The 57,671-nt window shown below is 38.0% G+C and carries 47 protein-coding genes and 2 tRNA genes (2 of these 49 running past the window's edge); 23 read left to right on the forward strand and 26 right to left on the reverse strand.

From position 1 onward, the window contains the following. The 3 genes in view from ALPR1_RS09455 to ALPR1_RS09465 are tightly spaced (at most 45 nt apart) and all read left to right on the forward strand, a layout consistent with a single transcriptional unit that may run on beyond the window. On the forward strand, nt 1-43 hold the 3' portion of the coding sequence (locus ALPR1_RS09455; RefSeq protein ID WP_008200220.1) for a DUF354 domain-containing protein. 989 nt of this gene lie to the left of the window's left edge; the window shows 43 of its 1,032 coding nt (coding positions 990-1,032); its start codon lies off the left edge, out of view; its stop codon occupies nt 41-43. A 3-nt stretch (nt 44-46) separates the two neighbouring features. Further along, nucleotides 47-1,354 carry a UDP-glucose dehydrogenase family protein gene (locus ALPR1_RS09460; protein WP_008200221.1) on the forward strand — a complete coding sequence of 436 codons (1,308 nt, stop codon included), beginning with the start codon at nt 47-49 and terminating at the stop codon, nt 1,352-1,354. A 45-nt stretch (nt 1,355-1,399) separates the two neighbouring features. Further along, nucleotides 1,400-2,803 (forward strand): UDP-glucose 6-dehydrogenase, encoded by a 1,404-nt coding sequence (locus tag ALPR1_RS09465; protein ID WP_008200222.1) that lies wholly within the window; start codon nt 1,400-1,402, stop codon nt 2,801-2,803. Nucleotides 2,804-3,027: 224 nt separating this feature from the next. Here the strand turns inward: ALPR1_RS09465 and ALPR1_RS09470 are convergent, their stop codons facing one another. The 3 genes from ALPR1_RS09470 to ALPR1_RS09480 form a co-directional block, all read right to left on the reverse strand. Beyond that, nucleotides 3,028-4,728 carry a capsule assembly Wzi family protein gene (locus ALPR1_RS09470; protein ID WP_161599228.1) on the reverse strand — a complete coding sequence of 567 codons (1,701 nt, stop codon included), beginning with the start codon at nt 4,726-4,728 and terminating at the stop codon, nt 3,028-3,030. An 86-nt stretch (nt 4,729-4,814) separates the two neighbouring features. Beyond that, nucleotides 4,815-5,516 (reverse strand): sugar transferase, encoded by a 702-nt coding sequence (locus ALPR1_RS09475; RefSeq protein ID WP_008200224.1) that lies wholly within the window; start codon nt 5,514-5,516, stop codon nt 4,815-4,817. A 46-nt stretch (nt 5,517-5,562) separates the two neighbouring features. Then, on the reverse strand, nt 5,563-6,252 hold the full coding sequence (locus ALPR1_RS09480) for a sugar transferase (RefSeq protein ID WP_008200226.1): 690 nt from the start codon (nt 6,250-6,252) through the stop codon (nt 5,563-5,565). Nucleotides 6,253-6,531: 279 nt separating this feature from the next. Here ALPR1_RS09480 and ALPR1_RS09485 point away from each other — a divergent pair, with 279 nt between their 5' ends. The 6 genes from ALPR1_RS09485 to ALPR1_RS09515 all read left to right on the forward strand — a co-directional run bounded on the left by ALPR1_RS09485 (nt 6,532) and on the right by ALPR1_RS09515 (nt 16,365). After that, nucleotides 6,532-7,689, forward strand: coding sequence for an MraY family glycosyltransferase (locus tag ALPR1_RS09485; RefSeq protein ID WP_008200227.1), 1,158 nt, complete (start codon nt 6,532-6,534; stop codon nt 7,687-7,689). A gap of 131 nt (nt 7,690-7,820) precedes the next feature. Continuing rightward, complete coding sequence (locus tag ALPR1_RS09490; protein ID WP_008200228.1) at nt 7,821-8,960, forward strand: aminotransferase class I/II-fold pyridoxal phosphate-dependent enzyme; 1,140 nt, start codon at nt 7,821-7,823, stop codon at nt 8,958-8,960. 54 nt (nt 8,961-9,014) lie between these two features. Then, nucleotides 9,015-9,578 carry a sugar transferase gene (locus ALPR1_RS09495; RefSeq protein WP_394330545.1) on the forward strand — a complete coding sequence of 188 codons (564 nt, stop codon included), beginning with the start codon at nt 9,015-9,017 and terminating at the stop codon, nt 9,576-9,578. A gap of 297 nt (nt 9,579-9,875) precedes the next feature. Next, nucleotides 9,876-11,786, forward strand: coding sequence for a polysaccharide biosynthesis protein (locus ALPR1_RS09500; protein ID WP_008200230.1), 1,911 nt, complete (start codon nt 9,876-9,878; stop codon nt 11,784-11,786). Between the two features lie 1,547 nt (nt 11,787-13,333). After that, nucleotides 13,334-14,911, forward strand: a complete 1,578-nt coding sequence (locus ALPR1_RS09510) for an NAD(P)/FAD-dependent oxidoreductase (RefSeq protein WP_008200235.1) — start codon at nt 13,334-13,336, stop codon at nt 14,909-14,911. 83 nt (nt 14,912-14,994) lie between these two features. Further along, a complete protein-coding gene (locus ALPR1_RS09515) occupies nt 14,995-16,365 on the forward strand; it encodes an exonuclease domain-containing protein (RefSeq protein ID WP_008200237.1) in 1,371 nt (456 codons plus the stop codon). Here the strand turns inward: ALPR1_RS09515 and ALPR1_RS09520 are convergent. After that, nucleotides 16,348-16,908: a GNAT family N-acetyltransferase gene (locus ALPR1_RS09520; RefSeq protein WP_008200238.1), complete on the reverse strand. Its 561-nt coding sequence runs from the start codon at nt 16,906-16,908 to the stop codon at nt 16,348-16,350. The two genes, ALPR1_RS09515 and ALPR1_RS09520, sit on opposite strands and share 18 nt — an antisense overlap. Beyond that, nucleotides 16,909-18,033 (reverse strand): pyridoxal phosphate-dependent aminotransferase, encoded by a 1,125-nt coding sequence (locus tag ALPR1_RS09525; protein WP_008200240.1) that lies wholly within the window; start codon nt 18,031-18,033, stop codon nt 16,909-16,911. Between the two features lie 200 nt (nt 18,034-18,233). On the opposite strand from ALPR1_RS09525, the gene ALPR1_RS09530 reads away from it, so the two are divergent. Beyond that, the gene (locus ALPR1_RS09530; protein ID WP_040302712.1) at nt 18,234-19,025 is read left to right on the forward strand and encodes a hypothetical protein; all 792 of its coding nucleotides are present in this window, start codon (nt 18,234-18,236) and stop codon (nt 19,023-19,025) included. A gap of 45 nt (nt 19,026-19,070) precedes the next feature. On the opposite strand, the gene ALPR1_RS09535 is transcribed toward ALPR1_RS09530, so the two are convergent. The 6 genes from ALPR1_RS09535 to topA form a co-directional block, all read right to left on the reverse strand. Further along, on the reverse strand, nt 19,071-20,252 hold the full coding sequence (locus tag ALPR1_RS09535; RefSeq protein ID WP_008200244.1) for an MFS transporter: 1,182 nt from the start codon (nt 20,250-20,252) through the stop codon (nt 19,071-19,073). Further along, nucleotides 20,249-21,271: an L-glyceraldehyde 3-phosphate reductase gene (mgrA, locus tag ALPR1_RS09540; protein WP_008200246.1), complete on the reverse strand. Its 1,023-nt coding sequence runs from the start codon at nt 21,269-21,271 to the stop codon at nt 20,249-20,251. Before mgrA ends, ALPR1_RS09535 begins: the two co-directional genes overlap by 4 nt. Before the next feature lie 276 nt (nt 21,272-21,547). Beyond that, the gene (locus ALPR1_RS09545) at nt 21,548-22,459 is read right to left on the reverse strand and encodes a DUF5996 family protein (protein ID WP_008200248.1); all 912 of its coding nucleotides are present in this window, start codon (nt 22,457-22,459) and stop codon (nt 21,548-21,550) included. A gap of 40 nt (nt 22,460-22,499) precedes the next feature. Continuing rightward, nucleotides 22,500-23,192: an SIR2 family NAD-dependent protein deacylase gene (locus ALPR1_RS09550; protein ID WP_008200250.1), complete on the reverse strand. Its 693-nt coding sequence runs from the start codon at nt 23,190-23,192 to the stop codon at nt 22,500-22,502. A gap of 69 nt (nt 23,193-23,261) precedes the next feature. Next, nucleotides 23,262-24,503 carry a carboxypeptidase-like regulatory domain-containing protein gene (locus ALPR1_RS09555; RefSeq protein WP_083796146.1) on the reverse strand — a complete coding sequence of 414 codons (1,242 nt, stop codon included), beginning with the start codon at nt 24,501-24,503 and terminating at the stop codon, nt 23,262-23,264. A gap of 27 nt (nt 24,504-24,530) precedes the next feature. After that, complete coding sequence (topA, locus tag ALPR1_RS09560; protein WP_008200254.1) at nt 24,531-26,855, reverse strand: type I DNA topoisomerase; 2,325 nt, start codon at nt 26,853-26,855, stop codon at nt 24,531-24,533. A 155-nt stretch (nt 26,856-27,010) separates the two neighbouring features. On the opposite strand from topA, the gene ALPR1_RS09565 reads away from it, so the two are divergent. The 3 genes from ALPR1_RS09565 to ALPR1_RS09575 all read left to right on the forward strand — a co-directional run bounded on the left by ALPR1_RS09565 (nt 27,011) and on the right by ALPR1_RS09575 (nt 30,137). Further along, nucleotides 27,011-27,478 (forward strand): SixA phosphatase family protein, encoded by a 468-nt coding sequence (locus ALPR1_RS09565; protein WP_008200256.1) that lies wholly within the window; start codon nt 27,011-27,013, stop codon nt 27,476-27,478. 327 nt (nt 27,479-27,805) lie between these two features. After that, the gene (locus ALPR1_RS09570; RefSeq protein ID WP_008200257.1) at nt 27,806-28,981 is read left to right on the forward strand and encodes a pyridoxal phosphate-dependent aminotransferase; all 1,176 of its coding nucleotides are present in this window, start codon (nt 27,806-27,808) and stop codon (nt 28,979-28,981) included. 13 nt (nt 28,982-28,994) lie between these two features. Further along, nucleotides 28,995-30,137: an AEC family transporter gene (locus ALPR1_RS09575; protein WP_008200260.1), complete on the forward strand. Its 1,143-nt coding sequence runs from the start codon at nt 28,995-28,997 to the stop codon at nt 30,135-30,137. A gap of 86 nt (nt 30,138-30,223) precedes the next feature. Here ALPR1_RS09575 and ALPR1_RS09580 read toward each other — a convergent pair whose 3' ends face one another. Next, nucleotides 30,224-31,015 (reverse strand): 3-keto-disaccharide hydrolase, encoded by a 792-nt coding sequence (locus ALPR1_RS09580; protein ID WP_008200262.1) that lies wholly within the window; start codon nt 31,013-31,015, stop codon nt 30,224-30,226. 174 nt (nt 31,016-31,189) lie between these two features. Between ALPR1_RS09580 and ypfJ the strand changes: the two genes are divergently transcribed. After that, nucleotides 31,190-32,086 (forward strand): KPN_02809 family neutral zinc metallopeptidase, encoded by an 897-nt coding sequence (ypfJ, locus tag ALPR1_RS09585; protein WP_008200264.1) that lies wholly within the window; start codon nt 31,190-31,192, stop codon nt 32,084-32,086. Between the two features lie 8 nt (nt 32,087-32,094). Here the strand turns inward: ypfJ and ALPR1_RS09590 are convergent, their stop codons facing one another. Further along, nucleotides 32,095-33,321 carry an Nramp family divalent metal transporter gene (locus ALPR1_RS09590; RefSeq protein WP_008200266.1) on the reverse strand — a complete coding sequence of 409 codons (1,227 nt, stop codon included), beginning with the start codon at nt 33,319-33,321 and terminating at the stop codon, nt 32,095-32,097. A gap of 86 nt (nt 33,322-33,407) precedes the next feature. Between ALPR1_RS09590 and ALPR1_RS09595 the strand changes: the two genes are divergently transcribed. The 4 genes from ALPR1_RS09595 to ALPR1_RS09610 all read left to right on the forward strand — a co-directional run bounded on the left by ALPR1_RS09595 (nt 33,408) and on the right by ALPR1_RS09610 (nt 38,620). Then, complete coding sequence (locus tag ALPR1_RS09595) at nt 33,408-34,418, forward strand: alpha/beta fold hydrolase (protein WP_008200268.1); 1,011 nt, start codon at nt 33,408-33,410, stop codon at nt 34,416-34,418. Next, complete coding sequence (gene rmuC, locus ALPR1_RS09600; RefSeq protein WP_008200269.1) at nt 34,408-35,652, forward strand: DNA recombination protein RmuC; 1,245 nt, start codon at nt 34,408-34,410, stop codon at nt 35,650-35,652. Before ALPR1_RS09595 ends, rmuC begins: the two co-directional genes overlap by 11 nt. 169 nt (nt 35,653-35,821) lie before the next feature. After that, complete coding sequence (gene trkA, locus ALPR1_RS09605; protein WP_008200270.1) at nt 35,822-37,168, forward strand: Trk system potassium transporter TrkA; 1,347 nt, start codon at nt 35,822-35,824, stop codon at nt 37,166-37,168. Nucleotides 37,169-37,171: 3 nt separating this feature from the next. Beyond that, entirely contained in the window at nt 37,172-38,620 is a 1,449-nt protein-coding gene (locus tag ALPR1_RS09610) for a TrkH family potassium uptake protein (protein ID WP_008200271.1), read from the forward strand. Here the strand turns inward: ALPR1_RS09610 and ALPR1_RS09615 are convergent. Beyond that, the gene (locus ALPR1_RS09615) at nt 38,617-41,076 is read right to left on the reverse strand and encodes a ligase-associated DNA damage response DEXH box helicase (RefSeq protein WP_008200272.1); all 2,460 of its coding nucleotides are present in this window, start codon (nt 41,074-41,076) and stop codon (nt 38,617-38,619) included. The two genes, ALPR1_RS09610 and ALPR1_RS09615, sit on opposite strands and share 4 nt — an antisense overlap. A gap of 222 nt (nt 41,077-41,298) precedes the next feature. Between ALPR1_RS09615 and ALPR1_RS09620 the strand changes: the two genes are divergently transcribed. Next, nucleotides 41,299-41,766: a hypothetical protein gene (locus ALPR1_RS09620; RefSeq protein WP_008200273.1), complete on the forward strand. Its 468-nt coding sequence runs from the start codon at nt 41,299-41,301 to the stop codon at nt 41,764-41,766. A gap of 171 nt (nt 41,767-41,937) precedes the next feature. Here the strand turns inward: ALPR1_RS09620 and ALPR1_RS09625 are convergent, their stop codons facing one another. The 5 genes from ALPR1_RS09625 to ALPR1_RS09645 all read right to left on the reverse strand — a co-directional run bounded on the left by ALPR1_RS09625 (nt 41,938) and on the right by ALPR1_RS09645 (nt 48,510). Next, entirely contained in the window at nt 41,938-42,537 is a 600-nt protein-coding gene (locus tag ALPR1_RS09625; RefSeq protein ID WP_008200274.1) for a hypothetical protein, read from the reverse strand. Between the two features lie 13 nt (nt 42,538-42,550). Continuing rightward, nucleotides 42,551-44,788: a TonB-dependent receptor gene (locus ALPR1_RS09630; RefSeq protein WP_237701644.1), complete on the reverse strand. Its 2,238-nt coding sequence runs from the start codon at nt 44,786-44,788 to the stop codon at nt 42,551-42,553. 251 nt (nt 44,789-45,039) lie between these two features. Further along, nucleotides 45,040-45,474 (reverse strand): hypothetical protein, encoded by a 435-nt coding sequence (locus tag ALPR1_RS09635; protein ID WP_008200277.1) that lies wholly within the window; start codon nt 45,472-45,474, stop codon nt 45,040-45,042. A gap of 65 nt (nt 45,475-45,539) precedes the next feature. After that, complete coding sequence (locus ALPR1_RS09640; protein ID WP_008200280.1) at nt 45,540-46,721, reverse strand: class I SAM-dependent rRNA methyltransferase; 1,182 nt, start codon at nt 46,719-46,721, stop codon at nt 45,540-45,542. Nucleotides 46,722-46,890: 169 nt separating this feature from the next. Beyond that, entirely contained in the window at nt 46,891-48,510 is a 1,620-nt protein-coding gene (locus ALPR1_RS09645; protein WP_008200281.1) for an ABC-F family ATP-binding cassette domain-containing protein, read from the reverse strand. 162 nt (nt 48,511-48,672) lie between these two features. On the opposite strand from ALPR1_RS09645, the gene ALPR1_RS09650 reads away from it, so the two are divergent. From ALPR1_RS09650 to galE, 3 genes are all read left to right on the forward strand, one after another. Then, nucleotides 48,673-51,606, forward strand: a complete 2,934-nt coding sequence (locus tag ALPR1_RS09650) for a PKD domain-containing protein (RefSeq protein WP_237701645.1) — start codon at nt 48,673-48,675, stop codon at nt 51,604-51,606. Between the two features lie 2 nt (nt 51,607-51,608). After that, nucleotides 51,609-51,794 carry a T9SS type B sorting domain-containing protein gene (locus tag ALPR1_RS21000; protein WP_237701646.1) on the forward strand — a complete coding sequence of 62 codons (186 nt, stop codon included), beginning with the start codon at nt 51,609-51,611 and terminating at the stop codon, nt 51,792-51,794. 65 nt (nt 51,795-51,859) lie between these two features. Then, nucleotides 51,860-52,873 carry a UDP-glucose 4-epimerase GalE gene (gene galE, locus ALPR1_RS09655; RefSeq protein WP_008200282.1) on the forward strand — a complete coding sequence of 338 codons (1,014 nt, stop codon included), beginning with the start codon at nt 51,860-51,862 and terminating at the stop codon, nt 52,871-52,873. Here the strand turns inward: galE and ALPR1_RS09660 are convergent, their stop codons facing one another. From ALPR1_RS09660 to ALPR1_RS09685, 7 genes are all read right to left on the reverse strand, one after another. Continuing rightward, the gene (locus tag ALPR1_RS09660) at nt 52,874-55,186 is read right to left on the reverse strand and encodes a GH92 family glycosyl hydrolase (protein WP_008200284.1); all 2,313 of its coding nucleotides are present in this window, start codon (nt 55,184-55,186) and stop codon (nt 52,874-52,876) included. 207 nt (nt 55,187-55,393) lie between these two features. Further along, nucleotides 55,394-55,492 carry a GIY-YIG nuclease family protein gene (locus ALPR1_RS21005; protein ID WP_237701647.1) on the reverse strand — a complete coding sequence of 33 codons (99 nt, stop codon included), beginning with the start codon at nt 55,490-55,492 and terminating at the stop codon, nt 55,394-55,396. A 265-nt stretch (nt 55,493-55,757) separates the two neighbouring features. Then, the gene (locus ALPR1_RS09665) at nt 55,758-56,009 is read right to left on the reverse strand and encodes a GIY-YIG nuclease family protein (protein ID WP_008200285.1); all 252 of its coding nucleotides are present in this window, start codon (nt 56,007-56,009) and stop codon (nt 55,758-55,760) included. A 146-nt stretch (nt 56,010-56,155) separates the two neighbouring features. Continuing rightward, the gene (locus ALPR1_RS09670; protein ID WP_008200289.1) at nt 56,156-56,407 is read right to left on the reverse strand and encodes a GIY-YIG nuclease family protein; all 252 of its coding nucleotides are present in this window, start codon (nt 56,405-56,407) and stop codon (nt 56,156-56,158) included. A gap of 146 nt (nt 56,408-56,553) precedes the next feature. Beyond that, the gene (locus ALPR1_RS09675; protein ID WP_008200290.1) at nt 56,554-56,805 is read right to left on the reverse strand and encodes a GIY-YIG nuclease family protein; all 252 of its coding nucleotides are present in this window, start codon (nt 56,803-56,805) and stop codon (nt 56,554-56,556) included. A 51-nt stretch (nt 56,806-56,856) separates the two neighbouring features. Beyond that, nucleotides 56,857-56,930, reverse strand: a tRNA-Asp gene (locus tag ALPR1_RS09680). A 45-nt stretch (nt 56,931-56,975) separates the two neighbouring features. Then, nucleotides 56,976-57,049 (reverse strand) — tRNA-Asp (locus ALPR1_RS09685). Between the two features lie 417 nt (nt 57,050-57,466). Between ALPR1_RS09685 and ALPR1_RS09690 the strand changes: the two genes are divergently transcribed. Next, nucleotides 57,467-57,671: the 5' end (the start) of an acetyl-CoA carboxylase carboxyltransferase subunit alpha gene (locus ALPR1_RS09690; protein WP_040303493.1), read on the forward strand. The gene runs 743 nt beyond the window's last position; only the first 205 of its 948 coding nucleotides appear in the window; it begins with the start codon at nt 57,467-57,469; its stop codon lies beyond the right edge, outside the window.

Raw genomic sequence — 57,671 nt, forward strand, 5'->3', positions numbered from 1 at the left:
GGGATTTATGTACAAAAATATAAACGATTATAATAAAAAGTAAACTATGAATATTTCAATTTTTGGATTAGGATACGTTGGCTGTGTTAGCTTGGGGTGTTTGGCTAAAAATGGTCACAAAGTTGTTGGTGTAGACATTAATGATACCAAAGTTGGCATGATTAATTGTGGTATTGCAACAATTGTTGAAAAGGATATTGACCTTATTATTAAGGAAGAATTTGAAAATAATAGTATCAGTGCAACTACCAGTGCAAATAAGGCCGTATTAGAAACAGAGTTAAGTATAATTTGTGTAGGTACTCCATCCTCACCACAGGGCCACCTTAACTTGTCATATATTTACAAAACAGCTGAGCAGATAGGTGAGGCCTTGAAAAATAAAATTGATTTCCACACTGTTGTAATAAGAAGTACTGTTTTACCTGGGACAAATAAAAAAATTGGAGAAATTATAGCTCAATTTTCAGGTAAGAAAAGAGGTGAAGGATTTTCCGTTGTCTCTAATCCTGAATTTCTAAGAGAAGGTACTGCAGTCAAAGATTATTATAACCCAGCAATCACTGTAATAGGAGGTGATCATGAAGTCGCACTTTCAAAAGTTTCATCACTTTACGATGAGTTGGAAGCTCCAATTGAAATCACTGATATTGAAGTTGCGGAAATGATAAAATATGTAAACAACAGTTTTCATGCACTAAAAATCACTTTTGCAAATGAAGTCGGTAATATAGCAAAATCTATGGGAATAGATTCCCATAAGGTAATGGAGCTCTTCTGTAAGGATACACATCTAAATATTTCTCCGGCTTATTTCAAACCTGGCTTTGCCTATGGTGGATCTTGCCTACCAAAAGACCTAAAAGGTCTAGTTACATTAGGGCATGATCAATATGTTGCTACACCGGTTTTAAGTGGCGTGCATGAATCTAATGAACACCAAAAACGTTTAGCATTTGAACTAATTGCTAGAACAGGAAAAAAGAAGATTTGTTTTATAGGCTTGTCATTCAAAGAGGGGACGGATGATTTAAGGTATAGTCCTTCAGTAGATTTGGCTGAAAAATTAATAGGTAAAGGTTATCAATTGACGATTCATGATGAAAATGTACACCTATCCAAATTGATAGGTGAAAACAGATCTTTTATTGATGAACATATGCCACATTTATCTGAATTGATTGAAGAAGATCCAAAGAAGGCAATCGAGGATTCAGAAATAGTTTTGATTAATCATAGAAATTTTGATGCAACTAGATATTTGGATATCCTAAAAGAGAAACCTTGCCTAATTGATCTTGTAAGAATTCCCGAGCTTGAAGAGTTACCTAACTATGAAGGTCTATGTTGGTAAATATAAATTTCCCGAAATTTTAATTGTTTTATATTTTTTTTAGAAATGGAAAAAAAGAAAATCACAAAAATCTGTTGTATAGGAGCTGGATATGTCGGTGGTCCAACTATGGCCGTTATTGCGCAAAAATGTCCTCATATTCAAGTCACTGTGGTGGATATCAATCAGGCCAGAATAGATGCCTGGAATGATGAGAATCTAGAAAATCTTCCAGTATATGAGCCTGATCTTGATCAGGTAGTAGCCGAGGCCAGAGGGCGAAACTTATTTTTTTCAACTGAAGTGGATACTGTCATCAAAGAAGCAGAAATGGTGTTTATCTCAGTAAATACCCCTACAAAAACCTATGGAGAAGGAAAAGGGCAGGCTGCAGATCTGAAATGGATCGAATTATGTGCCCGACAGATCGCTGCGGCTTCAGACTCCGATAAAATAGTAGTAGAAAAATCTACTTTACCAGTTCGTACTGCAGAAGCAGTTAAAGACATCCTTAGAAATACAGGGGGAGGAGTAAAGTTTCAGATTCTTTCCAATCCAGAGTTTTTGGCTGAAGGCACTGCAGTAGAAGATTTACAACAGGCAGATCGGGTCTTGATCGGTGGGGAAAACTCTCCTGAAGGAAAGGAAGCTATTCAAGCTTTAGTAGATATCTATGCTCACTGGATTCCCAGAGAGAAAATCCTAACAACGAATGTTTGGTCTTCTGAACTTTCAAAGTTGACAGCTAATGCAGTACTAGCACAACGTGTTTCCTCTATCAATTCGCTTTCGGAATTATGCGAAGCCACCGAAGCGGATATTGATGAAGTATCTAGAGCAATTGGGGCTGATAGCAGAATTGGAAAGAAATTCCTAAAGGCTTCTGTAGGTTTTGGTGGATCTTGTTTTCAAAAGGATATTTTGAATCTGGTTTACATCAGCAGATCTTATGGATTGACTGAGGTAGCCGATTATTGGGAACAGGTAATTAAAATGAATGATCACCAAAAAGGAAGGTTTGCCAAGAAGATTATCAAATCATTATATAATACTGTCAGTGGTAAAAAGATCGCCTTTCTGGGCTGGGCTTTTAAGAAAGACACCAATGATACCAGAGAGTCTGCTGCTATTTATGTGGCCGATCATTTACTTAATGAGAAAGCAATTATTTCTGTATATGACCCTAAGGTAAAGGAGAAACAGATTCAGTTTGACTTAAACTGTCTTCAGACTCGTTCTGAGGAAGAAAATAGATCATTGGTGAATGTGGAAGTAGATCCTTATGAAGTTTGTAAAGATTCGCATGCAGTCGCAATTTTGACAGAATGGGATGAGTTTAAAACCTATGATTGGCAAAAAATCTATGATTCCATGCTCAAGCCTGCTCAAGTTTTTGATGGTAGAAATATTTTAGATCATGAAGCTCTAAGAAAAATAGGATTTAGGGTTTATGCAATTGGGAAATCGTGAATAATTTTCAGAGATCGGTAAACAGTTGGTAATAGGGAGCAGTAAGTTTCCTAAGCTTTACGATTAGCTGTATCTTTGAAAAAATCTTTCAAATAAGATATAACTTTCTAGGGGCAAGATTACTATATACTCGATAATCCAGGACCAAGCTAATTATTATCGAGTCTGGGCCATTTTGAAGAAAGTAAAGCCCTCCAAAATATTGGAGGGCTTTTTTTCAGTTTTTAGAGCAGATAAATCAAGGACAAATTCATTGAAAAATTTCCATTCTTGTCAGTCCCTGTGGAAAATCCATCTTGATTCAGATTTTCAATTAGAAAATTATTATTGTAAGAGGTAGTTATTCCCATGGAGCTCTTTAGCAAGAATTTTTCAAAAGAATTAGAGTAGTTTACAAAAAATGAATTGTCAATCCATGGGTCCACATTCATCCCAGCAGTATTTGCAAACTCATAAAAGTTAGGTTGGTTTTCAAATCTTTCCATCCTGATAGATATTTCTTCAAATCCATCATAGATCCCTACTTGGATTAAATAGGAGTTCCCACTAATTCCTGTATTAGATCCCAATAACTGCCCCTCATGGGTCCAACCATGATTCACCTGAACATTGTCAAAAGCACCCAAACCGCTATTACTAAGTCCCTGTCTATTAGGCCATCGGATAATATTATTAATACTAAATTCACTTTGAGTAATTTCTCCCTGGAATCCTAAAGAGTATTTATTAGGTAGTTTAATATATTTACTAAAACCAAGCTGAAATGCCCGGCTATGTTCTATGTTCATTAACAAATCTCTCCAATTTAAAGGATGGTCATTTCGAGAAAATTCAAAATAGATTTCAGCTTTGGCAGAAGAGACCAAGTATCGGGAAAAGACGGATACATTTTGATCCTGTCTCAAATTCAGGCTTTCTATCAGCCCTTCTTCTTCTTTTTGGAAAGGGGCAAATAAGGGGAAAAAAGATTTGAAATTATCTGCCATATCATCCCTATAAATCTGAAAACCTCTTGTCCCTCCAATTGACAATCCAGGAATCCATTTAGGACTATAAGAAATTGTCAATCCGGTAAAATATCTCCAACTCGACTCATCTTTTTCTCCAAAGACAGTTTGGAAATTGCCATCCGAAAAATGTGTGCTTTCAGAGGACTTTAATTGCCCTGCCCAGTAGATTCCTTCAAAATTTCCTAAGAAGGTTTTTAGAGGTTTTGTACTTTGAAGCCTAAAATGGTAGAATCCTGGAGCATTATCACTAAGAATCAGTGATGTGAATTGACCTGGCCCTGCCCAAATATTTTCAGAAGAAAGGCCCAAAAATATTCCTCCCAAATAGGCACCCACATGGGAATTTCCCAAATTAATATTTGAAATTGATCCTGTTCCATACCTCACAGGCTTATCTATCCCAAATACACTTCTACTTAATCGTCTAAAATATTCATTTGGGGCTTTAGAAGGATATTCTTCAAATTCTTTATTCTGGGCATAATGAAAATTTGGGTTGAATTGAACAGAAAGCTTTCCTAACTTTAGGTGAAAACCTGTTGAAAAAATCGTTTGTAGGCCCACATTGGAAAGTAATTCAGAATTTTCCCAACCATTTGGAGTGGAGCTATTGTAGGTAGCAAGCAATTGAATAGGGATAGCCGTAATCCGTAATTTTGCATTCTTGCTTTTGATGAATGAAGGTTTAGTTATGATGCCAATGCTAGAATCTGCCAAAAATGCCGAGCTGAATTCCGGAAAAGCTTTTTCAATAGCAAAAGGCCTCACATTAAAACTCAGGGAACTGTTAATTTTTCCTTGGATTTGTTCTCTCCTTAAGTACTCATAGTGCTGACTAAAGGAAAGAGGGAGGTTTTGACTAAAGGACTGAAAACCAAAAGTTATAAAAAAAGGTAGGAGAAAAATCTTTCTCATAGAAATCATTTTAGGTATCACAGTTTGCTAAAAAAAAGCATTTCATTTGAAATGCTTTTTCGATTAATGAAAATACTGTTTTTTTTCTAATGGGCGTTCTCGTTATCAGTAAGAATGGATACAAACGTCATCCAAATTATTTTTAAATCTAACAATGGATTCCAAGTCTTTATGTAATACATGTCCAGCTTATACCGGAAATACATTGTATTTGAAATTTGAGTTTCCCCCCTATATCCTTTAGCTTGAGCCAATCCTGTAATTCCAGGTTTTACAAGATGACGATTATAGAATCCAGGGATTTCCTTTGCACTTTTTTTATTTAAAATTATTCTTTGTGGCCTAGGCCCCACTAATGACATGTTTCCATAAATGACGTTTAATATTTGTGGCAACTCATCAATGCTAGTTTTTCGTAAAATCTTACCTAACCTGGTAATCCTAGGATCATCTTTAGTTGCTTGTTTTAAGTCAGCTTCTTTATTTACAACCATAGATCGGAATTTATAACACTTGAATTTTGAATTGAAAATCCCATTTCTTTCTTGGCGAAAAAAAACTGGGCCAGGTGATTCCAATTTTATCAAAATTGCAATGATCGGAAACAGCCAAAATCCAATAAATGCCATAAAAATGAAGCATCCAACAAGATCAATAGCACGTTTTAAAGAGATATTAAACCAATTATAATGCGGAGAAACTTGTATTTCCTCACTTAAATTATTGAGTTCATATGAATCTTGATATTGGGGGGAATTTATATTTTTATTTGATAAAAAATTATTCATGATAATTTTATTGTGGTTGGTTGTATGTGGTTTTACTATTTATTATTCAATATGATTTATTGTCTCCAAATACTATTGAATCTATCGTCATCCAAATTAATTTTAAGTCCATAAAAGGATACCAGTTTTTCAGGTAATACATATCTAGTTTATGTCTAAAATAAATTGAACTGATAGATTTTGTTTCTCCTCGGTATCCTTTAGCTTGTGCAAGTCCTGAAATTCCAGGTTTAACCAAATTTCTTTTAGCGAAACCTACTATTTTATCTTCGAGCTCATGATATTGTAATGGTATTAATGGTCTTGGACCAACTAAAGACATGTTTCCATAAATTACATTCATAAATTGTGGAAGCTCGTCCATGCTGATTTTTCTTAAAAACTTTCCGATTTTTGTAACTCGAGGATCATTTTCGGTTGCCTGTTTAATGTTTGCTTCACTATTGACGACCATTGTCCTGAATTTATAGCAATGGAATAATTTTCCATTTAAGCCAACTCTTACCTGCTTAAAAAATATAGGCCCCTTCGAGTCAATTTTAATTAATAACCCCACTAATGGAAATAACCAAAATCCACAAATTAAGAAAAATAGAGAGGCCCCAAATAAATCTCCAAATCTTTTCAGAGTTAAATTTCTCCAATTGAAATCTTTCGAGATAAATTGATTATTCTCAATTTGTGATCTAACAAATGCCGAATTATCGCTGAAATTTTCTCGTAAATAGTTCGTCATAAATCATTGGATGGTAGTGAAATAACTATAGAAATAAGGTTGTTTTGGAATTTAAAGGTCGATATTTTTGTCATCTCTTCAAAAAGAAGCCTTAAATTTTTGTAAATACACAAAATTGTATTTTATAATTTAATTTTTTCAATTTTCTCAGAATTTATAACTTTGTAGTTAATAGCTGTTCAAATTTGTTGCCATTTTGATCGTATATTCGTCTTTATGAAAAGTGATTTAGATTTTAGGAGCAATTTTTGAGTAAATCAGCTTAAACCAACTATTTATATGTATTATTTCATAGCATTTTTAACATCCTTAGCCACTGGTGTTCTTTTTTTTCCCGTGCTTATTAAAATTTTGAACAGATTTGATATTGCAGATTCCCCAGGTGGTAGAAAAATTCATCAGAATGTGGTGCCCTCCATGGGAGGTGTTGGCTTTTTCCTAGCAGCAGCAATAGCTCTTGCCATTTGGGGGTGGCAATTTAATTTTCCGGACATGCGCTATTTCTTAGGAGGTATTGCAATCATGTTTTTTGTGGGCTTAAGAGATGATATCGTAGAATTAAGAGCTTCAAGAAAACTTCTTGGACAATTAGTATCTGTTTTATTGGTTGTCATAGTAGCAGATATTAGAATTACCAGTTTTCACGGATTTCTTGGTATTAACGAACTAAACCTCGCAGGTAGTTATTTGTTTTCAGCTTTGGTTTTACTGGCTTTAACCAATGGGTTTAATTTGATTGATGGGCTGGATGGTCTAGCCGGTACAATTGCGATTATTTCTTTCTCCTTTTTAGGAGCTTGGTTTTATTATCAAGGAGTAGAGAGTTATGCATTGATCAGCTTCGTTTTCCTAGGAGGGGTATTTGCATTTTTAGTTTTCAACTGGCATCCAGCAAAAATATTTATGGGAGATACGGGCTCATTGACTCTGGGCTTTACTCTAGCTACATTGATCATTGCATTTATGGAGGTAAATGAGGCTTTGCCTGCAGGGAGTAATTTGAAATTTGAGAACACATTTTCTGTTTCCGTAGCACTGATGATCTTCCCATTATATGATATGGCTAGAGTCTTTACCAGAAGGATTTCCCAAGGAAAAGGACCCATGGTTCCAGACAAATCACACGTTCACCACTTCTTGATGAGAATGGGATTAAAGCATAATCAAGTTGCTTTTATATTAGGTTTTTTGCAGTTAGTGATAATTTTTTTGACGATTGCGTTAAAAGATTTTTCGGATCATTTAGTGCTTCCAATTATTTCTTCCATCGTAATTTATCTAGGCTGGAGACTAGATAAAGTCACAGTAAAATATGTGAAAAAGAAAGTAGATTTAGCTCCTAGGGTTCTGGAAATCAGAGAATTAAATAAAAGAAAAAAGAAAAGAATTTTATTGGATAAAGAGAGTTTTAAGGACAGCACAATCAATATGAATTGATCCGTATTTCTTCCCAATAATTTAAAATTAGCCCGAAAGGGCTTTTTTTATTAACAGCCCCTAAATCGGTTTTGGTTGGGTTTTTGACTGATAAGTGGTATGTTTAGAATTGAAATCATAAGCTGATTTGAATGGCGTACCGTATTCCTCTCTCTTTTCCTGTTTTTGAAGGCAATGAAAAACTATATTCAGAGCAAGCAATTAGCTCTGGACATTTAGCTACATATGGTGCTTTCATCGATAAGTTTGAGACCAAACTTGCCAAAAAAATCAAATCACATGAAGCTGTTGCTCTAAACTCCGGAACTTCGGCATTGCATTTGGCGATGGTTCTTTTAGGAATAGGTCCCGGAGATGAGGTGATTTGCCAATCTTTTACTTTTTGTGCATCTGCCAACCCCATTGTTTATTTAGGAGCCAAACCCATTTTTGTAGATAGTGAAACAGATACCTGGAACATTTCCCCAGAACTTCTTGAAGATGCGATCTTAAGTAGAATTGCTGTTGGTAAGAAACCCAAAGCCATTGTTCTTGTGCACTTATTTGGGATGCCTGCAAAAATTAAGGAGGTGATGGAGATTTCTCAAAAATATCAGATTCCTGTAATTGAGGATGCCGCGGAAGCTGTGGGAAGTAAAGTGGATGGGCAATCATGTGGCACATTTGGAACCATTGGTGTCTATTCTTTTAATGGTAACAAAATCATCACCTCGGGTGGTGGCGGTGCTTTACTTTCAAATGATACGGAAATAATCCAGCGAGCAATTCATTTATCTACCCAAGCGAGAGAAGATTTACCTTATTATCAGCATTTAGAAATAGGTTATAATTACAAAATGAATAACCTTTCTGCAGCGGTGGGATTAGCACAATTAGAACAATTGGATACCTTGGTAGAGAAAAGGAGAAAAATCAATGCTGCATATAGAGAAATTTTTTCCAGGTTTGACGGTTTTACTTTTCAAGAAGAATTGGAAGACTCCTGGTCAAACTACTGGTTAACCACCGTGTTGATCGATGAAGAGAAAGCAGGAATTAGCAATGATAAAATTCGGGTTCTTCTAATGAGAGAGGGAATTGAAACAAGGTTTCTTTGGAAGCCCCTTCATTTACAGCCTGTTTTCAGAGAAATGCCCTTTTATGGAGGCAATATTTCGGAGAAATTATTTAATTCGGGACTTTGTTTACCGAGTTCTGTCAATTTAGAGTATTCAGAGCTAGAGGAAATAGCTTACTTGATTGAAAAGGAAATTTCAAAAAGTTATCATTAAGTGACATATAGCAATTTTTGGAAAAGAGGATTAGACATTTTTATGTCTTGCACCATGTTACTAGTGCTTTCACCAGTATTTATTTTGTTGTGGGTTATTCTCAAATTTCACCATAAGGGCACAGCTTTTTTTGCACAAGCTAGACCAGGAATGAATGGAAAGGTTTTTTATATCCTGAAATTTAAGACCATGTCTGATGCTGTTGATGATCATGGTAACCTATTACCTGATGAACACAGGATAACTTGGATAGGAAAAGTTATCAGAAATACATCATTAGACGAGATTCCTCAATTGATTAATGTGATCAAAGGAGATATGAGTATGGTTGGACCAAGGCCTCTTTTAAGAGAATACCTCGTCTTGTATTCCAAGGAGCAAAGTAGGAGACATGATGTGAGGCCAGGAGTCACAGGTTGGGCTCAAATTAATGGTAGGAATGCGATTTCTTGGGAAAAGAAATTTAAATATGACCTCTGGTACGTAGATCACTATAATTTTTTACTGGATTGGAAAATTCTTTTTATCACCTTATTTAATGTCCTTTTAGGAAAAGGGATAACTCAACAAGGGCATGTGAGTTCGGGTAAATTCCAAGGAAAACAAGTGAAAGCTTAAATCCAGGAATAATAAAATTGAGGAAAAACCACCTTGATTTGATCTTGATAGCTTTCAGCAGGAATTGCCAATATTTGCAATAAATCCTAAACCCAATTTATTTTTAATTCTTTTTACTCAAAAAATGATGAACTGCATTTTTGATTTTATGAATAATGCAAAATAATATTGGAATAATTTGAAATTCAGATAAGGTTCTTTGGGAGAAACATAATAATCTTCGTAATTTGTGATATATTTGAGGATTAGTTTAAAAATGTTTGATTTTAACCGTTAGCCTTTGAACCAACCTTTACTATGAATTTTTTGACTCGGCTAAAAATCCTCCCTAGATGGATTATAGCCACTTTGGACTCTTTCATCTTGCTGCAATGTGCACTTTTTGGATATTTGGTGCGATTCAACTTTGAATTGTCTCTGATCGAACAAAATGATGCTTTTGCAGGATCCTTTACTTTTATGGTAGGAGGGCTCTTGGTAATGCAAAATACCAGGAGTTATGAAGGTATTGTTAGGCATACTGGGTTTAGAGATGGTTCCAATATTTTTAAAACGGTTATCATAAACTTTGTATTATTTCTCTTCTTGAATTTTTTTCATGGGAATTTCCTGAATGATAGATTTCTATTACCTACCTCCGTTCTGATCATCGCTAGTTTATCGGCCATGTTTATGCTGATCTTCTATAGACTATTGGTAAAGGAATTGTTCGTCTATCTGAAAAATGGAATTACGGAGCAAGAATTAAAGAATGGAATCATTTTCGGAGCTGGTGAGGCAGGGATCATTGCTCAAGAAGCCATCAAAAGGGATAGTAAAAGTCTTTTCAATACGGTTGCATTCTTAGATGATGATCCTAAAAAGGAAGGTAAAAACATAGATGGGAAAAGGATATTTCGCGGGTTGACTGATCTTGAAAGGTTAGTGAAACAGCATAATATAACTGAATTGATAATTGCTGTGAGGGATTTATCTATGCAGCGGAAAAATGAAATTATTGATGAATGCCTTCGCTTAAAGGTTTCTGTTTCTATAGTCCCACCAGTGGATCAGTGGATAAATGGTGGTTTAACTGCAGGTGCGATTCGTGAGATAAAAATTGAAGATTTATTAAGCCGAGAGCAAATCAAATTAGACAATCCACGAATTCAAGAGGATTTGATGGGGCAAGTGGTTTTGGTGACTGGCGCGGCTGGTTCCATAGGTTCAGAGCTTTGTCGACAAATATCCCATTACGATCCTAAATTGTTGATTCTTTTGGATATTGCGGAATCAGCTCTTTATGATGTAGAACAGGAGTTTAAAGAGAAATGGCCAGCTTGCCCAATTAAAATTATTTTGGGTGATGTGAGGAATAAAAAGAAAATGAAGGAAGTCTTCAGATCTTTTAAACCTCAGGTAGTATTCCATGCAGCTGCATACAAGCATGTGCCTATGATGGAGAATTATCCAGAGGAAGCTGTTCATGCTAATGTCATGGGAACAAAGATTCTTGCAGATCTTTCCGTATTAACGCAGGTAGACAAATTCGTTTTCGTTTCCACGGATAAAGCTGTTAACCCAACAAATGTGATGGGGGCTAGTAAGCGAACTGCAGAAATGTATGTTCAGGCGCTGAATGAATACCTAGAAAGAAATCATAAAAAGTACCATACCAAATTTATTACCACTCGATTTGGAAATGTCTTGGGATCAAATGGTTCAGTAATCCCATTGTTTAAAAAGCAGATACTTCATGGTGGTCCGATTACAGTGACCCATCCAGATATCACTCGATACTTTATGACGATTCCTGAAGCCTGCCAGCTGGTATTGGAGGCAGGTGTCATGGGTGAAGGTGGAGAGATTTATGTATTTGATATGGGTGAACCTGTAAAAATCTTAGATCTAGCGCAGAAGATGATTCAACTTTCAGGCAAGAAAGTAGATCAGGATATCAAAATTGTGTTTTCAGGATTAAGAGAGGGAGAGAAATTGTATGAGGAGTTATTGAATGACTTTGAAACAGTGAAAATCACGCACCATCCAAAAATAAAAATTGCTCAAGTAGCTCCGGTAGCTTATCATAAAATTGATGGCCAAATAGAATTCTTCTTGGAATTGATAGGTAAAAATTCTGAAAATGATTTGGTAGGCCATCTTAAAGTTATTGTTCCAGAATTTATTTCAAACTCCTCAAGGTTTGAGGTACTGGATAGATTGAATTAATTTTTTAGCCAGTAACCTACCTCGGGTAGGTAGGCCTTTAACTTTTTCATATTCAATAGGCATTTTCAACCTCGGAAATAGCGATTGTCTTTCTAATTTAATCCTTCGCCGAGGGAATTGGGTTTTATTCTTTTTAACATGGGTTTCGCCAAAGCTTCACCCATGGCTAATTAACTTTCGCCCCTTCAGGGATTGATATTTGTGCTGGATCTCCAGTAGCTGGGCTTTCCATCTCGACCTGGTCTGTGTCTTCACAGACCATTTATGATTTTTAAAAAAGTTCCTCGTTGTCCTGCTTCTCCAGAAGCTGGACTATCTATCGTTCATCGACATCTTGCTGGCGAAATGTTTTCGTATCCGAGAGACGATTTCGGGCCAGCGCTGGGGATTCATGTTCTTTTTGATACCTAGGGTTAAAACCCTAGGTTATTGAAATCTTTGACCCCTATGGGGTCTGTCCAAAAAACGTCACTTTGCCTGTGCGAGGGGCTGTCGCAGCCGCGGGGCAGGCTGTTGGCTTTATGCGGGAGAAGCTTTGCTGCGACAAAGGCTTTTGCCAACTTTTGGCCTTCAAAAGTTGGAAGAGAATTAATTGTGCAGAATTGAAAATTATTTTTTACAATTTTTATATTTCCTTTTCCAATATGCTAGGATCTCCTTTTCGGTTTTCAGGACTTCTTGCTGGCAAAAACTTTACATCTCCGCTTGAAAATCCCGGGCAAGGGCTGGGGGATTGATAATCTTATTTTTACCTAGGGTTGACCCCAATATATATCGGGGCCTAGGCCCTGCCTACCGGCAGGCAGGTATGAAGCTTTGCCCCCGATGGGGTCTTTTAATTTCATCTTTCGTCAAATCCTAAATCCAACAATAAATCCCCCTAACCCCCTTTAAAATCGACTTTCATCCAATCAAAATTCCTTCTCCAAGGGGGAGTCAGATTCGTTTCCAATAATCAAAACTTATCTGCCGTGGCAGAACTAACAACCAACAACCTACAACTTCCCACCAAGCTCCGGTAGGCAGGCCTTAGCCTAGTTGTCCTGCTTCTCCAGAAGCAGGACTATCATGCTGTGGTGTTTCTCTAGTAGCTGTACTATTCATGCATCACCTACATCTTGCTGGCATAATGTTTCTGTCTCCGTATGACGAGCCCGGGCCAGCGCTGGGGGATTAATAATCTTATTTTTACCCAGGGTTGACCCCGATAATTATCGGGGACTAGGCCCTGCCTACCGGCAGGCAGGTATGAAGCTTTGCCCCCCTATGGGGTCTTTTAATTTCATCATTTGTCAAATCCTGAATCCTACACAAAATCCCCCTAACCCCCTTTAAAATCGACTTTCATCCAATCAAAATTCCTTCTCCAAGGGGGAGTCAGATCCGTTTCCAATAAATTACCTCCAACTTTCCACTTCTCACCTCCAACTCCTATCATTAGTCTCTTCAAACAGCACTACTCATTTATACATCTCAAATCAAAAACCTTTCACCCATTACCATAATCCTAGCTATCTTTGTGAATATTTAAGGATAAAAACCTTACCATGAAGAAAGAATTTACCCTTCAACTACGGCCTGAAGAGGCCTTTGATCCCAAAACTTTTCAAGAAACTCTTCTCAAAAAAGCAGGTCTATCCATTGACACGGAGGAAGCAATTGGTCGACAGGTTAAAAGGTCAATCGATGCCCGTGGACGTCAGGTAAAAGTGAATGTTAAAGCAGAACTTTTTATCAAAGAGGAAGTACCACCTCTTTTGGATTACGAGTCCACATATCAAAACACCTCTAATTCGGATCCTATTATTATAGTGGGAGCAGGGCCTGCAGGTTTATTTGCTGCATTAAGGGCAATAGAACTAGGAGTGAAGCCCATAGTTCTTGAGAGGGGTAAAGATGTAAGAGCCAGACGTAGGGATTTGGCATCGATTACCAAAGAGCATATTGTCAACCCTGAATCTAATTATTGTTTTGGAGAAGGTGGAGCTGGTACCTATTCTGATGGGAAATTATACACCCGCTCCAAAAAGAGAGGGGATATTAAAAGAATCATGGAAATCCTCGTAGCTCATGGTGCTACTGAGGAAATATTGGTGGATGCACACCCTCATATTGGCACAAACAAGTTGCCCGTTTTAGTCACTGAATTAAGAAAAACTATTCTTGATTATGGAGGAGAAATTCATTTTGATTGTAGAGTCGATGATCTAATCATAGAAGGAGATGAGATCAAAGGAATTGTCACTCAAAATGGAGATAAGATAAAAGGACTAGGCGTTATTTTGGCCACTGGGCATTCAGCCAGAGATATCTTTGAATTGTTAAATACACGAAAGGTTTTAATCGAACCTAAACCATTTGCACTGGGTGTCAGAATCGAACATTCTCAAAGTCTGATTGATAAAATTCAATACCATTGTAATGGGGATAGAGGTTCCTATCTACCAGCTTCTGCCTACTCCCTAGTCACACAGACAAATTTCAAAGGGGTACAAAGAGGAGTCTTTAGCTTCTGTATGTGTCCTGGTGGATATATTGTCCCTGCAGCTACCTCTCCAGGCGAGCTCGTTGTCAATGGGATGAGCCCTAGTCGAAGGGATAGTAAGTTTGCCAACTCTGGAATCGTAGCATCTGTAGAGCTTGAAGATATTCCTGAATATCAGAAATTTGGTCCCTTGGCTGCGATGAAGTTTCAAGCGGATGTGGAAAAAAGTGCCTGGAAGGCAGGGGGGGAGACTCAAACAGCCCCCGCACAAAGAATGGTGGATTTTGTGCAAAATAGAACTAGTTCTACTCTACTGGAGACTTCTTATCAACCAGGGTTGAATTCAGTGGATATGAGAGCGGTTCTACCTGATTTTATTTCAGCTAGACTAGCCATGGCATTCAAGTCCTTTGGACAAAAAATGAAAGGTTACTTTACCAATGAATCTCAATTGATTGGGGTAGAAAGCAGGACTTCTTCTCCCGTAAGAATTCCTAGAAATCGGGAGACTTTTGAACATTTAGAGTTGAAAAGACTTTATCCATGTGGGGAAGGAGCTGGATATGCAGGAGGAATCGTTTCAGCGGCAATGGATGGCGAGCGCTGTGCAGAAAAGTTGATCGCTACCTATGTGAGATAGGGGTTTCTTTTAAGTTTCATTCCCATGTTTGCCAGTTAATGACAATCGTCATTGCTTAATAAGACATTTGATTACTTTGCAATATGGAATTTGCCATTGTAGATATTGAAACAACCGGAGGTGCCGCATCAACTTGTGGTATCACTGAAATTGCAATTCTTATCCATGATGGGGAGAAAGTCATAGAGGAGTTTGAATCCTTGATCAATCCAGAGCAGGATATTCCTACCTATATCACGGGTTTAACAGGGATAGATAATTCCATGGTCTCTGACGCACCTACTTTTGAGGAGTTGTCCGATAAACTTTGGGATTTACTCCATGGTAGGGTGTTCGTAGCTCACTCAGTCAATTTTGATTATGGTTTCGTAAGAGCCTGTTTCAATGCTATTGGAAGGGAATTTAAAGTAGATAAACTATGTACCGTAAGGCTGGCAAGGAAAATTATTCCTGGTCTTAGTTCGTATAGTTTGGGGAGAATTTGTGAAACTCAAAAAATACCGATTTTAGCACGCCATCGAGCTATGGGGGATGCTAGAGCTACTGCAATTCTTTTTGACCAAATGCTGAAAAAAGATTCCCAGACTGTTTTTCAGGCACTCAAAAAAAATAGTGGTGAGGCATTTTTACCTCCTAATTTCCCGATTACCAAGTATAGAAAAATACCAGAGGCTTGTGGGGTTTACTATATGATGAATGAAAAAGGGAATGTAGTTTATGTAGGCAAAGCGATTAACATAAAAGAGCGGTTTAAAAACCATTTTTCAGGACAGTTGCTTCCTAGTCTCAAGCAAAAACTTAAAGAGGAAGTGGTAGATTTGAAATGGGAAATCACTGGAACTGAATTTTTGGCTTTACTACTTGAGGCTCTGGAAATCAAAAGGATATGGCCTAAGTACAATAATGCTTTAAAACTTCCCAAGACCATGTGGGGATTATTTCACTATGAGGATAATTCAGGTTTTAGTAGATTTCAAATTGCTAAAGTGACCAAGCATCTAAGACCCTTAGAGTCATTTTTTTCATCCGATGAGGCACACGCTTTTTTAAAAGAGGCCATAGATAATTTCGATTTATGCCCTCGGCTATGTGGCATTAGAAAAGCTGCATGTAAGCCTGGAGATTATAATAGCTGTCAGGGAGAATGCTTTTCTCAATCCAAACCGAATGATTATAATTTGAGGGTGGCAGAATTGGTCGCTAGAATAAAAGAAAGCCAGAAAGAAATCTTACTGACTATTCCAGGCAAATCAGAAGAAGAATATGCCGCCTGTGTTTTTGATCGAGGAATATTAAGTAAATATGGCTTCTATTCGGATGCAAGCCTTTCTGAAACAGAAATATTGGGAAAATTAGAACCGGTACCCTCTGTGCCTGAGACTTTTTATATACTAAAACAGTTTATACCCACATTTAAGCCAGAACAAATCAAGGTTTTAGATTCTGTTTTGTGATTTAATCAACTTCCATTCCTGGGGAAGAATACTGTAATAAATCGTATCTCTTCTTCTTCCTTTAGTCATTAATGTGTGGCTTCTTAAAATTCCTTCTTCCACAGCCCCAAGTTTTTTTAATGCATACCTAGCTGGAAGGTTCAATACATCAGTTTTGATTTCCACTCTTTCCAATGCTAATTTCTCAAAGCAATAGTCTAGCATCAGAAGCTTCATTTCTTTATTGATTCCAGTGCCATGGAATGCCTCTCCCAACCAGGTCCAACCTATTTCCAATCTTTTATCCTGGGAAGAGAAATTCCCGAAAGCAGTTGAACCTACTAATTCTCCACTTGTTTTTTCAACCACAGAAAATTGGAGTCTTTGGCCATCCATTGCTGGTTTAGCCCATTCCAAAAAACCACATTCAGTGCTCAAATCTTGAGTAAACCAAGTCCACATTTCTGGATTCTTACATAGTTTTTGAAGGGAAACAAAATCCTGCTCAGATAAAGGTCTAAGCAGGATTTTTTCATTTTCTAATCGTAATGTTGATGGAATCATTTAGCCAAACACTTCTTTTAAAGTTGAATTGAATAAGGAAACCTCCTCTAGGGTGCCTGTAGAAATTCTACACCAGTCGTTGAGAGGAGGGAAAGGACGTCCGATGATAATACCCTTATTGGCGAATTCCTCATTTAGCTGGATTATGTCTCTTCCGGTATGGAAAAATAAGAAATTCGTATGTGACTCGAGGTATGGAAGCTTCAATTCATCCAAGGTTTGAGTAATCATTTGTTTGGTATCCTTGGCTTTTGAAACTGAGAAATTGTAAAAATCTGTATCCTTCAAAGCAGCTTTTCCTGCCTCAATGGCCATAATATTTGTATTAGCAACTACACGATCTCTTAATTTATTTGCGATTTCAGGCTTAGCAATCAAATATCCCAATCGGATACCAGCCAAGCCATATACCTTGGAAAAGGTTTTCGAAACAATCACATCTTTCCCCTCTTTTACCAATTCCAGCATGGAAGGGTAATTTGGCTCTGTGATGTAGTCATAGTAGGCTTCATCAGAAAAAACGATTGCTTTTTTGCTCACTGTTTCACAAAAGTCGCGAACACGATCGGCCGGCAATAGTTTCCCTGTGGGATTGTTAGGGTTACATAGGAATACCAATTTCGTCTTGGATGACACTCGTTTTTCAATTTCATCCAAATCAAAATCCAAGTCCTTTGTTAAGGGGACCCAATTGATGTCTGTTCCCCAAAGTTCAGAATAGGTCATCATGGTTAGAAATGTAGGGGAGCATGAAATAATTTCTCCACCGGAGCCAAAAGTGATTCCAGTGATTTTTAATCCTTCGGTGGATCCGGCAACCAATACGATATGATCTTCTGGAACACCCTCTTTTTCGGATAGCATTTTGACCAAATCACTATTGTAACTCCATGGATACCTACAACCAAGATCAAAGTGAGATTGCATGGCATTCCTTACAGATTCTGAAGGTCCGTAAGGGTTTTCATTTGAACCTAGGCGAATAGGATTGTCCAATTTTCTAGGATTGTACTTTCGGATTTCAGCTGCTGTAAGTGAATTTGTCAGTTCTGAGACTCCAAATAAAGCCAAACTACTCCCAAGTGAAGCTCTTTTTATCCATGATCTTCTTGATATTCCTGTCATTTTATTTTGGGTTTATTTATTAATATTCCAAGTAGAGCAATAATCCTTTAGAAAAAATACATTTTCTGTCCTACTTTATTAAAATTAGCTTTTTTGCCGAAATAATCAATAAAAAGAAATAATCTCTCTTATATGAGGATTCTAACAGAATTATTTTTTAAATTATAGTGAAGCACAATTTACCCTAAACCCAAATGACTATGAAAAAGATTGTTCTATTTTTAATTTTTGGATTATTGATGGCTGGAGGAATTCGTGCCCAGCAAACTCAATATTTGGTATTTGATTTCATCAAAGTAGAAGATGATCAGATCTTTGATTACATCGAGTTTAAAGACCTTATGGAAAAGGTTTATAGACAAGCATTGACAGATGGAAAAATTCAAGGATGGGATTTTTGGTCCCTTCAATCTGGAGCTGATCAGGAAGCATTCCAGTACATCATGATTACCTATTACAATGATCCTGTAAATATGATGAATGGTCTTGATGAATCGGCCATGATGGATTACACAAAAATAGCCTATCCACACCTGAATGATGCTCAAGTAGCGAACTTGTTTCAAAATGCTTTAGACATCAAGGATACACCTATGAGGCTTTATATGAAGGAAATTGTCGGTACAAGTGATGATTTTCAAATGAAACCTGGTGTTCTTGCCTCCTTTGATCTAATGAAAGCTAGAGAGGGGATGTTTGAAGCCTATGAGCAAGCCGAAATGGAAGTCTTTAGGCCTATCCATCAAAATAAGATTGAACAAGGTATGATGGGACACTGGAGCTTTTTGAGGACTGCACTTCCTCTTGGCTCTCAGGCAAAATCCACTCATTTAACCATGAATATGTATAAGGATTATATGCAGTTTTTCAATTCTCAGGAATATGAGGATATGAATCAGTCTGTAGCACAACAAAAGGCAGTAAATGAAGGTTTAAACTCTAGAGACCAAAAATGGGTTTACCTTGCTACATTAGAAAATGTAGTTCGATAGTCCGGTTTGACTATTTAATTGGAAGAGGCTTCTTAGCCTCTTTTTTTATGTCAATAGGTTAGGCTTTTGGAAAAGTTTAAATAAAAATAAGCCGATTAAAGGCCCTATTCCCAATAAAGCGAGCATTTGATTCACCGGAATCCAGTTTAGCAAGTATTGACCAACTTGTATACTTACAATGCTTAAAGCAAACCCCAAGCAATTTACTAATGTCAAGGCAGTGCCTTTGTATTTTGCAGGAACTGAATGAGAAACCAAAGTCGAAAACTGGGGGGAATCTGCAGTTACTAGAATTCCCCAGGCCAGCAGAAAAATAATCCAGAAAAAGGATGGGAAGGAAGGAACAAAGAAAGCTAGAAGACAACAGACACATGAACCGAGTAAAGCAAAAAGGGCAATATTTTTACTGCCAAATTTCGTAGATAAAATACCCCCGAAAACACATGAGACTCCACCGATCGCAATGATCAGAAAGGATAAAAAAGAAACTTGATTTTGGGGAAACTCCTCTCCATATAAAAAGCTGATAAATATCGGTACGAATGCCCAAAAGGTATATAGCTCCCACATATGGCCGAAATAGCCGGATGCAGCACTTTTAAGTGAAGTAATTCTACTCAGTTTAGGGATTAAGCTAATTTCAAATTTTTGGTTTTTCTTTCTAAAGGGGCCGTCGGAAACAAATAGATAAATCAATAGCCCACCAATAATCGCTAAAACCGAAGTGCATATAAAAATAATCTTCCAAGATAGCTGAAGGTCTAAACCTTGGATTAAATGGGGGAATGCAGTCCCTAGCACTAAAGCTCCAACCAAATAGCCTAGAGCAGTTCCCAAGCCCTTTTCGAAGTAATCGGCTGCAATTTTCATCCCAACTGGATAAATTCCAGCCAAAAAGACTCCGACAAAAAACCTGCAAACGAGTATGAATTCAATCTTCAGCGGAAGAAATATGATCATCAAATTACTTGCAGAAGCTAGGATAGCACTAGTCAAAAATACTTTGATGGGGGAAAATCTATCTGGAATTGAAAAAAGAGCATAGAAAAAAGTGCCTGAAATAAAACCAAACTGTACAGCAGATGTAATAGGGGCCAATAAAGAATTGTCCTCTAAAAGCTGACTTAATTCTGGTACTACGGCATTTCCTGCAAACCAAAGAGAAGTGCCAAGAAATTGAGCTAGAACGATCAATGTCAAGGCACTTCGGTTGGAGGTTACTTTCATGAAGCTCCGATAAGGGATTTTATCTGAGTGATTTCTGCAGGGCCAAATGTTGAATTGGCAATAGCTTTAACATTATCATCAAGTTGTTCTGGCTTTGACACACCCACCAAAACTGATGTGATTCTAGGGTCTTTTAGCAGCCATGCTATCGCCATTTGTGCCAAAGTTTGATCCCTAGTTTGGGCAATGTCATTCAACTTACTGACCATTTTTATTTTCTCTTCAGAGATTTGGTCTGGCTTCAAGTACCTCCCGTCTTTTGCTGCCCGAGAATTTTCTGGAATACCTTTCAAATACTTATTGGTCAATAAACCTTGTTCTAAAGGTGAAAAAGCAATGCTTCCAATTCCTTTGTCACCCAAAACATCCATTAGACCATTTTCAACCCAACGATCCATCATACTATACCGAGGTTGATGGATCAATAGGGGCGTTCCCATTTTCTCAAGAATTTCATAGGCTTTAACCGTGTCTTCTGCACTGTATTGAGAAATCCCAACATATAAAGCCTTTCCTTGTCTTACAATTTGGTCCAAAGCACCCATGGTTTCTTCTAAAGGCGTTTCAGGATCAGGTCTGTGATGATAAAAGATGTCTACATAATCAAGTCCCATCCTTTTTAGACTTTGGTCTAAACTAGCGATCAAATATTTTTTTGAACCAAAATTCCCATAAGGTCCTGGCCACATATCCCAACCCGCTTTGCTGGAAATTAGTAACTCATCCCGGTAAGTAAGAAAGTCTTTTTGAAAAATTCTTCCGAAATTTTCCTCAGCAGCTCCGTATGGAGGGCCATAATTATTTGCAAGATCAAAGTGGGTGATCCCCAAGTCGAAAGCTCTTCTTAAAATTTTTCTTCCTAAAGTAAAGTCTGAATTATGACCGAAATTATGCCATAAGCCAAGGCTGATTTCAGGTAATTTTAATCCACTATTTCCGCACTTTCTGTATTTCATCTGATCATATCTCTTCGGATCAGCGTGATAAGTAGGAAGTGGATTGTGGTCATTAATTTGCATAGAATCTGGATTATTGGGTGTATGTAAAGTAAATAGTTACCAAAATAGTTGAATCAGTCCTAAAACTAGCAAGTTCAAGAGGCTTTTCCTGAATTTAAAACACCAATCTTTCTAATAAAAACCTAGGGCTTCTGAAATGGTCTTCATTTCTGGGTTAGCAGGAACAAATTAAACTTGCCCCATGAAAGTCTTTCAGTTCAAGTCAATGCCTAATCTGAAAAACCACTTTATTTAGTCAGTTAGAATTTCAAAAACTATTTGGATTTAAATCCAAAATCAAATTTCGTTTGCTCTATTTGCTTCAAGCTCTTTTCTATTCCATTCAGCAAGGTTTGCGCAGGCCTCATAGCTGCTTTGTAAAAATGATAGTAAAGTTTCTTTTGGGGAGTCAGATTTTTGAACGACATCGTATGGCAAAATAAATCTGTCCAATTCATCTTTCCATTCTGCAGCCTCAGGACTTACTTTTTGATCCTTAATAGATGGGAGTGTAGGTTTCAATTGAGTAAAAAAACAGGGATTGGGAAATGTCAAGTTTCCTGGCATAAATCCCACATTAAAAACTTCCTGAGCATTCAAATCATTTTCACCTTCAGTATTTTCTGGTGAGGATATAGGTTTTCCAGAATATCTTGAATAACTCAAATCAAAAGAGTTCCAAAAAAAATGAACAGGACTTTGTTTGCCAATAAACCCACTTCTGAAATTAGTAAGTACATTTTGAGTGTGCACCAATACCTTCCAGAATTTCTGCACTTCATTGGCTTGGTAAGGGACTTTTTTTGTGTTTTTAGAAAATGGAATAGCGCCTATTACTTCTTCCGGCATGTCGTCTATTGTAACTTCTATACCTAAGAATTCAAGTTTTTCCATTAGCATTTCATAAAAACTTGCTACGGTTTGTCCACCTAAAGAAAAGCGGTCTCTTGTTCCTGAACTAGTTTTGATTTTCAGCTCATGATGAATAAAATCAAACATGATTTCAAAAATTCCATTTTCATAAGGAATGGAATTAGTTGTCAGCCCTTGGTAGTTAACATGCAACGCACCATGCCAGGAATGATTTTGCCAAGGTGACTTTTTTAGTTTTACCTTCCCCACAATCTGGATCCATAAATGAAGCAGAGAAATGGTATCCTTACTTTCATTAAATTGAAATACAGGCCAGGTTGATTTTTTGGATGCCATATGTAAAAATTAGATTTAAAAAAGATTTTCTGGGCTGTAATTATTCTTCTAAAATAACATTTTCTAGTTCCTTCATTCCATCGCTGGCCTTTTTTTCTATACAAATAACACTTGGATCTAGTTTATAATCTGGGATCTGTAGGTCGATCAAGAATTTTTTGGCTGTAGAAGGTACATATTCTATAATGCTTGCGGCAGGGTAAACCTGTAAAGAAGTACCTATCACTAAAAAGATATCTGCCTTTGCGGCTTCCTCGATAGCATCAGACATTTTCGGCACCATTTCCCCAAACCAAACAATATGAGGTCTTAATTGACTTCCCAATTCACATAGTTGCCCTTCCTTGATTTCCCAATGATCCAATGGATAAACTAAATCAGGGTTAAAGCTACTTTGGGCTTTGTTAAGTTCCCCGTGAAGATGAATTACCTTTGAAGACCCTGCTCTCTCGTGAAGATCATCGACATTTTGTGTAATTATAGTGATGTCGAATTTATCCTCTAACTGAGCTAATTTTATATGAGCAGTATTAGGTTGACATTCTTGTGCTTGTTTTCTGCGGAGGTTATAAAACTCCTGTACCAAAGCTCTGTTCTTATTCCAACCTTGAGGCGAGGCAACTTCCATGATATCATGGTTTTCCCAAAGGCCGTTACTATCCCGAAAGGTTTTGATTCCACTTTCTTGAGATATACCCGCCCCTGATAGTACTACAAACTTCTTCTTACTCATCTTATTAATTTTTGAAGTTTAAAAATTTCAAGATTTGTCAACTTTCTGTTAAACGAAAATCATTGGAATCTATTTCCCTCTGATGGGTACGTAATCCCAAGGCATAAGATCACCCACTCTTTCCCAAGCCATATATTCCTCTACCATGATTCCAAGTGGGTCATCAAAACTCCCGGAAAAAAATATTTCTACTTTTGGGTCAGTTATTCTTAATCTCGAAATTTGAGGTGATTTTTTATCTCTTCCTGCAGATGCTCCCACGTATTCTCTGGGTAAAGTTTCGTTAAGGTAGGTGATATGAATTTGATCCTCAAATAGGATAAAAACCCTTCCGTTTTCATGCCTGTCTAGAAGTTTTTCAGGGTCTAATTCATTTTGATCTAGGATCTCAATTTTGTCTGAAAGATGTGCTTTAGATAAAAAATGTGTCTGAATGCTGTCTTTTACTTCTAGAGATGTGCTGGTTTTGAAAATTAACCGCGCCTCATCCATTTCGGTTTTGGTTGGTTTTTCAGGATTGGGAATCTTTTTTAGTCTTCTCACAACAAAACCTTCATCTTGACTAATTCCTAAATATAGGCTATGAATAAAATGCTGTAAACTGCCGTTGTATGCCTCTGCTCTGTTTTTAGCTATTTTTTTCTGTTTGCTTTTACCCAGATCCTTATAAGGAATAAATAGGGGATAGCCTTTGTATAGGATGGTTTCCTCTTTAAAATTGTACTGAAAGTCAACCAATAGAAATTCTACTTTGTAGCCTAAATTAGGATTGTCAAGTAGAATGGGCTCTTTTGCACTTACCTGTAAAATATTAGGGTTAGTATCTCTATCCAGAAGTAATTTTTTTTCGTTTTCTATGACTACTTCACGACCATTTTTTGAGGAACCAATAAAATACCATTTAAAATACTCCAAGTTTCTGTACCAAATTGGATCTCTTTCTACTTCTAATTCTATTTCCTCAAGTTCTTGATCCATAGTATTTAACTGAACCTGATATCCACTTGCTGGAAGTTCATTTGTGTTTATAGAGAAGTTGACTGATTCGTAACCCAGCATCCTCACAATCACATCGAAGCTTCCGTCTGGGATTTTTAAAGAGAATTTACCCTCTTCATCAGCTGTAACTCCTAATGTGGTGTTGGTAAGAAAAATACTCGCATAAGGAATAGGAGCCTTGGTGCCATATTCCAAAACTCTTCCTTTTAAAGTGTTTTGAGCTTTCAAAAGAATTGGGGAAAGCCCTAAAAAAAAGACCAAAATCAGGTATTGAAACACTGGTTTTGGTCTTTGATATAATCTCATTGTCATAAAATAAGACTGACTTGACTGATTGAATTAGCTTTTCTTTTTAGCAAATCGACCTTTCTTTTTAGGCTCAGGCTGGTTTTCTATGATATGAATTGTTTCCTCGTAAGTCAGGTCTTCAGCAACTTTATCCTTTGGGATTTTATAGTTTTTCTTACCCATCTTTATGTAAGGCCCCCATCTGCCATTCAATACCTGGATTTCAGGGTTTTCATCAAATGATTTGATATGCTTTTTGGCATCTGCTTCACGCTTGTTTTTAATGATTTCAATCGCCTCTTCCTCATTTATGCTCAATGGGTCTAGCTCTTTCCCGATTGAGAAGAAAGCACCATCATGTCTGATATAAGGACCAAACCTTCCAATGGCTGCAACCATTTTCTTATCCTCAAACATCCCCACGTCTCTAGGTAACTTAAATAGCTCTAAAGCATCTTCGAGCGTGATGTTTTCTATGAATTGCCCTTTTTTAAGGCTAGCATACTGCTTTTCTTCATCTTCACTATCTCCGATTTGAACAAGCGGACCAAATTTGCCTAATCTTGCAATCATCGGTTTCCCGCTTTCCGGATGCTTACCAAGTTCTCTGCTCGTATTGATATCCTGTCTGGAAACTTGCTCTGTTTCTTCTACATTATGATGGAAGTTGCCATAGAATGATTGAATCATATCGTGCCAATCCTGACCTCCAGTGGCGATGTCATCAAATTCCTTTTCTACTCGAGCAGTAAAACTGAAGTCAATCACATTTGGAAAATGCTCCACAAGAAAATCATTTACGACCATGGCTATATTGGTCGGGAAAAGCTTTTGCTTCTCAGCTCCTGTAATTTCTGTTTTTACTTCGTCTTTAAAATTGCAATCGGCGATAACCATTTCCACATATTTTCTAGGCGTGCCATCTCGTGATTCCTTGATGACATATTCTCTTCTCTGTATGGTAGATATAGTTGGTGCGTAAGTAGATGGACGACCGATGCCTAACTCCTCTAATTTTTTCACAAGTGAAGCTTCCGTATACCTTGGAGCCGAACGGGAGAAAGTTTCTTTCCCTTTCATCTCTTTTAGGCCTAGGCCTTGACCGATTTCCAAAGGTGGAAGAAGTGACTTATTTACATTATCCTCATCTTCTGGCTCATCATCAGTGTCTTCTAAGTATACTTTAAGAAATCCATCAAACTTGATGATCTCGCCAGTTGCCACTAGGTGTTGATCTGAATTGGAGATATCAATTGTGATTGTTGTTTTCTCTAAGGCAGCATCGGACATTTGAGAGGCGATGGCTCTCTTCCAGATTAAGTCGTATAAACGCTGCTCATTTCTATCTCCAGAAATTTCATTTACAGAAAAATCTGTTGGCCTGATGGCCTCGTGAGCTTCCTGAGCTCCTTCAGATTTTGTTGAATATTTTCTAGCCTTATGGTATTGATCTCCATAAGAATTATTAATGGCGTTTTTAGCAGAATTCATTGCGTCTTCCGAAAGGTTGACGCTATCAGTACGCATGTAGGTAATCTTACCTGCTTCATAAAGCTTCTGTGCTACCGACATGGTTTGTGCAACCGAAAAGTAAAGCTTTCTACTTGCTTCCTGCTGTAGGGTAGAAGTGGTGAATGGAGCAGCTGGAGATTTTTTACCAGGTTTTTTCTCTAGGTTACCAACTGAAAATTCAGCATTCAGGCAAGATTTTAGGAATTGTTCAGCTTCCTCTTTCGTTTCAAAACGCTTGGGATGCTCTCCTTTAAATACTTTTCCTTCTACTTCAAATAGCGCAGTAATTCTAAAGCTGGACTTAGCCTTAAACTGCTCGATTTCTCTTTCTCTATCTACAATAAGACGAACAGCCACTGACTGAACTCTACCGGCTGATAAACCAGTTTTAATTTTTTTCCAAAGGATTGGAGAAAGTTCAAAACCTACCAATCGATCAAGGATACGTCTCGCTTGCTGTGCATTGACCAAGTCATAGTCAATACCACGAGGGTTTTCTATGGCTTTGGAAATTGCATTTTTGGTGATTTCTCTGAAGACAATTCGCTTAGTTTGCTCTTCCTTAAGCTTTAAAACCTCTTTTAAATGCCAGGAAATGGCTTCTCCTTCGCGGTCATCATCACTGGCTAGGAAGATCATTTCTGAATCCTTCACCATTGCCTTCAGGTTTTTGATTACATCCTTTTTATCGGCAGTAACCTCATAGGTAGGTTCAAACCTATTTTTAATATCAATTGCTTTATCTCCTTTAGGGAGATCTCTCACATGGCCGTAGCTTGAAACAACCTTATAATCACTACCAAGGTAACCTTCAATGGTTTTTGCTTTGGCAGGGGACTCGACAATAACAAGGTTTTTCGACATAAAAAGCTGTTTGTTTTTGGGCTAAAACGCCCGATTTGGATTGCTAAAAATAGAGGGCTTAGTTTTTTAATCAAAATAAATAAAAATTCTATCCTTCTATTTGGTGAGATTTTTGCGAAATATTACTTCTATTTAAGGTTCCTAAATCAATCACAATGAAGCAATTATTTTTATTAAGACATGGAGAAGCAGGTTTTTCAGATGGAACAGATTTCCAAAGGCAATTGACGCAAAGAGGGATCGAAAGGTTGCATAGGATGGGGGTTGAGCTTAAAAGTAGGTCTTTGGGAGTAGATATTATGTACTGTTCCACTGCTGAAAGGACTATGGAAACCGCAAAAATTATGGAGTCCTACTTAGCAATAGGAGAGGAAATTTTTTTAAAGGAAATCTATGAAGGGAATTTAGGGGCTTTGATCAATTTGATTGAAAATATTCCTTCTACTCATAATTCTTGCCTAATCGTAGGGCATAATCCTATTATCAGTCTTTTGGTTTCACATATTTCTGGAGAAAGTTATTTGAATATGCAGCCAGGAATGATGGTATGCCTGGATCTTGAAATCAATGAATGGCAAATGGTGGGGTTAAATACGGGCATTCTAAAAGAAGTTTTTCAATAATAATTTTTTTAAGGGTTAAAAAAGACCCTAAAAATAATTTTTAAACAAAAATCCTTTTGTTAATGGTTTATTTTTAAACCTAATTTCTATACCTTAACAGAAAAATAGATTTAATCAGTTAAAAATTGACCCAGTGTTAATTGAATTGATGAAAATTTGTTGTTTTTAATAGTAAACCCACCCCAACCGGAATTTTTTCGGATAAAATAACCCATTCAAAGGCTTTAGATGCCTTAAGTTTAATCGTATGAATTTCCCAGGTTGGGTTGCATACGGTATTGTTATTAAGAAACCCTTTTAGAAATATATACCCTAACCATTGAAAACATGATCAAGTCAATGAACAGAAGAGATTGGATGAAAACGAGTTTGCTGTCTGCGGGAGCGTTGGTGGCATCTCCATCATTTGCTTTACCAAAGAAAGCAGCCTCGGGAGCTTTTCATTATGCACCTGAAAGTATTTTGGGTGAATATCTGCCTGATTTCCCGATTTCAGAACCAAAAATGTTGGCAAAATTGAATGCCAATGAAAACCCATATGGTCCAGCACCAGAAGTGGTCAAAGCTATTGCAAATACAGCTGGTATAGGAAACCGATATGGTCATGGAGAGGCAAAAGTTTTAATAGATATGATTGCTGAGAAAGAAGGAGTTTCTCCAGATCATATTATGCTAGGTCCTGGTTCTACTGATTTGTTGGAGAAAGTAGCTATTACAAGATTCAAAGATGGGGGGAATGTTATTTCTGCAGATCCTTCTTACATGTCTTTGATCAATACCGCTCAATCCATGGGAGGTTCATGGAAGCCTGTTCCATTAGCCTCGGATTATGGACATGACTTAGATGCTATGGAAAAAGCAATAGATGCAGAGACCAAACTTATCTACGTATGTAATCCAAATAATCCAACTGGTTCTATTACGGACTCGGAAAAGCTAAAAGCATTTTGTTCTAAAGTATCTGAGAAAACGCCTGTTTTTGTAGATGAAGCTTACCTGGAGTTTTTAGAAAATCCGGAATCAAAATCCATGGTAGGATTAGTTGCTGAAGGAAAAGACGTCATTGTTGCCAGAACATTCAGTAAGATTCATGGAATGGCTGGTTTGCGAATTGGCTATATGGTAGCTACACCAGAAAGAATTGAGAGCGTGACCCAATATGTAAGAAGTACCATGGGCCTTTGTGTGACTTCTTTGAATGGAGCAATTGCTAGTATGAAACAAAACAAGTTCTTGACAGAATGCCGTGGGTATAATTCTGAATGTAGACACTTCACCCATGATGCAATAACCTCATTGGGTTATGATATTATTCCTTCTCATACCAGTTTTATGATTTTCCCTATCGCTATGGATGGAAAAGAGTTTATGAAAGGGATGTATGATTCAGGAGTTGGTATCAGAGTATTCAACATTAATGATAAAGACTGGTGTAGAGTAAGTATGGGAACGAAAAGCGAGATGGAAATTTTCGTAGAGACATTCAAGAAAGTGACTGCCTAATAATACTTAATTTATGTCATTAGCCTTACAAAAAACATGTTCTCTGCTATTACTGATCTTAATTGGGTATTTGCTCAAAAATAGGTTGGTAAAAGATGACCATAAAAAAGGCCTAAAAACGATTATTCTAGATTTGGCTTTGCCTGCAATGATTTTTGTAGCTCTGCTCAAAATTGACATCGATACCGAATTGATGTTTCTTCCCCTGTTGATTTTGGCTTGGAATGCCATGATGCTGATCAGCAGTAAAATGGTACTGCCTTTACTAGGTTTCAAGAAAGATTCAGCGGAAACGCGAACCTGGTTGTTAATGATTCCTTCTTTAGCACCCGGGTTATCCTGTTTTCCATTTCTATTGGAATACCTTGGCGAAGATGCCCTTGCTTGGGGTGCTTTGGCAGATATAGGAAATAAAGTTTATGTACTAATTTTCTCTTATCTGTTTGCTATGAGTATGTATTATAAAAACTTTGGTTTAGGTAGTCGGTCCAATGGACAGAAAGTCAAGGAGCTTGTGATCTCTATGTTTAAAGAACCTATAAACATGGTGATAATTGTCGCATTGATCATTCTAGCTATGGGCTACAGATTAGAAAACCTTCCTGGTTTTATCGGAGAGTCGGTTTTGATGCTAAAGGACATTATGACGCCTTTAGTGCTCTTATTCATAGGTGTTTCAGTCATATTGAAAAGAGAGCAGATTCAAAAGATTGCTTCAGTACTAATCTTGAGAGCGGGATTCAGTTTTATCATCTCTGGGATTTTCATCTCTTTGGTAGACCTGCCTAGTGAAGCAGCAATCTTACTCGCGGTGGTTTTTCCATTGTCAGCCTGTTCCTTTTGGCCTTTTGCTCATATGTCTGCGGTACGACAATTAGAAAGGGATAAAGAAGTGACAGTGGAGGAGGGGACTTTTAACTTGGAGTTAGGGATTAATATCCTAGCCGTATCTCTGCCCTTGAGTACTGTGCTGATTTTGGGAGTTTTTAGTTCAGGAAGCTATTTCACATTCCCAAGCCATTTATTCGCGATCGGCGGAGTTTTAGTGGCTTTGCCAGTAATTCCTCGATTGTTGATTTGGGTAAGAAATCTAGAGTTTTCAATTCCTTTTATAAATGAAAAAGAATTAAAAGATAGTTCTGCAGAAAGCAGATAAATAAAATGGGTTTGATGCAGTTTAAAATGCAGAAAAGCCTCGGGCATTCGTCCGAGGCTTTCTTTTTCCTTTCTAATTTCCTCTTTTTAGAAATCAGTACTTTTTCCGTCCAGATTCAATTTTTTGATCCAGATATTTCTATAAAAAACATCATGGCCTTCAGCTTGAAGCTTTAAACCTCCAGGGGTATCGGTGATTCCTTTTCCTCCATCATTTCCACCATCTAAACCGGAGTTTGGACCTCCCCAGACTTGTTGGATGGGTTGATCTTCATGAATCTTAACTCCGTTAAAGTAAATTGTTACTCGCGCTTTTTCAGTTAAAACTCCATTTTCAAACCTTGCTGCTTTGAAGGTAATATCATATGCATTCCACTTTCCTGTACCATTGTATGCATCGGAAGTTGGTATCTGCTCGTTGATGATTGCCGCCATGCCATGATCCGTGTTATCTCCATCCAAAATCTGGATTTCGTATCGGTTTTGTAAGTAAACTCCGCTATTCCCTCCCGGGTCTTTGACAAAGAATTCGACATGGGCTCTGAAGTCTTCGTATTTTTGTTTTGTCACAATATCTGCGGCTCCGTATTTACCTCCTGCTCCTGCAGGGTCATTGCTGCTGATGACAGATTCTCCGCTGATGGGGTCTTTTGCTGTTGGCCACTTAATAGGCATGGTGCTGGAGAACCTCGGTCCTTCCCAATACTCCCAGTTTTTATGAAGCATTTTCTCAGAGCCATCCATTAAAAGCTTTGCACCTTTTATCGGTTCCACACCAACACCTGTTTGGGAAAGGGCTGGAAAAGCAAAAATTAAAGCAAGAAAAGGTAAAACGAAAAACCTCTTGGAGGTAGTGATTATGGGACTTTTTAGATTCATGGGTTCAAGATTTTTATTCAAATTAATTAGATCGATTGACTAGTGATTTTGGAAATTAGTTAATTTTAATTGATCAATTTTAACTCCAATTGAATATCCTTTCCAATTTATTTTTAGAGGATTGGTATTTATGCAGTTTGAATTTGCTACTATCAACTAACAAAAAATATCATTATGAAATGGCAAGGGAAAAGACAAAGCTCCAATATTGATGACAGAAGGGGGAAAAGAAGTTCAGGAATGGGAGGTGGAGGATTTAATCCCTTGCTGATTGGTCCTTTGCTAAAAATCCTATTTTCCAAGACCGGGTTGATCATCGTTGGAATTGTTGTGGTTTTTTCTGTGGTGACTGGTACTAACCCGCTTTCCTTTATTGGAGGAATGATGGGGGGGGGCCAAGGCTTTACCACCGAAACCAATTATACGCCAACAGCTGAAGAGGATAGGTTAGCTGAATTTTGTGCTACCATTCTTGCTGATACCGAAGAGGTTTGGAATCAGCAAATGGAGAATTACCGTAACCCTACCTTGGTTTTATTTACAAATTCTGTCAACTCTTCCTGTGGAACGGCTTCTTCGGCTACAGGTCCTTTTTATTGTCCTGCAGATGAAAAGTTATATATAGACCTAAGTTTTTTTGAAGATATGGAGCGTCAATTAAATGCCCCTGGAGATTTTGCTCAAGCTTATGTGATTGCTCATGAAGTAGGGCATCATATTCAGAATATCATGGGGATTACTGATGAAGTTCAAAAGTTAAGAGGGCAATTGAGCGAAAAGGACTATAACCAATATTCCGTAAAACTTGAATTACAGGCTGATTTCCTAGCAGGTGTCTGGGCAAACCACAGTCAGAAATCAAATGGATGGCTGGAGCGAGGTGATTTGGAAGAAGCTTTAAATGCAGCGAATGCCATTGGTGATGATAGACTTCAAAAACAAGCAGGTGGTAGAGTCGTGCCTGATTCATTTACGCATGGAACATCAGCTCAACGCATGAAATGGTTTAGAAGAGGTTTTGAGACTGGAGATTTAAGTCAAGGAGATACATTTGGTGCTGAAAATTTATAAAATTGCTTTTACCAAATCCCAAAAACAGCTCCTATACTTTTTAAACCCAGCGTTAATGTGATCAACCATATTGCCAGGTAAAATATATTTTGGAGAGTGCTTGAGTGGAACTTACCCATAATTTTTTCCTGTGCTCCAATCCAGATAATCCAAGCAGAAATCAAGGGAAGTAAAATTCCATTTGCTAGTTGAGCGAGTGTAATTAGTTGAACCGGCTTGATACCAAAAGAAGCGAATACAAGTCCAAGTAAAAGTACTAACCCAATTGACTTTCGCATGGCAGGTGACTGAAGATCTTGATCCCAACCCATAATCCCGCAAATCACCAAACCAGCGGCTAGCGGTGCAGTGATGGAAGAGGTGAGGCCTGCAGCCAAAAAACCTATTCCCATTAAGTATTTTGCTAAAGAACCAAAAATAGGCTCTAATCCTTTCGAGACATCTAAGACATTGTTTACCACTTCACTTGTATTAGCGGCACCGACCATCAGGATAGCCATGGATACCAAACCTCCAAGGATCACTGATAGACCTATATCTTTTCGCATCCAGGAGATATCTCGGGTGCTTTTCCATTTTTTATTGGCTAGGCTGGCATACAAAAACAAGTTGTAAGGAACCACCGTTGTTCCTATAAGGGATACGATAGTTAAAAATTCTGCTGTATTCCATTGAGGAATAAAGCCGGCAAAAACTGATTTCCATTCTGGTTTTGTTAATAAAGCGGTTATTGAAAATGCCAGCGACATGAGGATAACCATGCTCACAAGAATTTTCTCGAGGCTTTTATAGTTTCCTAAGTACAGCAGGATAAATGCAATTAAACCAATTAAGAAATTTCCAGTTTGTAAATTGAAAGGACCAAAATCTAGCGTTGGCGCCTTCCAAAAAATTTCTAAACCCAAATTAGCTCCGGTAATATTTCCTGATTCGTAGGCTGCATTTCCTAGAACTATGGCTAGTAAGACTAAAATCATGGAAAAAACACGGAATAAAGGATGAGATTTTCTGCCTCGAAGCAATTGGCTTAAATCTTGTCCAGTACTTATCCCTATACGGCCTGAAATTTCCTGAAGAGCCAAAGTGGCAATAATGGAAAGTCCCAGTGCCCAAAGTAAAGAGTAATCGAAATTCACTCCGGCCAACGTACATACTGTTACTGTTCCGGGACCAATAAATGCTGCTGCAATGACAGGGCCTGGGCCGAGGTTTTTAAAAAAACTTGAAATAGACAATGTTTTGGTTTTTATGCAAAATAGAGAATTAAGAGATTTTTTGTAGATTTTAAATTTAAGCAATTGAATTGCTATCTGTTAGGAATATGATTTGGATTCAAAGAATAGTTAAATTATTTGCAACATTGGTTTTGGCCTTTGTGTTTTTTTTAATGTTGCTCTATAGAAATGATATTTCTAGTGAGGAAATTGACCAAAAGTATACGACTCCGGAATCTCATTATATCGAAGTTAATGGACAAAATGTTCACGTAAGAATTATGGGTGAGGGTGATCCCATTTTTCTGGTCCATGGAAGTTTTTCATCTCTTCATACTTGGGAGAATTGGCAAAAGCTGTTGAGTCCCTATTTTATGACCATTTCGATGGATCTCCCTGGACATGGTTTAACAGGACCCGATGAGTTGCAAAGGTATTCTATTCAGGATTACAGTCACCTAGTATTGACTTTGGCAGAAAATCTTGGTTTGGAGAAGTTTCATGTGGCAGGGAATTCAATGGGAGGAGCAGTGGCGATGCAGATGGCTTCCACCAGGCCAGATAAAATTTTAAGTTTGAATTTAATAGACGCTTCTGGAGCGCCTGTCACCTCAATCAGAAAGCTTGAGGAAACTCCAGAAGATGAGCAATACGGAATGATTTTTAAGTTGACTTCCAACCCGATATTCTCGAAAGTGCTATTAAAATGTACTCCAAAATTCCTTTTTGCAATGAATGTGAAAGAGGTCTATTTTGATGAGACGAAGATTACAGAGAGTCAAATTGAACGGTATTATGAATTGATGTTGAGAGAAGGAAACCGTCAGGCAACTTTAGACCGTATTCAATTGCCGAAGGATTATAATTTTGATTTCGAAGTCTTGAAAATGCCTACTTTGATTATGTGGGGAAAAGAAGATCATTGGATCCCTGTAAAGCAAGCCTACCTCATAGAAAAAGCAATTTCCGGTTCAAACGTGGTGATTTTTGATCAGGCAGGACATGTCCCCATGGAGGAAATTCCGACTGAAACTGTCAAGGCCTATCTTTCCTTTTTAGGTATAGAAGTACGTGAGGACTACTTTAGTGAGCCAAATTACTTGACTTATGTCCACTGATTTTATTTTGATCCTTGTAATTATTGTTCAAGCGATCGCCCTTTTTCTACTGCTATTAAAGAAAAATGGCAAGGGGGAAATTGATTTGCTGAAAAATGAATTGAAGCAGTTGAGTGAGGAAATGGAGAAAGCTTTGGCTCAGGCTAGGAGAGAGTCAAACGAAAATTTAATCACCCAGTTTCGATTAGTTTTTGATAACCAACGTGCAAGCTCCAGAGATCAAAGTGAAGCATTAAAGAGATTTGGAGAGGTTTTTAGCAAGAACGTTCAGGAGTTTAATTCACTTCAAAAGGAAAAATTCGAGGATCTCAATCGAAGACAAGAGGATTTAATGAAGACCACTGAACTTCGGCTGGAGAAGATTCGGGAAACAGTTGATGAAAAACTTCAAAAGACCTTAGAGTCTAGATTGGGCCAATCTTTTGAAATGGTTAGTAATCAGTTACAGGCAGTTCAAAAGGGTTTGGGCGAAATGCAAAGTCTTGCCAATGGAGTAGGAGATCTCAAGCGAGTTTTGAGTAATGTGAAAAGTCGAGGGGTTTTAGGAGAGTATCAATTACAGGCGATTTTAGAAAATGTTCTTACTCCAGATCAATACATTCTTAATGCGGCGATAGGTAAATCAGGCCGTGAGCGTGTGGAGTTTGCAGTCAAAATGCCTGGGAATGAGCATCAGGTTTTGCTCCCCATAGATTCAAAATTTCCTCAAGAGTCCTATCTAAGACTCGTGGATGCTTATGAGCAGGTGAATAAAAGGGAGATTGAAATAGCAAGGATGGATTTAATTAAAGCTGTGAAAAAATCTGCAGCTGATATCAGAGACAAATATATTCAAGTGCCCTATTCTACTGATTTCGCTATCCTATTTTTACCGGTAGAAAGCCTTTATGCGGAAATTCTCAGAGAGCCCGGACTTTCTCAGCAAATTCAGCAAGAGTATAAAGTCTTGGTGACTGGGCCTACAACTTTAGCTGCAATTTTAAACAGCCTTCAAATGGGCTTCAGAACTTTAGCAATTCAAAAGAGAAGTTCAGAGGTATGGCAAATTTTAGGTGCCGTCAAATCAGAATTTGGCAAATTTGAAGACCTGATAGTCAAAACCCAGAAAAAGCTTGGGGAGGCAAATTCGGAGTTGGATAAACTGGTAGGTGCAAGAACGCGTGCCATCCAAAGGAAGTTAAAAGAGGTACAGGAACTCCCAGAAGCAGAAAGCACGAAGTTACTTGAGGATTAAGTTTTTCAAATTACTTCCAGAAATAGGTAAATTTCTTCTCTAATTGTTTATCAGAAAAGTATAGATTGAGTACTTTGGAAGCTTAATCGCAAAAGAAAATGCTTATTGGCTGATAGTCATGTAGAAAGGTGTTAATTTTGCAGCTGTTTAAATCACTCGAAAGACCTCTATGGGGATGAATATCGTGATTGCCGGTGCAGGAGATATGGGATATCACCTAGCCGAGCAATTAAGCTATGACAATAAGGATATTACCTTGATCGATACCGACAGGGAAGTGTTGGAATATGTGGCGTCAAAGCTAGATGTATTGACAGTTCAGGGAGACTCTACCTCCTTTGAAATACTCCAGCAAGCAAATGTTACTCGAGCGAGTATGGTTCTTGCCGTGACTACCTCTGAAAAAACCAATATTGTGACCGCAGTACTTGCGAAGCAATTAGGTGCAAAGCGTGTGATGGCCAGAGTGAGGAACCATTCTTATCTCAATGCAGAAAATGTAAACTATTTCAAAAACCTTGGAATAGATAACCTGATTTCCCCAACCATGCTATGTAGTCGGGAGATTTTCAATATGATTGAAAACTCCAGCTTTACTGAGGTTTTTGACTTCGGTGGAGGGAAATTGAATATTGTGGGTATTACCTTGGATCAGTCAAATCCATTGGTCAACCAGCGGATCATGGACACCAAAACCAATCCGATTTTTGAGGATATCCGAATAATTGCGATCCTAAGAGATCAAAAAACTATAATTCCCAGGGGTAGTACGATCGTCAGAAATAACGATCACGTTTTCTTTATTTCTACCAAGAAAAATACAGAGAGTATTATCGATGTTTTGGGACAGAAAAAAGTGGATATCAAAAACGTCATGATTATTGGCGGGGATGATATGGCTTTAACGACTGCACTTAGACTGGAAGATCATTTTAGAGTCACTTTAGTCAACCGAGATAAGGAAAGGTGCAAATGGCTAGCGGAAAATTTGAAAAATACGCTGGTGATCAATGGGGATTATAAAAACATCGAGCTTCTGATGGAGGAAGGTTTAGAGCAAATGGATGCATTTCTAGCTTTGACAGAATCTTCAGAAACAAACATTATTACCTCTCTGACAGCTAAAAACCACGGGGTTTATAAAACCATTGCCCACGTTGACACTAGAGAGTATATCCATATTTCCCATAGTATCGGGGTGGATTCATTGATTAATAAGAAGCTTGTTGCGGCAAATGAAATCTCCAGATATCTTAAAAAAGGTACAGTAGATGCCGTTTCGGGGATTTATGGAGTGGATGCAGAGTTTATCCAGTATTCCATTTGTAAAAACAATAGAGTTATAAAGAAACCATTGCGTGAGTTATATTTTCCGGATTCTGCAATCGTAGCTGGAGTAATCAGAGGTGAACAGGTGTTTATCCCTGATGGTGATTTTTTACTTCATTTAGATGATAAGGCCATCGTCTTGGCATTGCCAGAAGCAAAGGTGGCTTTGGAAAAACTTTTTCATTAATAGATGATTCATTTCAAAGAAATCGGGAAGATCATGGGAGCCCTTTTGGTTTTAATAGCCATCATGATGCTTCCTGGAATCGGGTTTTCTATACATTTTGAAGAAGATCCTTGGCCTATTCTGAGCTCTGCAGTGATTACCCTGATCATTGGTACCACTTTATTTTTCTCCTTTTCAAAACAGGATCAAAACATTCGGAAAAGAGAAGGGTATCTCATTGTGACTTTGAGCTGGATTTTTATGGCTGGCTTTGGGATGCTTCCTTTTATTCTAAGCCATGAAATCATCTCGTTTTCTGATGCCTTGTTCGAGACAACCTCAGGAATTACTACCACAGGAGCTTCCATATTAAACGATATTGAAGCCATGCCCAAAGGTTTACTATTCTGGAGAAGTATGCTTCAATGGATTGGTGGCTTAGGTATCATCGTATTGACAGTTGCGATTTTTCCGCTTTTGGGGATTGGTGGGATTGAGCTTTTTGTAGCTGAATCTCCGGGACCAACTTCTGATAAAGTTCACCCCAGAATATCAGAAACAGCGAAGCGTCTTTGGTATGTTTATGTGGGCTTGACCTTCGCAGCAACAATTCTTTATTGGGTTGGGGGAATGACTTTTTATGATGCCATTAATCATGCATTGACCACTTTGGCGACAGGAGGATTCTCTACCAAAAATGCCAGCATGGCTCATTTTGATTCCGCATTTATCCAGTATACCGCAATTGTTTTTATGTTCCTGGCAGGTACCAACTTTACAGTGATCTATTTTGGATTAGTTGGTCAGTTTAGGAAAGTATTAAAAAGTGATGAATTCAAAGCATATGCTTGTGTAGTTCTGGGAATCACTGTTGTCTTGTTTTTTCCAATTTATGCTCAAATTGGAACAGATGCTGAACTCGCTTTCAGGAACTCCATGTTTCAGGTAGTTTCCTTAATCACCACGACTGGGTTCGTTTCGGATGATTATACCCAATATGGTCAAGGTGTAACTTTCATTTGCTTTATCCTCCTCTTTGTAGGTGCGTCAGCTGGTTCAACTGCCGGTGGGATTAAGTTTGTGAGGCATTTGACCTTTTTTAAGAATTCCTATTTAGAGTTTAAAAGGTTGGTTCACCCCAGAGCTATTGTCCCTCTGATGATCAATGGCGATCGCGTGACTGGGAGAATTATCACTCATATCATGAACTTCTTGCTTCTTTATTTATTGATTTTTGTTTTTGGGGCTTTTGTTCTATCGATCATGGGGTATGACCTTCCCACTTCTCTTGGAGCAGTGGCTACTTGTTTAGGGAATGTGGGGCCGGCGATTGGTGACGTAGGACCGGTTGATAATTTTTCGTTCTTTTCTCCGGGTGCAAAGATCTTCCTTTCATTTATCATGCTTTTAGGAAGACTAGAGCTATTTACAATTCTGATCTTATTTACTCCATTTTTCTGGAGAGCAAATTAATCCTGAATTTGAAATTGGGATTGAATTTTTACGATTCGATCTTCTATGGACTCTGAAGAAATTGAGGTTCTACTCAGTCTATCTACCATTATGGGGAAAGAAAAAGGTGTAAACTGAACCGGATGCTTTACGATGATTTGTTGTCTATTGATTTTACGCATAGCATGCAACATCTTTTCCTGATCCATTTGTTGATTGATTGCTTCGGAATGCGCCTGTTTTAAAAGTAGATTCTCAGGATCATAGGATTCGAAAACCTGGAAAAGTAAGCTTGAATTGGCTTGAATGTGCTTAAAAGTGGTGGGTTTTCCCGGATACCCTTGAAATACTAAGCCGGCAATACTGGCAATCTCACGAAATTTTCTTCTAGCCATTTCACTTTCATTCACACAAACTCTAATATCCTCTAAAAGTTGGTTTAAGGAAAAAAGATCTTCTTCGAGAATTTCTTCTATTGGAACAGGGCTGTCAGAAAGGAGCTCAAACCCATAATCATTCATCGCGATGCTAAAGCTCACAGGATAATTTACACTAATCCTATAAGCTATTAAAGCGCTCATTAATTCATGAATCATTCTGCCTTCGAAGGGATAAAAGAAAAGATGAAATCCTTGTTCACTTTGTTGGGACTCAATCAAGAATGTGTCTTTATTAGGGACAATGGATAGTTTTTTCTGCAAATCTAGTACGGGCAGAACTTGAATGATTTCCTCCGAAATGTAATTGCCTTTGTTATACTCTTCTAATATTTCTCTGATTTTTTCGGATAGCTTGGAGGATAATGACATTCTAGCTCCCATCCAGGAAACCACATTACTGGTTTTTTTATTTGAGACTTTGACAATGGCATTCATGTCTTTTACCTGCAATAGTTCCAGACTTTTCCCTGCAAAGAAAAATCGCCCACCTATTTTCATTTTGGAAATAAAATATTCCTCTACACTTCCTAGGTAAGAACCATTTTTGAATTTCACTTTCATCATCGCTTCAGAGACAATTGTTCCCATGGACAATCGATGTTTCATAGCGATGCGTCTATTGGTTACTCGGTAGAGTCCATCTTCCTGTAAAGTGACTTTTAAAAAATCTTCATAACTCCCAAGTGAGGCTCCTCCTTTTGTGATGAAGTCAATCAACCAATCCATGTCATTTCTCGATAAACCTTCGAATGATTTGGTGCGGATTGCTACTTGGTAGATCTCTTCAGGATTTAGTCCTTCTCCAACTGCTAAGGTGACTAAAAATTGAATAAGCACATCATAAGGCAAAACTGGAGCATACTGAGACTCCATTTGATTCTTTTCTATTGCGTCCCTGAGAGCTGAAGCCTCAATTAATTCAAGTGAGTTGGTAGGGACAAAATAAATCTCTGAGGGAAGCCCCGGTTGGTGTCCTGACCTTCCAGCTCGTTGAATAAACCGAGAGACGCCTTTGGGACTCCCAACTTGAATCACGCGGTCTACGGGTCTAAAATCTACACCAAGATCTAAACTTGAGGTACATACGACTAATTTCAGTTTCCCCTCATGTAATGATTGCTCCACCCAAGCTCTCACTTTCATGTCCAATGAACCATGATGCATCGCTATCCATCCAGCCCAATCTGGTCTTGCATCCAAGATCTTTTGATACCAAATTTCTGTTTGCGAGCGCGTGTTGGTAAAGAGAAGTACTGTTTTTCCTTGTTCAATAATTGGGATCACTTGCTGAAGCATTTTGATTCCCAAGTGGCCTGCCCATGGATATCTTTCAATCTCTTCAGGAAATACCGAGTGAAGTACTATTTCCTTATCAATAGAGGCTTTAATGATATGAAGAGGAAGCTCATTGCCTAATAAAGCATGAGCAGTCTCCTCAAGATTTCCTACAGTGGCAGAGACTGCCCATCTTCTAAATTGATTGGGGCAAATTGATTGAATATATTCTAAAGCTAATTGAACTTGAACGCCTCTTTTATTACCAACTAATTCATGCCACTCATCCACCACGATCGCTTGAAGAGAGTTAAATAATCGCTTATGATCCTTCTGGGAAATGAGCACATGAAGTGTCTCTGGAGTAGTAATCAAACATTCTGGAGGGTGTTTTTTTAGTGCTGCACGTGTTTTTGCATCCGTATCTCCATTTCGTACAGCGACTTTCCAGGGAAGCTCTAAAGCATTACATACCTCTTGCATGGCCAATTGTATATCCTGTGCCAAAGCCCGAAGTGGAGTGACCCATATTAGCTGGATGCCATTTCTTTTAGGTTTTTTCCAGGTTTCAGGGTTATTCTTGATGTATTCTAAGATGACAGGAAACCATAAAGCAAAAGTTTTCCCAGATCCTGTTGGAGCATTTAAAAGGCCTGATTTTCCATCCAAATAGTCATTCCATGCTTCAATTTGAAATGGGAAAGGCTCCCAACCTTTACTCCGAAAATATTCATACCCTTTGTTGAGTCTCTTATCCTCCATGAATTTGATAGATCCGAATTGTTCTAATTTGAAAATGAGATAATTCTATTTGATATTCCATCTTTGGAAGATAATTGACGGAAAATAGTTATTTGAATTCCAATCCCAATATTAACAGCAAAGCATTTATTTGGTTTTGCATATTGAAATAGAAATAGCAATTTAGAAAAGAGAAACATATAGAAAATGATTTCGTTTCTTTTTGGAAAGAGATACTAAAGCATGAAAAAACTGATATTAGGCTTAGTCGTAGCAACCTTGTTTTTGGGTTGCATGAAAACTGAAAGACCCGATAGGTACACGAGGTCAATAGTATATGAACTACAGCAAACTAGTGAATATGAATACACGGGCGAATTGGTAGTAGGAGAACTGCCAAGTGGAGAGCTTGAGTTGGTGATTACTTTGAAAGGAGAGAAGGGGAGTACAGCAGTGAATTATCCTGCTCATTTACATTATGAGCCTTATGGTAATCCTGACGCAGCAATGGCAGCTATGTTAAACCCTGTTCGTGCAAGCAACTTAGTCAGTGCTACTATTTTAAATGAGTTGGGGAATGGAACTCCGATAAACTATGATAGTTTTCAAAATTTCAATGGGCATGTCAAAGTTCATTTGGCAAGCGAAGGGCCTGATTATGAGGTGATATTAGTGGCAGGGAATGTTGGCGCCAATGCAACCGGCTCCTGATCAGTAAAGCCAAATAAAAATTTCTTGAGCGAAAAATCTGTTGATGTGGAATAAACTTAATTTCCACGCCTCAGCAAATGAAAGTTAGGTGAAAAAAATCTTATTAGGCTCAGTTCGAGCGGAGTCAATGACCTTTCGACTCCGCTCAAGCTGAGTATCCTAATTATTTGTTTATTCTAAAACCAATGGGAATGTTAGATCAAGGTCTGTTTCCCCTCCAGCTTGAGTAAAGTTCTCAAAATTTGGGTTATCAGCTCCTGGGTAACTTTTATCCAAATCATGTCTTAGTACCAATCTCATATTTGCATTGTTTGAAACAGGATCTGTTGCCACTTCGATTGTACCGTTCAATCCAATCAATTCTCCTGATGGGTCGGCATAGGTATATGTTAATGCTGGTGTTCCCACAAATGCAGTTCCCAAGAAATAAAACTGGTGCTCGTCAGACTCTTCCTCTACTTCTTCTGTGATGTCTTCATCAGCAATTGAATTGTACAAAGAGATTTCCATTTTATAGGATTTTCCTTTGGTCAATGTAACAGTTTCTATTGATGGTGTTCCTAATTCAATACCTTGTGGGTCAGAGGCTACAAACTGAAATGGATCACCAATTGTTGCTCCAGTTCCATCAACTTCGGTAAAGATTAAAGTGACTTCTGTAATTACTTCTTCATCATTTTCTTCTACTGGATCATCACTCTCACAAGATGAAAATGTGAATGCCAAAAAAGTAGCAAGGATAAAAAAACGAATTCTTGATAAGTTGTTCATAGTATTAATTGGTTTAGAATTGGTAATTAATTTTTAATAAAATATTTCTTCCCATGTCATCAGTGAAGTACCTGAATCTGTTCATGTATTCTTTATAGGAAGTGTTGAAGATATTTTGAACTTGCAAGCCAAGGTTTAGCGTGTTGTCTTCTCCTATTTTAAGTTTTCTTTGATACCCAAGGTTAAATAGGGCATAACCTGGAGGTGCAGCAGCAAGGTCAAAATCTGGTTCCCTCTTTTGACGAGCGACCAACATATTGCTTAGTGTCAATTTATTGGTTTGATCAGAGGTTTCTGGGCCAAATTGATAAGCCAAGCCCCAATCCATTCTGTCCGATGGGATAAAGGGGAAGAAATTGTCTTCTTCTGTATTTTTGGCTCTGATGATAGAGCCTTTAGCATACCCACTAAGCTTCGTAGTAAACATATAGCTGCCAGAAAAATCCACTCCATAGAAGAAGGCATTGGCTTGCAGATATTCATATACATTAAATGTTCCTCTTAATGAGACATAAGTTTCATTCGTTGGGTTGAGGTAGATGTAATTGCTGATATTATTAGCATAGGCAGTTATCTCCAAATGAGTTCTGCTTCCGTCATACTCCAATTCATTCACCCATTTTAGAGACTTTTCGGAATTCAGGTCAGGGTCTCCAATTTCCACAGCTGCAGCGCCATGGTGTAAGCCTTGGCTAAATAATTCATTGACATTTGGAGGTCTCCATGCAGTACCCAGATTCGTATTGAAGGTGACACTTGGAGAGATTTGATACAAGCCTCCGATAAATGCCGAGAAATTATTATACATTAAATCAGCGGTTTCTAACTGAGAGTCTACAAATCTGGCTGTATTAACTGATCGGGTATCAAACCTTAATCCGCCTTCAATTTCCAACGGCCCTTTACTATATTTTTCTATTGCATACACCCCTAGATTCAACATGTCATAATTCGGAATCAAAGGAGTTACTCCTGTTCCGGGAATATTACTGTTAGCTTGTTGAATCCCATTAATACCAATGGTTCCACTCCATTCACTTTTAAGACTGTGCTGGTCTACAAATAGGTCTATTGTATTGGTGAATAATTCTAAATCCAGACTTGGCTTTTCATTTAAGTCGCCTCTTCTTTTATCAAACTCTTGTCTATAGTTTGCCTGAAAGCCATATTGAAAGTTTAATTTCCATTGATCACTGAGGTGATAGTGTGACTTTAACTTTGCCAAGTGATGTGATACCACCTGTTTGGGATTTATAATTTCATAAGTAAAGCCAGGGTCCGAAAAAGGTCTCCCATTCTCTATTATCGCTAAAAGATCATCCAAATTCCCTGTATGGGAATCTCTTAATATCCCCAAGCTCGTATTGAAGTAACTGTAATATCCTTCTACGCCTAATTTTGAACTGCTATAACCTAAAGAACCAGAGAAGTTCAATTCACTCAATCCAGTGTTACCCTGAAAATAATCTGGAGATTTAATGTTTCCACCTCTTTTTGCAGAGGCCTGAACTTGGTACCCTAAGCCTTTGATTTTATCTGAACCGTTAGCATGGGATATTGACACATTACCCATTCGCCCATTGGTACCGGTAGTTAAGTAGAGATTTGTTTTTGGGTCCTTTTTGGTAGGAATAGGAGCAGGGTTAACCAATATAACTCCTCCCATGGCTTCGGGGCCATAGCGGACAGTTTCTGCGCCTTTGATCACTGTGATTTCATTGGCTACAAACGGATCAATTTCTGGTGCATGTTCCGCACCCCATTGTTGACCTTCCAATCGGATTCCATTGTTTAGAATCATGATTCTATTACTGTGCATCCCATGAATGACAGGTTTAGAAATGCTATTTCCTGTAGAGAAAGTTGTTACCCCAGAAATTCTTTTCAGGCTTTCGCCAAGGTTCTCTCCCCTGGATTCCAAGAGAGCCTCACCATATAGGGCTGTCACAGATGTGGTAGTTTGAACTGCGAGCTTATGTCCATGAATCTCCACTCCACCTAAGCTCACGGATTCTTCCTCTAGTCGGTAAGTTTTGTTGAAATTGTTCGTACTGAGTTTTATGGTATCCTTTATTCCTTTGTGTCCTAGGTATTGAATGGTCAGAGCATAAGTGCCTTCACAGAGATCTTTGACTACGAAATTTCCATTCTCGTCAGATACAGCTCCTGAAGCGCTTTCCACTACCCAGATATATGCAGCTTCAATTGGATCGTTATTTTCAAGGTGTAATATTTTCCCTCTGATAGCCAAATTACAATTTTGACTAAAGGCACTTGATGCCTGGAGGAATAGTATTGATAAAATGGCCGCTTGTATAAATTTCACAAGACAAAAGTAGAATCGTATTTCTGCAAAAACTAGCTTAAATGTAACAAAGTTGCAAAAATATGAAAAAAGCTGTCATAAGCTATTCTAATGGTCAGAATAGCGGACGGGTTGTTTACACCTGAAAAAGAAAAAGTCCGACATTTCTGACGGACTTAGATAGAAAGCTTTGATTTTTAGCCCAACCAAACAGACCAAGGAATTCTTGAAAGTAGCAATAGTAAACCAATTGCATACATCATGTAAATACTACGGAATCTAGACCTTGGTATAGATCCTTTCTTAGCTTTAATATACCCGATACTGATTACTACGATGGCAATAATGTTGATAAGAGGGTGTTCTACAGCCATAAGCCTGGTAGCAGGGTCGGACATAGCCGAACCAGATTTTAGCATTTCGAATCCTAAAGGGCTTACGAAATACAAAATCAACCCAACCGTCAATTGAATATGAGAAAGAATGAATCCGATTAAAGCAATTTTTCTATCCTTCTCTAAAAACTCTTTGTTGGAAAGAGATCCCAGTAAGGCGTAAATCACAATAACGATAAGTGCTAATAGGACTAGATAGGCGAGTCCTGAATGTAAATGTTGTAATCCTGTGTACATGATCTAAAATTTTGATGAGTGAAAATAGCTGAAAACTGGATAGGATTTATCAGAAATTGCAGGAATTACTCCACATAGAGCACAAGTCCTTTTAAATATTCAGTTTCTGGGTGAAATATATTCACGGGATGGTCTGCCGGTTGGCTCATTTGATGAAGGACTTTGACATTCCTGTTACATTCTAATGCAGCTGCAGTAATTGTATTTCTGAATAAATTTTTATCAACTACCTGACTGCAGGAAAAGGTAAAGAGGATCCCTCCTGATTTTATTTTCTTTAATGCTTCAATGTTAAGTCGCTTATATGCTTGAACGGCATTATGTCGAGCTTTGATGTTTTTGGCAAATGCAGGAGGGTCTAATACGATGAGGTCATAGTCATCTCCAATTTCCCTGATGTATTTAACTACATCTGCCACTTTGGACTCGTGTTCTCCTTTGATTTTCGGGTTTAATTGAATGTTTTCCTCTGTCAATTCAATTGCTTTTGGAGAGATATCCACAGAATGAACTTCTTTAGCACCTTCTAATAAAGCCAAAACCGAAAATCCTCCTGAATAACAAAAAGTGTTTAAAACTTTTTTTCCTTTAGAGTAAGAAGCGAGAAGTTTTCTGTTTTCTCGCTGATCAATAAAAAAACCGGTCTTTTGACCTTTTTCCCAGTCTATTTTGTATGTAGCCCCATACTCCTGAACCAAATCAGTTTTTGGTTCTCCTAGAATCCATTCATTGGAATTAATTCCCAAATTTTTGGGAAGAGTTTCAGCGCTTTTGTCAAATACTCCTGAAACTCCATCACCGTAGACGGATTTTATTGCGGCTGCGATTTCTTTAATATGAGCATGCATTCCGACATGATGTGCTTGAATAACTGCAGTGCCATGGTAAAAATCAATGATCAATCCTGGTAATAGATCGCCTTCTCCGTGAATCAAACGATAAACATTCGTCTCTTCATTGTCCGTCAAACCAAGACTCTTTCTCAATTCATATGCTGCCTTGATTTTTTCGTTCCAGAAACTCTGGTCTATGACTCTTTCTTGGAAGGAAATAATCCTGACCATAATGGAGCCGTGGGAGAAATGCCCAATCCCTAAAAATTCATTTCTTGATGAAATGACTGAAACCAAATCACCATTTTGAAGATGATCATCTTTTTGCTGAATGGCACCTGAAAACACCCAATGATGCTTTCTTTTCAGTGAAATTTCTTTTCCTTTCTTTAAGATGATTTGTGGGTAACTCATTGTTGTTTATAGAGAAAACTGAAAAACCTTTGATTTTGATGATAGCTATTAAGTCCTTAAAAGTCAGATTTATATAATTATCATCCAACTTGTCTAAACAGAATTGGCTCCAAAAATCAATTTGGAGCCAATTCTTAATATTTAATGTTTTAGCATCTATGAGTTAAAATTAACCCTTGCCGTACATTTTCTCTCTGATTCCTTTAATTTCCTCAGAGTTTAAATAATCATCATATGGCATTCTTCTATCGATCGTTCCGTTTGGAGTAAACTCTACAATTCTATTGGCAGATGATTGAACAAATGCGTGGTCATAAGAAGACATTAATACTGTTCCAGTGAAATCTACTACTGCATTATCAAAAGCGGTAATAGATTCCAGATCTAGGTGGTTGGTAGGCTCATCCATTACCAAAAGGTTTGGATTCTGAAGCATCATTTTTGAAATCATACAACGTACTTTTTCACCCCCAGAAAGGACACTACATTTTTTGAGAGACTCCTCACCTGTAAAAAGCATTCTTCCTAAGAATGTTCTTACATATGCCTCTTCTTGGTTGGTTGAATATTGCTTAAGCCAATCAATCAAGTTTAGGTTATTGTTGAAATATTCGGAGTTATCGTTAGGCAAATAGGCTTTATTGATAGTTACACCCCATTTCATACTTCCTTTTTGAACAGGGATTTCCTCCATGATCGTTTGGAAGAATTTATTGACAGCTTGCTTGGTTTTTGAAATAAATGCGATTTTATCTCCTTTATCCACCATTAGATTGACATCGGTGAAATAAGTCACGCCATCTTGTTTTAATTCCAGATTTTCTGTCATGAAAATCTGATCGCCAGCTTCTCTTTCTGGCTTGAAAATGATTCCTGGATATTTTCTCATTGATGGTTCGATATCATCAATGTTCAGCTTTTCAATCATTTTTTTACGAGCCGTAGCTTGCTTTGACTTCGCTACGTTTGCAGAGAATCGATCAATAAAGGCCTGTAGTTCTTTTTTCTTGTCTTCTGCTTTCTTATTTGCATCAGATCTTTGTTTCAAGGCTAATTGAGAAGATTCGTACCAGAAAGTATAGTTACCGGAGAAAATCTTGATTTTACCAAAATCAATATCTACGATGTGAGTAGAAACGGCATCCAAGAAGTGTCTATCGTGTGATACTACAATTACCAAGTTCTTGAAGTCCAAAAGGAAATTTTCAAGCCATTCGATGGTATCTGCATCCAGGTCGTTGGTAGGCTCATCGAGAATAAGAATATCAGGATTTCCAAATAAAGCCTGAGCAAGTAATACCCGTACTTTTTGGTTACCTGCTAATTGGTTCATTGGGAGATAATGCAAATCTTCTGTGATACCAAGGCCTGATAAAAGTGCCGCTGCATCCGATTCAGCATTCCAACCATCCATTTCAGCGAAGTCTGCTTCAAGCTGAGAAGCACGAAGACCATCTTCTTCAGAGAAATCCTCTTTCATATAGATGGCATCTTTCTCCTCCATGATAGCATAAAGGGTTTTGTGACCCATTAATACCGTCTTCAACACTTCCACCTCATCAAAAGCAAAGTGATTTTGACTTAAGACAGCCATCCTTTGTCCAGGAGTAATATTCACTGCACCACTCGTGCTGTCCATTTCACCGGAAAGGATTTTTAAAAATGTTGACTTTCCAGCTCCGTTTGCACCGATAACTCCATAGCAGTTTCCAGGAGTGAATTTTAGTGAAACATCATCGAAAAGAGTTCTTTTTCCAAACTTGAGTGAAAGATTATCTACTGAAATCATATAGGCTTTTCTTCTAATTAAGGCGCAAAGATAAGGATTAAATTTTTGTCTGTTAAGCCTGTGACTAACAACTGAACATCAAAATAGCGCTATCTGTAGATAAAATGATTTTTTGTTTGGAATGATGGTTATATTCAAGAATTAATACCTTGAGGGTATCCTATGAGGAAAATTTTACTTCGATCTATAATTATTTTGATGAGCTTTTATTGCTCATTTCAAGCCCAAGCCCAAACCTCAACAATTGGGAAAGAATTTTGGGTGGGTTTTATGGATAACAATAGAATTTTACCTGATGCTCCAGATCAAGGGGTAATTGTTATTTCTGCCAATGAAGATGCCACAGGAGTAATTGAATATAGAGGGAGAACGGTGAATTTTTCTATTTCCCAAGGAGAGCAATTCACTCATACTATTTTATCTTCTGACATAGATATGCATCATAGGTTTTCTGGAGTAATAGAAAATAAAGGGATTTATATCAGTTCAAGTGGGAAAATCTCTGTTTACGCTTTTAATGAGCGTTTTCGTTCTGCTGATGGAACGGTGGTTTTGCCTATAGAAACACTGGGTAAAGACTATCTCGTAACCTCACATTATGAATTGATGACGGTTCCGGTTGGTTTTAACCCAAACAATAATGATGAAAGCCAATTACTGGTAGTGGCTACGGAAGATGATACAGAAATAGAAATCACTTCCTCGGTTTTTGCTTTTGGAAATAACGATCCGGGAATCCCATTTACCATCACTTTGGATAGAGGTCAAAGCTATCAGCTAAAAGCCAAAGATGATCTTACAGGATCAAGGATTCGGGTGATTGGAGAGACAGCCAACAGTTGTAAAAAGATTGCCGTTTTTGGCGGAAATAAATGGACCACTGTTGGTAATTGTGGTGGGGCTCCAGATAATTTGTTTCAGCAAACTTATCCGACCTCTAGCTGGGGAAGCTCTTTTGTACATGTGGCCTTAGATGGTAGGACCTCAGGAGAATTAGTGAAAGTTTTAGCTTCCGAGGATAATACAGATGTATTTGTGAAAGGGGATAATGTAGGGCAGATCAATGCTGGAGAATTTTTGACTCTTGATTTTAAGAAAAATGAATCAGCAAAAATTGAGACTTCGAAACCTTCTAGTGTGACGGTTTTTTCTAAGAGTCAAGAGTGTAATGAGGAAAACACCTTCAATTATCAAGATGGGGATCCTTTTATGATTACTTACAGCCCCAGTGAGCAATTTTTGAAAGAAATCCGATTCAACGCCATGAGTCTGCCTTCCATCGTTTCTCATTTCTTGAACATTGTGGTAAAGACTGGGACTGAAGATTTAACCTTCTTGGACGGAAAAGCTATTGGTCATAATTTCTCTCCAGTACCGGGAGATGCCTCTTATTCTTTTGCAAGAATGAAAATTAATCAAGGAATTCATCGGATTTCAAACATAGAAGGCTTTGCAGGATATGTTTATGGTTTTGGGTATTTGGAATCCTATGGTTACGCTGTAGGGGCTGCTTTGGATAACCTAAATTTTGAGACTGAGGTAGAGTATGATTTTGATGTCGAGGGAGAGAAAGTAGCTTGTCTTGGTCAGGAAGGTAATTGGATAATTAACCCCGAAAATCCTTCATTCACCTATTTTGTTTGGGATTTTGGCGATGGATCTGAGATGAAAGAAGGTAGGGAAGTCTCTCATGTTTTTGAAGAACCCGGAACCTATGAGGTGAATGTGATAGCATCACTCAGCCCAACTTCATGTGATGGTCAAGAGGAGATCAACTTTGAAGTAGTGGTTCAACCCTTTCCAGAAGAATTGGAAATTGTGGGGGCGGAAGCGGTTTGCCCTGAAGTTGAGGAACAGGTTTATAAGCTTTCCAGCCTTGAAGGGATTTCAAGTGTAGATTTTGAAGTGTTGGGAGGTGAGATTTTGATGGATTATGGAGATTCCGTTTTAGTAAGTTGGGGAGAGGAAAACACGAATGCCGAAATTTTGGCTATTCCCTATACGGAAAATGGTTGCCCAGGAGAGCAATTATCGCTTGGGATCACTATCTCTAAAATTATTGATATTGAATTAGCTGAAGGAGAACTCCAAGTTTGCTTTGATGGGAATCCGCATAGTTATACAGCACCAAGTTTTGCCCCGGGGAGAATAATTGAATGGACTGTGACGGGAGGGACAATACTGGAAGGACAAGGAGAAAAGACCGTAAATGTTCTTTGGGATCAACCAGGCATTACGGGAATCCTAACTTATTCTCTTCAAAACTCAATTGATAATACCTGTGGAGGAGTTTCTTCGGATCTTTTGGTGGAAGTTGCAGATGTATTCGAAGGGAATGTGGTTTCGAATATTCCCGTATCATGCTTTGGTGGCGATAATGGAGAAGTCGAGATCGAAATACTTGGTGGTATAGAACCTTATGTGATTTCTTGGTCACATGATCCCTCATTAAATTCCAAAACAGCCACTTCACTACCTGCAGGTACTTACCAAGTGACTGTAACAGATGATAAAGGTTGTCAAATTACCTTGGATGATATCATTATTACTGAGCCAAATTTATTGGAGTTGGAGAATATTAATACCGTTGCTGCTTCTTGCTTTGGAAAAGATGATGGAGAATTACTGCTCGAAATATCAGGTGGAGTTGCTCCTTACACATATGAACGTGAGGGGTCAAATACCTTTTCTGGAAATCTAGCCCTAAATGATATGAGTCCTGGAACTTATAATTGGGATATAGTAGATGCGAATGGCTGTATTTTACCCGTTAGTTTTGAAATTACTTCTCCTCCAGCATTGGATGTGGAGATTAGATTAGAAAAGCCAGCTTGCCCAGGAGGAAGTAATGGGGAACTATTAGCTTTCCCCCAAGGCGGAATCGCTCCTTATGTTTACACTTGGGAAGATCCATCAGGCCTAGGAAATCAATTAACCGGGGTAGGGAAGGGTACCTATAACCTTTCAGTTTTGGATGCTCTGGGTTGTGTAAGTATAGGAGTAGGCGTAGTAAAAGAAACTGCTCCTGATGTAAGGATGCCCACAGGTTACAATCCTGAGGAAGGTGTTTTCAAGGGGTGTCAAATTGTGAGGTGACCATGGAACTTTGGATTTATAACCGTTGGGGACAACTGATCTTTTCTGGAGCTGAAGGCTGGGATGGTCAAATTTCAGGAGAGGAAGCGCCTACAGGAACTTATACTTATTTGGTGCGTTATTCATTTCCACTGGATGGAAGTATTCAATCCAAAGAAAAACGAGGAGCTTTCACATTAATCCGTTGAAATCTGATTTTTTTTGGGTGGAGTAAGCAGATTTAGATAGTTTTGCTAGCTAAAATTTTTAAGCAATGAATAAAATATTGATCACTGGGGGAGCAGGATATATTGGTTCCCATACGGCAGTGGAACTTGTAAAAGCTGGGCTTGAGCCTATTATATTGGACGATTTTTCTAACTCCCAAAAAAGTGTTTTGGGTAGCCTTGAGGAGATTATTGGGAAACCGGTGATCTGCTTTGAGGGAGATTGCAATGATAAAGACATTTTAGAGGAAATTTATTCCCAACATAAATTTGTTGGTGTAATTCATTTTGCGGCATTTAAGGCTGTGGGTGAAAGTACTTCTGAGCCATTGAAATATTACAGGAATAATGTAGGGTCTTTAGTTGTTTTGTTAGGCTTTATGCAGGAAAAAGGGATTAAGAATATTGTGTTTTCTTCCTCTTGTACTGTTTATGGTCAGCCGGATAAACTGCCAGTCACTGAATCCACTCCAAGGAAAGATGCTGAAAGTCCTTACGGTAATACCAAGAAGATATGTGAAGATATTTTAGTGGATTTTGTGAAAAGCAAAGCTGGTGTGAAGGTCGTTTCATTACGATATTTCAACCCTGTTGGCGCACATCCAAGTGGTAAAATCGGTGAGTTACCAAATGGCACTCCAAACAACCTTGTTCCTTTCGTTACCCAAACGGCAGCTGGAATACGTGAAAAGATTACTGTGTTTGGAGATGATTATGATACTATTGACGGAAGTTGTATTCGTGATTTTATCCATGTGATGGACTTAGCGGATGCTCATGTAAAGGCTTTGGGTTACCTGGATAAGCAAGAAGATAATTTTTATGATGTGTTTAATGTTGGGACCGGAAATGGAAATTCGGTTCTTGAAATCATCAAAACATTCGAAAAAGTAAATCGAATCAAACTTAATTATTCCATTGGTCCAAGACGAGATGGAGATGTAGTGAAAATTTGGGCTGATACGACTAAAATCAATACAGTGTTAGGCTGGACTCCTCAATATTCTCTGGAAGATTCCTTAAGAGATTCATGGAATTGGGAGAAAGGCTTGAGCCACTAATTAGCGTTGGTTTGGTGTTGGACTCATCTCTAACACCAATTCACCTCCGCTGATGATTTGCTGATGTCTTAGCTCCAATTGATTTAATCCTTCTCCATTAAACTCGGCTGATTTCACATGGATATTATCTGGCTGATTGTTTAGGGTCTTGATGATGAAATTCCCTCCCGGATAATAATTAGGGTTTAATTGTATGGATATTTCATCAAAGATGGGACTTCCGATTTGATAGGATGGGTTTTCTTCGGTTCCTCCATTCATTTGAAATAGTCCCACTTTCATTAAAACAGCTAAGCTTCCCATCAGACCTTGGTCCTCATCCCCATTATATCCTGAATTCGGGCTTAATTCTGAATACACTCTATCTACAATGGCACGAGTCCAAAAATGAGTGAGGTCAGGTCTCCCTAACTTTTGGAATATAAATGCGGTTTGAATTGAGGGCTGATTACCATAATTGATTGGAATTCTACGGTATTCAGGATGAGCCTCTTGAGAATGAGAAGTTCCAGAAGTGAAACCTTGTTTTTCGGAAGTAATAAAAGATTCATTTAAGCGATCAATTGCCTTTTCTTTTCCTCCCATTAATTCAGCTAATCCATCCAGGTCATGGGGTACAAACCAGGTAGCCTGGCTTCCATTAGCTTCATTAAAACCTGCATTGTATTGGTAGGGATCAAAAGGAGTTTTCCACTCCCCGGAAACATTTCTAGGACGCATCCAGCCAGTCTCCGAATCATACACATTTTGATAATATCTCGCCCTTTCCATGAATTCTGAGTAAGCCTCAGAGTCACCCATTTGTTTTGCAAGTTGAGCCAAAGTCCAATCTTGATAGGCATATTCTAGCGTCAAGCTTGGACCATCTTGATGTGCTCCAAATCTTCCTTCAGGAATCGGCCAAGGAACAAATCCGTTTTTAAGATAATATTGAAATCCTCCGCCCAATAAAGTATTGTGTTCGTATCCAGCTTTCTCCATAATCCCACCAGATCTATGGTTTTTAAGTAGGCCTTCGTAGGCCATCTGTATATCAAAGCCTCTAATTCCTTTTTGGTATGCGCTCACAATAAAAGGTGTGCTAGAAGCTCCTGTCATCACATATGTGTAATTTCCTCCAGATGGTCCTCTAGGGATTAAACCACCATCTTGGTAGTATAGCAACATAGAATTAACGAATTCTTCAGTGATTTCAGGATAAACAAGGTGCCAGAGGGTGTTGATCGTCCATTGTGCTCCCCAGAATGAATCGGAATTAAAATGTCTATGCTTGGGCTTTCCTGCATTGTCTAAAGGGATTTGTTTAACCAAGTGCTTGCCAGATGTCATATCTGCGTACTTCCCGTCAACATCACTTATCGTTCTTCTCCCTTGTAGTGCATGCCATAAATCGGTATAAAACCTTTTCTGGGATTTTTCAGAACCACCTGAAACTTTAATCCTTGAGAGGTAAGAGTTCCATTCCTCAAAAGATTCATTTTTTACTTTCTCAAAGTCCCAATGGTTTAATTCTGTATCCATATTCAATAATGCCTGTTCAGCACTAACATAGGAAATCCCGATTTTCATTAGAAGTTCGCTTGAGCTGTTATCAAAAGAAAAAATTAACCCAGAATCTGAGCCTTTTATTTCTGCTAAGTTGGGAGTGACCTCATTTGGGTTCCAGCCTTCCATATCCTGAACAGCACGATTAAATTTTATGGCAAAAAACACAGGAGTTTCAAAAGGTCTTCTAGAAGTAGAGCCATTGATGATATGTCCCTGAAATGCCATTGAGGAAGATTGCTTGATTGAACCATCAATGATGGCTGAAGGACCCAGCATGCTTCCGATTCGTAGCAAGACTTGTTGTTTTCCTTCTTCCTCAAAATGATATCGATGAAAGCCTGTTCGAAGGGTGGAGGTAAGTTCAACTTGAACTCTATATCGATCTAAATAAACCTGATGATATCCTGGTTTTACTATCTCCTTTGAATGGTTAAATGGAGATCCAAAATCCCTAGAGTCAGATAATGAAAAATCCACTAAAGGCATTACTGAGATTCCGGATAACTGCCAGGCATGAATATGGCTAAATCCTTTGATGGAGTCACTTTCATATCGATAACCACTTCCCCAGGCACCTTCCACATCAGTGTCAGGACTTAGGTTGACCATCCCAAAGGGTCTACTGGCAGAATTGAAGAAAAACCATCTTGAATTTTTACTATCTGCCAGAGGGTAGACCAAATCTACAGGGGATGTCGGTTTTTGAGCAAATAGGAAAGTGGAACAAAGAACTAAAACGAAAGTAATTCCGTGTCGAATATTCATTTTCTTTTTGGGAGATATTGCTAGTTGAAATAATTCAAGAATAAAGAAACGAAAAAGAAGAGCGAAACTCTAAGCTTAAATACGGAATGGATTTCAGAATGTATTTCAATTCTCTTTGAAAATGGTTAGGGAGTTTGTTTTTATAACGTGTACTTCTTTCCAGACTAATTTCCAAGGCTGCTTTCTGGCAGTATATCCTCGATGTTTTTAGTTATGCTTGCGAAGTCTACTTTCAGGATCTTTGCTTGATCCAATGTAGAAAGATTGATCCTTCTCAGATTGAATGATATAAGTGTAAAAACACATAAAAATGACTGTTAAAAGAAAAAAGAGGCTGTCTCAAAACTTTCAAATTTGTCTGCCTGAGCGGAGTCGAAGGCCTTTTTGAGCGAAAAGACCGACATTTCGATTTCGAGACTCTCGTCTCTCAAGTGCTCAATGTGACAAAAACCAAAAATGAGACAGCCTCTTTTAAGCGGAATAGCCTGTCCCGACTTTTCGGGAGACGGGACTCGAACCCGCGACCTTCCCGATAGATCGGGACAAGCATTCTAACTATATAGAATTATGTTTAAAGGGATTTCGAAATTAAATCCTCAAGAAATTTTTTCGATTTCTGTTTTTTTAGGAAAAGTTCTCGCTTGATGGCATCAGATTTTTGTGGGTGTACTTCTTTCCAGACTAATTTCCAAGGCTGCTTTCTAGCTGTATATCCTCGATGTTTTTGGTTATGCTTGCGAAGTCTACTTTCAGGATCTTTGCTCGACCCAATGTAGAAAGATTGATCCTTCTCAGATTGAATGATATAAGTGTAAAAACACATAAAAATTGCTGTTAAACGAAAAAAGCCTCGAATTACTTCGAAGCTTTTAAGCGGAATAGCCTGTCCCGACTTTTCGGGAGATGGGACTCGAACCCGCGACCTTCCCGATAGATCGGGACAAGCATTCTAACTTTATAAAATTAGGTTTACTGGGATTTCGAAATTAAATCCTCAAGATATTTTTTCGGTTTCTGTTTTTTTAGGAAAAGTTCTCGCTTGATGGCATCAGATCTTGTAGGGAATACTTCTTGCCAGACTAATTTCCAAGGCTGTTTTCTAGCTGTATAATCTCGATGTTTTTGGTTGTGCTTGCGAAGCCTACTTTCAGGATCTTTACTCGACCCAATGTAGAAAGATTGATCCTTCTCAGATTGAATGATATAAGTATAAAAACACATAAAAATAGCTGTTAAACAAAAAAAGCCTCGAATTTCTTCGAAGCTTTTAAGCGGAATAGCCTGTCCCGACTTTTCGGGAGACGGGACTCGAACCCGCGACCTTCCCGATAGATCGGGACAAGCATTCTAACCATATAGAATTAGGTTTAACGGGATTTCGAAATTAAATCCTCAAGAAATTTTTTCGATTTCTGTTTCTTTAGGAAAAGTTCTCGTTTGATGGCATCAGATTTTTGTGGGTGTACTTCTTTCCAGACTAATTTCCAAGGCTGCTTTCTAGCTGTATATCCTCGATGTTTTTGGTTATGCTTGCGAAGTCTACTTTCAGGATCTTTGCTCGACCCAATGTAGAAAGATTGATCCTTCTCAGATTGAATGATATAAGTGTAAAAACACATAAAAATTGCTGTTAAACGAAAAAAGCCTCGAATTACTTCGAAGCTTTTAAGCGGAATGGACGGGACTCGAACCCGCGACCTCCTGCGTGACAGGCAGGCATTCTAACCAGCTGAACTACCACTCCAATATTTTAAAAGAATTTGTTGATGACTTTTTCATCAAAATTAAGCGGAATGGACGGGACTCGAACCCGCGACCTCCTGCGTGACAGGCAGGCATTCTAACCAGCTGAACTACCACTCCGTTTTTTACAAAATTTTGGGATTGAAGTAACTTTTTACTTCCCCTCTGTTTTTGAGTGATGCAAAGGTAGGTTTTTGAATCATTAATACAAAAGTCCATTAAAAAAAAAGAGTAAAGAAATTGTATTGACTTCTGATTCAAGGAGATAAATTTTAATTGACTTTAAGTAAAAATATAGTCAAATGGCCTAAAGATCCTTTTTTGAAGCTGTTGTTCTCGGGGATTTTTAAATTATCATGCTATTAAATTTTGCCTTTTGTGGAAAATTCATTCTATTAACTTTCAGGAAGATCAATTTTTGCTTTATTGATAAAAATTTGATAGTTCTTGATAATCAAGAGCTTCGGAAGTGAATGTGTAATAATTTTATTTCTCTATGGGATATTGCTTATCTTTAACCTTTCAAAAATCACCAAAATGGTATTAGAATTCGAAAAACCAATCGCTGATTTAGAGCAAAAACTTCAGGAAATGAAGGATTTAGCCAAGGGGAGAAACATAGATTTAACTTCAGATATTGAATCATTAGAAGAAAAAATCCTGGCTTTGAAAAAAGAAACGTTTCAGAATTTAACTCGCTGGCAAAGGGTGCAGCTTTCACGGCATGCAGATAGACCTTATG

It is taken from the genome of Algoriphagus machipongonensis, from assembly GCF_000166275.1.
In the GTDB taxonomy this organism is placed as follows: Bacteria; Bacteroidota; Bacteroidia; order Cytophagales; family Cyclobacteriaceae; genus Algoriphagus; species Algoriphagus machipongonensis.

Bases quoted from the DNA above. Each gene is read 5' to 3' on its own strand.
- ALPR1_RS09570 (WP_008200257.1), top strand. From the start codon at position 27,806: ATGATCAAGTCAATGAACAGAAGAGATTGGATGAAAACGAGTTTGCTG.
- rmuC (WP_008200269.1), top strand. From the start codon at position 34,408: ATGTCCACTGATTTTATTTTGATCCTTGTAATTATTGTTCAAGCGATC.
- ALPR1_RS09475 (WP_008200224.1), bottom strand. From the start codon at position 5,516: ATGAATAATTTTTTATCAAATAAAAATATAAATTCCCCCCAATATCAA.
- ypfJ (WP_008200264.1), top strand. From the start codon at position 31,190: ATGAAATGGCAAGGGAAAAGACAAAGCTCCAATATTGATGACAGAAGG.
- ALPR1_RS09650 (WP_237701645.1), top strand. From the start codon at position 48,673: ATGAGGAAAATTTTACTTCGATCTATAATTATTTTGATGAGCTTTTAT.
- ALPR1_RS09470 (WP_161599228.1), bottom strand. From the start codon at position 4,728: ATGAGAAAGATTTTTCTCCTACCTTTTTTTATAACTTTTGGTTTTCAG.
- ALPR1_RS09555 (WP_083796146.1), bottom strand. From the start codon at position 24,503: ATGACAATGAGATTATATCAAAGACCAAAACCAGTGTTTCAATACCTG.
- topA (WP_008200254.1), bottom strand. From the start codon at position 26,855: ATGTCGAAAAACCTTGTTATTGTCGAGTCCCCTGCCAAAGCAAAAACC.
- ALPR1_RS09495 (WP_394330545.1), top strand. From the start codon at position 9,015: ATGTTACTAGTGCTTTCACCAGTATTTATTTTGTTGTGGGTTATTCTC.
- mgrA (WP_008200246.1), bottom strand. From the start codon at position 21,271: ATGCAAATTAATGACCACAATCCACTTCCTACTTATCACGCTGATCCG.
- ALPR1_RS09665 (WP_008200285.1), bottom strand. From the start codon at position 56,009: ATGTGTTTTTACACTTATATCATTCAATCTGAGAAGGATCAATCTTTC.
- ALPR1_RS09480 (WP_008200226.1), bottom strand. From the start codon at position 6,252: ATGACGAACTATTTACGAGAAAATTTCAGCGATAATTCGGCATTTGTT.
- ALPR1_RS09500 (WP_008200230.1), top strand. From the start codon at position 9,876: ATGAATTTTTTGACTCGGCTAAAAATCCTCCCTAGATGGATTATAGCC.
- ALPR1_RS09535 (WP_008200244.1), bottom strand. From the start codon at position 20,252: ATGAAAGTAACCTCCAACCGAAGTGCCTTGACATTGATCGTTCTAGCT.
- ALPR1_RS09610 (WP_008200271.1), top strand. From the start codon at position 37,172: ATGATTCATTTCAAAGAAATCGGGAAGATCATGGGAGCCCTTTTGGTT.
- ALPR1_RS09675 (WP_008200290.1), bottom strand. From the start codon at position 56,805: ATGTGTTTTTACACTTATATCATTCAATCTGAGAAGGATCAATCTTTC.
- ALPR1_RS09550 (WP_008200250.1), bottom strand. From the start codon at position 23,192: ATGAGTAAGAAGAAGTTTGTAGTACTATCAGGGGCGGGTATATCTCAA.
- ALPR1_RS09510 (WP_008200235.1), top strand. From the start codon at position 13,334: ATGAAGAAAGAATTTACCCTTCAACTACGGCCTGAAGAGGCCTTTGAT.
- ALPR1_RS09515 (WP_008200237.1), top strand. From the start codon at position 14,995: ATGGAATTTGCCATTGTAGATATTGAAACAACCGGAGGTGCCGCATCA.
- ALPR1_RS09565 (WP_008200256.1), top strand. From the start codon at position 27,011: ATGAAGCAATTATTTTTATTAAGACATGGAGAAGCAGGTTTTTCAGAT.
- ALPR1_RS09615 (WP_008200272.1), bottom strand. From the start codon at position 41,076: ATGGAGGATAAGAGACTCAACAAAGGGTATGAATATTTTCGGAGTAAA.
- ALPR1_RS09525 (WP_008200240.1), bottom strand. From the start codon at position 18,033: ATGACAGGAATATCAAGAAGATCATGGATAAAAAGAGCTTCACTTGGG.
- ALPR1_RS09645 (WP_008200281.1), bottom strand. From the start codon at position 48,510: ATGATTTCAGTAGATAATCTTTCACTCAAGTTTGGAAAAAGAACTCTT.
- ALPR1_RS09575 (WP_008200260.1), top strand. From the start codon at position 28,995: ATGTCATTAGCCTTACAAAAAACATGTTCTCTGCTATTACTGATCTTA.
- ALPR1_RS09545 (WP_008200248.1), bottom strand. From the start codon at position 22,459: ATGGCATCCAAAAAATCAACCTGGCCTGTATTTCAATTTAATGAAAGT.
- ALPR1_RS09490 (WP_008200228.1), top strand. From the start codon at position 7,821: ATGGCGTACCGTATTCCTCTCTCTTTTCCTGTTTTTGAAGGCAATGAA.
- ALPR1_RS09625 (WP_008200274.1), bottom strand. From the start codon at position 42,537: ATGAACAACTTATCAAGAATTCGTTTTTTTATCCTTGCTACTTTTTTG.
- ALPR1_RS09460 (WP_008200221.1), top strand. From the start codon at position 47: ATGAATATTTCAATTTTTGGATTAGGATACGTTGGCTGTGTTAGCTTG.
- ALPR1_RS09530 (WP_040302712.1), top strand. From the start codon at position 18,234: ATGAAAAAGATTGTTCTATTTTTAATTTTTGGATTATTGATGGCTGGA.
- galE (WP_008200282.1), top strand. From the start codon at position 51,860: ATGAATAAAATATTGATCACTGGGGGAGCAGGATATATTGGTTCCCAT.
- ALPR1_RS09660 (WP_008200284.1), bottom strand. From the start codon at position 55,186: ATGAATATTCGACACGGAATTACTTTCGTTTTAGTTCTTTGTTCCACT.
- ALPR1_RS09595 (WP_008200268.1), top strand. From the start codon at position 33,408: ATGATTTGGATTCAAAGAATAGTTAAATTATTTGCAACATTGGTTTTG.
- ALPR1_RS09635 (WP_008200277.1), bottom strand. From the start codon at position 45,474: ATGTACACAGGATTACAACATTTACATTCAGGACTCGCCTATCTAGTC.
- ALPR1_RS09670 (WP_008200289.1), bottom strand. From the start codon at position 56,407: ATGTGTTTTTATACTTATATCATTCAATCTGAGAAGGATCAATCTTTC.
- ALPR1_RS21005 (WP_237701647.1), bottom strand. From the start codon at position 55,492: ATGTGTTTTTACACTTATATCATTCAATCTGAGAAGGATCAATCTTTC.
- ALPR1_RS09620 (WP_008200273.1), top strand. From the start codon at position 41,299: ATGAAAAAACTGATATTAGGCTTAGTCGTAGCAACCTTGTTTTTGGGT.
- ALPR1_RS21000 (WP_237701646.1), top strand. From the start codon at position 51,609: ATGGAACTTTGGATTTATAACCGTTGGGGACAACTGATCTTTTCTGGA.
- ALPR1_RS09520 (WP_008200238.1), bottom strand. From the start codon at position 16,908: ATGATTCCATCAACATTACGATTAGAAAATGAAAAAATCCTGCTTAGA.
- ALPR1_RS09465 (WP_008200222.1), top strand. From the start codon at position 1,400: ATGGAAAAAAAGAAAATCACAAAAATCTGTTGTATAGGAGCTGGATAT.
- ALPR1_RS09580 (WP_008200262.1), bottom strand. From the start codon at position 31,015: ATGAATCTAAAAAGTCCCATAATCACTACCTCCAAGAGGTTTTTCGTT.
- ALPR1_RS09640 (WP_008200280.1), bottom strand. From the start codon at position 46,721: ATGAGTTACCCACAAATCATCTTAAAGAAAGGAAAAGAAATTTCACTG.
- ALPR1_RS09485 (WP_008200227.1), top strand. From the start codon at position 6,532: ATGTATTATTTCATAGCATTTTTAACATCCTTAGCCACTGGTGTTCTT.
- trkA (WP_008200270.1), top strand. From the start codon at position 35,822: ATGGGGATGAATATCGTGATTGCCGGTGCAGGAGATATGGGATATCAC.